Below are 57,671 nucleotides of genomic sequence, written 5' to 3' on the forward strand. Positions count from 1 at the left end.
GAGGTTGCTCAGGATCCGTGGACGACCGCCAGATCGAGGATCCGGCCGTCCACGGTCCCCGCCAGGAGCCGGCCCGGGCCGTCGATGGCGAGAGACAGCGCGACGGCCGGCCGACCGCGGACCTGGAGCTCCTCGCGGTGCAGCACCGTCCCGTCGTCGAGTGCGAGTACCACCACTTCGCCGGTGTTGAAGGCCGCGTAGACCCGCTCGCCGTCGGTGTCGACGGCGGTGACCGGCACATCGGCGGTGTGCACCCAGCGCGCCTCACCGGTCCGGGCGTCGCGGGCGACGACGAAGGCGTTGCCCGGGAGCAGGCCGTGCCCGTGGTAGACCGTTCCGGCGTGGACGAGCGTCCCGCCGGTGACCACGCCGGGACCGCCGAACAGGTGCCGGTCCAGCACGGCGTCCCATTCGACCGGGAACAACCGGCCGACGCCCTCGCCGTCCACCGCCGCCACCCACTTGTTCCGGTGGGGCGCGTCCGGTTCGCCGACCAGCACGAGCGGCCGCGCGGCCCCGCCGACGGCGAACGGATGGTTGACGGTGTCGCAGCCGAACAACTCGACGGTGGTGACCAGACGCCCGGAGGGGTCGAACAGCACCGCCGGATGCTCCTCACGATGGCTGGTGTGGCGCAGCAGGACCGAGCCGTCCTCCGCGCCCGACAGCACCACCGGCCAGCCCTCGCCGAACTCGGCGAGGACCCGCCCGTCGTCCAGCGACACGCGGGCGACGAGGTCGCGACCATCGCCCAGACGATGGGTCACGTTGACCAGCGCGGTCCCCCCACCCGGGTCGACGAGCAGCTGGCGCGCACCGCCCGCGTGCGAGACCGACCACGCCGGTTCCCCGTCGGCGGACCACTTCTCGGCGACGACGCCGTCCCGCGCGGCCAGCACGCCGCCCTCGTGGGGCGCCACCGCCCACACCTGGCCCCGGGACTTCCACGTCTCGTGAACCGCCTTGGGTGTCGGGACCGAGTCGGCGTCCCGGTGCTCGCCGAAGAGGTGCGTTCCGGGAGCACGCCAGTCGTCGCGGACGATCACCTCGCGGAAGCTGCGATGCCGCGCGTCGGTGAAGTCGTCGTCGTTCGGGGGAGCGACGAGGACGTCGAGGGTCCGGGCGTTCGTCCAGCGGACCCGCCGCACCTCCCGGTCGTCCCCGGTCACCGAGACGGTCACGCTGGTCTCGACGTCGAGGATCAGCAGCTCACCGGTGAAGTAGTTTCCGCCGTCGTAGCCGCCCGTCCCCACCGCCACCAGCGGCAGGGCCGGGTGAAACGCGAGGTCCCGGATCGCCGAGTCGGTCTCCAGCAAGACCCGGCAGCGCTCGCCGCCGTCCTCGTACACGCCCAGCCGGTGCCGGCCCCACAGCGTGTCGGCACTCTGGTTCCCGTCCCAGTACAGCGATGCGAGGTCACCCCCGACGGCGACGAGGCCACCCCGCCGGGCCACCACCGTCGGTTTCCCGATCTCGGTGAACGGCACGTCCCCGAGGACGCGGGTGAGGGTGAGACGCATCTGGGCTCCAGGGTGGGGGAGCGGTCAGGATGCCGGGGGATGGGTTGCCGCGCAAGCGAAAACCCCGCCACCGTCGTGCCACGGTGGCGGGGTCCTCGCGCGGATTCCCGTGCGGCGTAGGGCGCCGCGCGGTTCGACTACACGTCGAAGTACAGCGCGAACTCGTGCGGGGTCGGGCGCAGGCGGATCGGGTCGACCTCGTTCTCGCGCTTCCAGGAGATCCACGTCTCGATCAGGTCGGGCGTGAAGACGCCGCCTTCGAGGAGGAAGTCGTGGTCGGCTTCGAGGGAGTCCAGCACGGCCGGGAGGGAACCCGGGACCTGCGCGACCTCGTTGTACTCCTCCGGCGGGAGCTCGTAGAGGTCCTTGTCGACCGGCGCCGGCGGCTCGATCTTGTTCTTGATGCCGTCGAGCCCGGCCATCAGCATCGCCGAGAAGGCGAGGTACGGGTTGCAGGACGGGTCCGGCACGCGGAACTCGACGCGCTTGGCCTTCGCGTTCGTCCCCGTCACCGGGATGCGCGTGCAGGCCGAGCGGTTGCGCTGCGAGTAGACCAGGTTCACCGGCGCCTCATAGCCGGGCACCAGGCGGCGGTAGGAGTTCACCGTCGGGTTGGTGAAGGCCAGCAGCGACGGAGCGTGCCGGAGCAGCCCGCCGATGTAGTAGCGCGCCATGTCCGACAGCCCGGCGTAACCGGTCTCGTCGTAGAACAGCGGGTCGCCGGCCAGCCACAGGCTCTGGTGGGTGTGCATGCCCGAACCGTTGTCGCCGAACAGCGGCTTCGGCATGAACGTCGCGGTCTTGCCGGCGTTCCAGGCGGTGTTCTTCACGATGTACTTGAACAGCTGGACCTGGTCGCCGGAGTGCAGCAGGGTGGAGAACTTGTAGTTGATCTCGGCCTGTCCGGCGGTGCCGACCTCGTGGTGGGCGCGCTCGACCTCAAGGCCGACGTTGAGCAGCTCGCGTACGATGCCGTCGCGGAGGTCGGCGTAGTGGTCGACCGGCGGGACGGGGAAGTAGCCGCCCTTGTAACCCGGCTTGTAGCCGAGGTTGCCGCCCTCCTCCTCCTTGCCGGTGTTCCAGGCGCCTTCCTTGGAGTCGATGTAGTAGAAGCCGTGCTGCGCGGCGGTGTCGAAGCGGATCGAGTCGAAGAGGTAGAACTCCGCCTCGGCCCCGAAGTAGGCCTTGTCGGCGAAGCCGATCCCGGCGAGGTACTGCTCGGCCTTCTTGGCGACGTTGCGCGGGTCGCGGCTGTAGGCCTCCCGCGTGAACGGGTCGTGGATGAAGAAGTTCAGCGCGATCGTCTTCTGCGCGCGGAACGGGTCCACGAACGCCGTGGTCACATCCGGCAGGAGCAGCATGTCCGACTCGTGGATCGCCTGGAAGCCGCGGATGGACGACCCGTCGAAGGCCAGCCCGTCGGTGAACACGTCGGCGCCGAAGGACTCGGCCGGCACGTTGAAGTGCTGCATGACGCCCGGCAGGTCGCAGAAGCGGACGTCGATGAACTTGACGTCGTTGTCGCGTACGTAGGCGAAGAGCTCATCGGGGTTGGCGAACACGTGTGGTTCCTCCGTCGGCTAGGCGGTGGTGGGCGCTGCGGGAACAGGTCGGCATGACGGCCTGCGGCGACCGTAGGTCGGTGGCGTTGCCTCGCCGTGTCTCCCGTGTTTCGCCCGTGTTACGCGGCGTTCAGGGTGACGAGGCCCACGACGACCGGCTCGCGCGGTCCGCGAACGGCCGCCGGGTACGCTCATTCCGTGTCTACCACCGCTTCGCCGTCCTCGAACACGACTTCGGAGACTCGCCCGGCGACTTTCGGCGAGCGCTTCCTGGCACTGCTGATCGACTGGATCCTGTGCCTGCTCCTGGCCGTGGCCGTCATGCCGCGTCCGTACGGGAATCTATGGGCTTCGGCGTTCCTGGTGGTGGAGTACGCGTTCTTCGTGGGCTTGTTCACACAGACCCCCGGCATGCGCGTGGCGAAGATCCGCTGCGTCCGCATCGACGGTGAGCGCCTCGGTCTGTACCGCGCGCTCATCCGGGGTGCGCTGCTCGCGCTGGTCGTCCCCGCCCTGATCATGGATTCCGACCGTCGCGGCCTGCACGACCGCGCGGCCGGTTCGGTGATGGTGCGCTAGCTTCCGGCGTCAAGGCCCGGTCGAACCGGCCGGGGATACCTTCTGGCAATCCGCGCACAGCCCCCAGTACGTGACCTCGGCTTCGTCGATGATGTAGCCGTGGTCCTCGGCGGCCTCCAGGCAGGGCGCCGTCCCGACCGCGCAGTCGATGTCGGCGACGTGCCCGCAGCCTCGGCAGACGGCGTGGTGGTGGTTGTCGCCGGTCCGGGACTCGTAGCGGGTGTGGTGCCCGGCGGGTTCGATGCGCCGGGCGAGGCCGACCTCGGTGAGGGTGGCGAGCACGTCGTAGGCGGCCTGGGTGGACAGCGACCCGACCTTCGGCCGCGCGCGGGCGATGACCTCGTCGACGTGCGGGTGGCCGCCCTCGGCGAGCGCTTCGAGCACGGCGAGTCTCTGCTTGGTGACCCGCAGGCCTTTGCTGCGCAGCAGTGGTTCGCCGTTCATGGTTCAACCCTCGCGTCGAGACTGGGAGCAATGGGTGACGGCCGTCCTCCGTTCGGCGACGGCCGTCACGTTTCCCGGAATGGTAGAGAGCACACGGCGTGATGGAAAGGGGCCGTCCGGATGGCGGACGCGCGTTCGTGCGGCTCGGCCGGGTTTGTCCTCGCCCGTGCGTGAAAAAGGCCGGAACACCTGAGGTGTCCCGGCCTGATCGGCGTGTCCGGTATGTCAGCGGCCTCGCATCGCCTTGTGCATGCCCTTGGGGGCGCGCATGTTCCCCGGGACCGGCCCCTTCGGGATCGGTGCGGAGCGCGCGCTGATCGCCTCAAGGCGCTTGATGAGCCCGGCGAGCTCCTTCGAGGTGAGGTTCTTGGGCAGCTTCGTCAGCGTCGAGCGCAGCTTGCGCACCGAGAGCCGGCCGTCTTCCTCGCCGATGATGTAGTCGTAGACGGGCGCGTTGCCGGCGATGCGGCTGACGCGCTTCTTCTCCTGGGCGATCATGCTCTTCAGCCGGTGCGGGGACCCCTCGGCCAGCAGCACGACGCCGGAGCGGCTAATCGTGCGGTGGACCATGTCCTGGTGGGTGTTGACCTGCACGGCGGGGGTCGTGGTCCAGCCGCGGATCATGTCCATCAGGGCGAGGGCGGCGCCCGGCTTGCCGACCGCTTCGTTCATGACGGCCTTGTTCACGCGCAGGTTGAGCACGATCATCATGGCCAGCAGCGACATCAGGATGCCGACCGGGATGATCCACCAGCCGAGCTCGGTGAAGGTCACCAGCGCCGCCACCGCTATCAGCGGTAGGAGGATGGCGACGATCACGAGCGGGAGGAATACCTTGTCCCGCTTGGCGGTGAACGTGAACGCCTGGCCGATCTGCTTGATCCGCTGGATGAATGAAACCTTCTCGGGCTGGTCTGCCATAACGTCAAGCTTAGATGGAGGTCGGCGTCACGTCACGCGGGCTGCCGGGCGTCGAGCGCCTGGCGGTAGAGGCGTCCAGCCCGGTAGGAGGAGCGCACCAGTGGCCCGCTCATCACACCGGCGAAACCGATGGCCTCGGCCTCGGCGCTCAGCTCGACGAACTCCTCGGGTTTCACCCAGCGCTCGACGGGGTGGTGCCGGGCCGACGGGCGCAGGTACTGCGTGATGGTGATCAGTTCGCAGCCGGCGGCGTGCAGGTCGGTGAGGGCCTGCGAGATCTCCGCACGCTCCTCGCCCATGCCGAGGATGAGGTTCGACTTGGTGACCAGACCGGCCTCGCGGGCCTTGGTGATCACCGACAGCGAACGCTCGTAGGTGAAGGCCGGGCGGATGCGCTTGAAGATCCGCGGCACGGTCTCGACGTTGTGCGCCAGCACCTCCGGGCGCGAGCCGAAGACCTCGGCGAGCTGCTCGGGGACGGCGTTGAAGTCGGGGATCAGCAACTCGACACCGCAGCCGGGCAGCAGCTCGTGGATCTGGCGGACCGTCTCGGCGTACAGCCAGGCCCCGCCGTCGGGCAGGTCGTCGCGGGCGACGCCGGTGATGGTGGCGTACTTCAGCTCCATCTGGGCGACCGACTCGGCGACGCGGCGGGGTTCGTCGCGGTCGAGCGCCTGTGGTTTGCCGGTGTCGATCTGGCAGAAGTCGCAGCGTCTGGTGCACTGGTCGCCGCCGATGAGGAAGGTCGCCTCGCGGTCCTCCCAGCACTCGTAGATGTTGGGACAGCCGGCTTCCTGGCACACGGTGTGCAGGCCCTCGCGTTTGACCAGCCCGCTCAGTTCGGTGAACTGGGGGCCCATCTTGGCCTTGACCTTGATCCAGGACGGCTTGCGCTCAATGGGCGTGGCCGCATTGCGCGCTTCGATGCGCAGCATGCGGCGGCCTTCGGGCTGTACGGAGGTCACGGTGACGAGCCTACGTCGTGGCGCTCCCGCGGACTCGTGGGCTTGCTCACGTGGCGTCGGCATGATGTCATGGTGATGCCGCCTCTTGGTGGGCGGTCCAGCACACATTGAGCCCTTCACCCGGAGGTTCGGCAATGGCGAACGGCTATCCCCGGTTCCCGACCATTCACCGCGACACGATCGTCTTCGTCTGCGAGGACGACCTGTGGACCGTCCCGGCGGCGGGCGGGCACGCCGCCCGGCTCACCGCGGGCGTGGCGGCGGCGTCGCACCCGCGCGTGTCGCCCGACGGCACCCTCATCGCCTACACCGGCCGCGAGGAGGGGCCCGCCGAGGTCCACGTCGTGCCGATGGGCGGCGGCGAGTCGAGGCGGCTGACCTTCGAGGGCGGCTACTCCCTCGGTGTCACCGCCTGGCGCGGCGACTCCGTCGTCTACGCCACGGCCGCGCAGAGCCCGACCCGCGGCGAGACGCGCCTGCGCACGATCGACGCGATCAACGGCGCCGACAGCGCCGAACTGCCCTACGGCCGCGGCAGCGAACTGGCCGACGGCCCCGACGGCGTCTCGGTCATCGCGCGCGGCGGCTTCCGCGACGCGGCGGGCTGGAAACGCTACCGCGGTGGCACCGCCGGTCACCTGTGGATCCGCGACGGAGGTTCAGCGGGGGATTTCCGTCGCCTGCGCGAGCCGAACGGGAACCTGGCCAACCCGAACATCATCGGGGACCGGATCTACTTCCTGTCCGACCACGAGGGCTACGGCAACGTCTACTCGATCGACTTCGCCGGTGGCGACCTGCGCAGGCACACCGACCACGGCGACTTCTACGCCCGCAGCCTCTCCGGTGACGGCGAGCGGCTCGTCTACCACTGCGGCGGCGACGTCTACCTGCTCGACCCGGCCGAGGACGGCCCCCGCAAGCTGGAGATCGCCGTCGGAGTGACCCGCACGCAGCGCGCCCGCCGCTTCGTCGACACGGGTGAGTACCTGCACTCGGCGCACCTGTCGGACGACGGTTCGAGCCTCGCGATCACCAGCCGCGGCAAACCCTTCACCTTCGGGAACTGGGAGGGCCCGGTCGTGCAGCACGGCGCCACCGACGGCGTCCGCTACCGCGACCTGGCCTGGCTGCCCGGCGGGGAGCGCCTCGTCGCCATCGCCGCCGACGACGGCCCGCGCGAGGTGCTGGTGACCCTGCCCCTCGGCGCCGCCGAACCCGACCGCCGCCTCGACCTCGACCTGGGCCGCGTGATGGAGCTCGCCGTCGCGCCGGAGGGCGCCACGGTCGCCCTCGTCAACCACCGCAACCAGCTCCTGGTCGTCGACCTCGACGCCGAGGAGCCGGTCGCGAAGGTCCTCGACACCAGCGCCTACGGCCAGATGAGCGACCCGGTCTTCTCACCCGACGGCGGTTGGATCGCGTACTCCTGCCCGCTGCAGGCCTCGCAGGAGGACGCGGCGAGCCGCACCGGGATCAAGCTCGTCGAGCTGGCCACCGGCACCGTCCGGATGGCCGCCGAGCGGGTCCTGCGCGACGAGGGCCCGTCCTTCGACCCCGACGGGAAGTACCTGTACTTCATCGGGCACCGCGAGTTCAACCCCGTCTACGACGAGCTGCACTTCGACCTGAACTTCCCGACCGGCGCGCGCCCGTACGCCATCGCGCTGCGCTCGGACGTGGCCGCGCCCTTCGTGCCGACCGCCAAGCCCCTCACCGAGGAGGAGGACAAGGACAAGGATAAGACCGCCGAGGGTGACGGCGAGGGGGAGCAGGAGGAGAAGCCGGTGGCGCGCATCGACTTCGACGGGATCACGCACCGGATTGTGCCGCTCCCGCTGCCCGACGGGCGCTACGACAAGGTCGTCGGCGTCTCGGGCAAGGTCCTCGTGCTGTCGCGGCCCGTCGAGGGCACGAGGCCGTCGGGGGACGGCTCCGACGACCCGGTCGGCGCCTTGGACAGCGTCGACCTCGCCAGCGGCAAGGTCGAGCGCGTCGCCGACGGGGTCAGCGACATCGAACTCGGCCCCGACGGCAAGACCCTCCTCTACCGCTCCGGTGACCGCCTGCGCGTCATCAAGGCCGGTGAGAAGGCGCCCGACGAGTCGGGCACCACGCGTGATTCCGGTTGGGTGGACCTCGGCCGCGTGAAGGTCTCGGTGCGCCCGGAGACGGAATGGCCGCAGATGTTCCGCGAGGCGTGGCGGCTGATGGCCGAGCACTTCTGGACCGAGGACATGTCCGGCGTCGACTGGAACGGCGTCTACGAGCGGTACGCGCCACTGGTGGACCGGATCTCGACACGCGGGGAACTCTCGGACCTGTTCTGGGAGATGAACGGCGAGCTCGGGACCTCCCACGCCTACGAGGCCCTCGGCGACTACCGCGCCGGGCCGTACTACGGGCAGGGCTACCTCGGCGCCGAGTTCGCGCTCGGCGACGACGGCTACACGATCGCGCGGATCCTCGAAGGCGACCCGTGGCTGCCCGAAGCGACGTCGTCGTTCAACCGCCCCGGCGTCGACGTCCGCGAAGGCGACCGGCTGCTGGCCGTGAACGGCCAAGCCGTCGGCGAAGGCGCCACCCCGGGCCAGCGCCTGGTCAACCAGGCCGGTCAGGAGGTCCGCCTGACCGTCGCGCGCGGCGACGAGGAGCCGCGCACCGTGACGGTCAAGGCCCTCGACTCCGAGGCCGCGATCCGCTACCGCGACTGGGTGGAGGACAACCGGCGGAAGGTGCACGAGGCGACCGACGGGCAGGTCGGGTACATCCACGTGCCCGACATGGGGCCGCACGGGTTCGCGGAGTTCCACCGCGCCTACCTCAACGAGTTCGATCGCAACGGCCTGATCGTCGACGTGCGGTACAACGGCGGCGGGCACGTCTCGGGTCTGCTCATCGAGAAGCTCGCGCGCCGGCGGCTCGGCTACGACCACTCGCGGTGGAACATGCCGATGTCGTACCCGGCCGAGTCGCCGCGCGGCCCGCTGGTCGCCATCGCCAACGAACTCGCCGGCTCCGACGGCGACATCTTCAGCCAGGCCTTCAAACAGCTCCAGCTCGGGCCGCTCGTCGGGAAGCGGACGTGGGGCGGCGTCGTCGGGTACACCGACCGCGCAGGACTCGTCGACAACACCTTCCTGTCGCAGCCCGAGTTCGCCTTCCACTTCGACGCGACCGGCTGGGGCGTGGAGAACTACGGCGTCGACCCCGACGTCGAAGTCGAGATGGCGCCCCAGGACCACGCCGCCGGACGAGACCCGCAACTGGAGACCGCGATCGAACTCGCGCTCGTCGAGATCCAGAAGCGGCCACCGCACACCTTCACACCCGCCGACCGTCCGCGACTGACCGCACCGGTCTTGCCGCCGCGGGCGGGGTAGGGGTAGGGGTAGAGCTGGGGAGCCGGGGTCGTGCCGTGAGGCGCGGCCCCGGTTGCGTGGGGCGGGTGCGGGTACGGGTGCGGAGTGCGCGGGGTGGGTGAGTGCGGGGTGGGTGCGCGGGGTGCGGGTGCGGGGTGCGCGGGGTGGGTGAGTGCGGCGAGGCCGTAGTCCGGGCTCGTTCGGCGGGTCGGGGGCATGTGGTGCAGCGGCCTCGGATGCTGTCCGTGCTCGGCAAGGTTCGGACACGGCGGCCGCACGCTTTCGCGCCTGCTCATCAGCTGGCGTTCGCCGGTGCTGCCACCAGGGGCCGAGGCACTTGCGCGTTGGACGTTTGTCGTCCGCCGCGCGCTGCCCGCCGCCGCCTGCCGCCTTCACCTGCTACCTGCCGTCTCCGCCTGCCACCGCCTGCCTGCCTCCGCCTGCCGCCCGCCGCCCGCCGCCCGCCTGCCTTCGCCCGCCGCCCCCGCCACCTCCGCCCGCCACCCCCGCCTGCCTCCGCCCACCGCCCCGCCTGCTTCCACCTGCCGCCTCCGCCTGCCTGCCTTCGCCCGCCGCCTGCCTGCCTTCGCCCGCAGCCCGCCTGCCTTCGCCCGCCGCCCCCGCCACCTCCGCCCGCCACCCCTGCCTGCCTCCACCTGCCGCCTCCGCCTGCCTGCCTTCGCCCGCCGCCCGCCGCCCGCCGCCCGCCGCCCGCCTGCCACCGCCCGCCACCGCCCGCCACCTCCACCTGCTACCGCGTGGGTGGAGCGGGAGGCGACGTGAGCGGCGAGTAGCCGGGATCGGCCCGTGAGGTGCGGTGCGGTCTCCGGGGGTCGCGCGTCTCTGAGGCGTGGCCAAGGCACTGTGGCTGGTGGCCGCCGCCCGGCCGCAGTCTGCGCTCGCTGGGATCCGGACATGGCGGCCGCACGCCCTCACGCTTCCTGATCAGCCAGCGCCCGCCGGTGTTGCCGCCGAGGGCGGAGGTACTCCATCGTTTGCCGCCCGCCGCCCGCCGCCCGCCGCCCGCCGCCCGCCGCCCGCCGCCTGCTACCTCGACCTACTTCCATGCGTCAGGTGGTCAAGTGGATGGCTTTGGCCGGTGAGCGGCCGGGCGTGCTGTGAACTGCGTCCTCGGCTGCGGGTGCGACAGCCTCGCCAGGCCGCTATGCCGTGAGGGATTGCCGCCGCCCCCGCGAGGTGCCGTTGCCGTGTGGCGCCGCCCCCCGCCGCCGTGCCGAGCGTGCGCGGCCTTGGCGGCCGTGACGTTGGCGCGGTCCTGACGGTTCCTCGGCACAGCTCCGCCTGCCGCCCGCCGCCTCGACCTACTGCCACGCGTCAAGCGGGCATGAGGATGGCTTTGGCCGTGAGCGGCCGGGCGTGCCGTGGCCTGCGTCCTCGGCTGCGGGTGCGGGTGCGACAGCCTGGCCAGGCCGCTATGCCGTGAGGCAGTGGCGCCGCCCCGCCGCCGTGCCGAGTGCGCGCGGCCCTGGCGGCCGTGACGTTGGCGCGGTCCTGACGGTTCCTCGGCACAGCTCCGCCCGCCGCCGCTGACCGGACGCGATCTCACCGTGTGCCCGAGCCGCCGCCACCGCTGACGAGACAAGCGCCCGTCCCCGCGCCCCCGTCCCCGACCCGCGTCGCCTGCGCGAGCCCTCACCCGCCGCCTCACCGCCACCTTCGGCTCAACACCCCGTCCCCGGCCCCGACCCGCGCCGCCTGCGCGAGCCCTCGCCCCCAACCCCCACCGTCACGCCCGTACCCCCGTCCGAACCCTCCGCATTCGCCACATCACCAGGCGAAACCGTCTCCGCGTCGCCGCCGCGTTGGCACAGATCCGGGAGAACACGAATCTCGGCGCCGCTTATGGTTTGGTGCACAGGCAAACGACGTACTGAATTGGGGATAGCGATGTCTGAGGAAATCTGGATCGACGCTGACGGGGACGGCTCGGCTGACGAGTACGACCACTCGGTCGGTGCGGACGGTGCCGACGAGTACCGCTTCGACTCCGACGGTGACGGCGATGCCGACATGATCGCCGTTGACTACGACCACGATGGCCTCATCGACGAGCTGCAGACCGATGACAACGGCGACGGCACCGTCGACCGCATCGAGTACGACACGACCGGTGACGGCATGATGGACGAGACCGAGTACGTCGATGAGCCGATCGAGGACGACTCCTCGGCCGACCCCGAGTCGTCGTTCCCGGGTGTCTTCGGCGCCGACCCGACCGAGGGCCAGGACCCGGCCGCCGACCCCGCCGCGGACCCGGCTGCCGACCCCGCCGCCGACCCGTCGGCGATCGACCCCGCCGCGGACCCGGCCGCCCCGGCCGGCGACCCGGAGGGCGCTCCCGACCTGTCGGGCCTCGTCGACCCGTACGCCGCGGGCTAACACCGCCAGAAGCGACCGAGAGCCCCCGCGCCACACCGCGCGGGGGCTCTCGCGTGCGTACGGCCCGCTAACCGAAGCGCCCGTGCACGTAGTCGAGGGTCCGCTGGTCGCGCGGGTGGTCGAACATCGCCGTCGTCGTCCCGTGCTCGACGATCACGCCCGGCGTCCCCTGCTCGGCCAGGAAGAACGCGCAGCGCTGCGACACGCGTGCGGCCTGCTGCATGTTGTGCGTGACGATCACGACCGTCACGTCGGCGGCGAGCTCGGCGATCGTCTCCTCGATCCGGCGCGTCGAGGTCGGGTCGAGCGCCGAACACGGCTCGTCCATGAGCAGCACGCGCGGCCGGACGGCCAGGGCCCGCGCGATGCACAACCGCTGCTGCTGCCCGCCCGACAGGGCCCCGCCGGGCTGCCGCAGCCGGTCGGCGACCTCCCTCCACAGCCCGGCCTTCGTCAGCGTCTCCTCGACCAGGGCGTCCTTCACCCGACGGGACGCACGTGTCCCGGTCAGCCGCAGACCGGCCAGGACGTTGTCGTAGATGGACATCGCCGGGAACGGGTTCGGCTTCTGGAACACCATCCCGATGTGCCGCCGCGCGTCGGTGACGCGCTGCCCGGGCGCGTAGATGTCGCCGTCGTCGAGCAGCACCTCACCGGCGAGCGCGGCCCCGGCGACCAGCTCGTGCATCCGGTTGAGGATCCGCAGGAAGGTCGACTTCCCGCAGCCCGACGGCCCGATCAGCGCCGTCACCTCCCCGGCCCGCATGGTCAGTGACACCCGGTCGAGGACCTTGTGGTCGCCGAACCAGGCCGAGATCTCCCGCGCGGTCAGCGAGGCGGGTCCGATGGTGGTGCGGGGGAGTGTCGTGGTCATCGTCGTTCCTTCACAAGAGGTTCGGCAGCAGTCGGGACAGTTCGGTGAAGAAGGTCAGCCCGGCGGCCGACAGGACGGGCACCCCGACGATCCAGGCGTGCCAGAGCCCTTTGCGCAGGCGGATCCAGATCACCGCGCCGATCGCCAGCAGCAGCGTCTGGCCCCACAGCAGCAGCCCCGGGCCGGAGTCGGTCTCCCATGCCATCGCCTCCTCACCGGTGTTGAGGGCGCGCGCGGCCAGTGGTTTCGGCGGGACGGGCTGCGCGGGCGTGGTCAGGTCGGCGTCGACCCACACGACACCCTCGGGCGTGAACGCGGGCCCGTCGGCGGTGACCAACGTCAGCCGCCCGGCACCGGGCGCCAGGGCGGGCGGCTCGGGGTCCCCGGCACGACGGACCCCGCTGACCCGGTAGGCGTGCTCGCCCTGCCCGGTGGCGACGTTGACGACGTCCCCGGGCGCGAGTTCGGCGACGCGCGCGAAGGGACCGCCGTAGGTGGCCTGCCGCCCGTAGATGACGCTCGTCCCGGCCTGCCCGGGCAGTTCGGTGTCCCTGCGGTGGCCGGGGCCGGAGGTCAGGACCGTCGAGGTCGTGCCCTCGAACACGACCTCGCGCAGCCCGAGGCTCGGCACCGCCAGGACCGCCACCGGCGTCCCCGGTTCGTGCAGGCGGCCGGTGTCGAGGTCGGTCTGCCCGACCGGTGCCGTGCCGTTGGCCAGCTCGAAACGGAAGTCGGCGAAGGCGGTCTGCTGCGCCCGGTCGTGCCGCAGCGCCGAGACGACCGTCAGGTGCGCCACGAACGCCAGCAGCAGCGCCGAGACGATGGTGACGACGGTGCCGAAGACCTTCGCCGGGACGGGCGGCGGCCGAAAGCGCCGGGACCCGGCGGGCGACTCCGCCGGCGGCCGTTCGATGGTGACTGTCACGGGGTCTCTCCTCCCGGTCGGGTGCGGCCCGCGCGGCCCGGAGCCGCGCGGACCGCACGGTTCACGCGCCCCCGGCGGTCCGGCGCCTGCGCACACCGCGCAGGATCGCGAAACCGGCGACGAGCAGCCCCATCCCGGCCGCGGTGATCCCGAAGACCGGCGCGCCGGTCTTGGCCAGCCCGCCCGGCTTCGACGGCGAAGGGCTCGGCCCGCCCGTGGTCGGGCTCGTCGACACCGAGGTGCTCGCCGACGGGCTCGGGGAGGCCGAGTCCGACGGCGACGCCGACGTGCTCGGTGACGCCGAGTCGCTCGGTTGCGTCGTCTTCACCGCCCAGGTCGAACCGGTGACGGTGATGATCAGCGAGAAGCGGTCGGCGTGCTCGCCGGTGGTGCCGCTGAAGCAGTTCATGTAGAGCTCGTAGTCGCCCGGGGCGGGCACCGGGACGGGGGTGACGTTCCCGGAGAGGACCCGCGCGAGGGAGAAGCGCAGGTTGGTCCCGGGCACGAACTTCGGCGCGGTGGTGTCGTAGCCGCCCGCCGACAGGATCGAACCGAACGCGTTGCCGGGGGTGGCCTGTCCGACCGGGCGCGCCCGGAAGCCGACCTGGTCGCCGTACCCGGTGGGGCAGGCAGCTGAGGCGGTCGCGGAGTCGACCATCGCGGTGGTCGGCGTGTCGGCGCCGACCGAACCGGTCGTCGGGGACAGCACGATCGTGCCCAGCGGCGCCGCCTGGGCGGGTGGGGAGCCGAACGCGAGCAGCGCGCCCGCCATGAGGGCGAGCGCGAGCACCAGCGGTGCGCCGGTGCGCAGGAGTAGTGGAGTCGGCTTTTTCACGTGTGATTCCTTGCTGTGTGAGGGGTTGTCCGAGGGGACGGGTGACCGGGCGGCGACGGCCGCCCGGTCACCGTGTCGTGGCCGTCGCCTAGGAGGTGACGTAGATCCACCAGCCGCACGCGGCGGTGGAGGACCGGTGGGTGCGGGCGTCGTCGGGGGTGAAGGACGCGCCGACGTAGTGCCACCCGGCGGTGAGCGACGTGGTGGTGATGGTCGCCTTGCCGTTGGCCACCGACGCGGAGCCGAGGGCGGTGGTGCCGTCCGTGAAGCTCACCGAGCCGTTGTTCGCCGGGGCGACGCGGGCGGTGAGGGTGACGGGCTTGCCGAGCTTGGCGATGTGCGTGGATCCGGAGACGGTCGTGGTGGTCGCCGTCGCCTCCTTCAGGGCCCAGTTCGCGCCGGTGACGGCGATGTAGGTGGAGTAGGCCTTGGCGTTGACGCCGGTGAGGACGCCCGAGCAGGTGATGACGACCTCGTAGGTGCCGTCGGCGGGGGGACCGCCGAGGACCGTGCTGAGGGAGCGGGAGGCCGCGAGGGTGATCGCCTGTCCGTTGTCGTAACCGCCATCGCCGCCGATGCGGCCGAGAAGGTTGTAGGGGCCGCCGACCGGGCCGACCCGCAGGGCGGTGTTGTCGCCGTAACCGGCCGGGCAGCTCCCGGTGGTGGTGGCGGAGGCGACGAAGGGCGTGTCGGTGACGGTCCCCGACGTGGCGCTGAGGGTGAGGGTGCCGAGGATCGGGCTTTCGGCGTGGGCGGGCGATGCGGTGAGGAACAGCGCGAGCAGTGCTGCGGCGGTGGCGGCGAGGACGGTGGTGATCCTGGTCAGGCGCGTGCGCACTGGCCTTCTCCGTTTCTGTGGGGGCGTGGCGGGCGGGTGGCCGGGAGGCCCGCGGAGCCTCCCGGCCGGTGGTGTCTAGCTGTTGCCGGTGAGGGTGGTGACGCCGCAGCCGAGCTTTCCGGTGCCGACGGTGGAGGCGCGGTAGCCGAAGCCGAACAGCTCGGTGACGCGCTTGGGGGTGCCGGCGACGGTGACGGTCTTGGTGCAGAGCGCCGAGTCGTTGCCGGTGAAGTTGGCGTCGATGACCGGGTTGGTCAGGTCCGCCGTGGGGAGGACGTTGTAGACGTCGCGCACGATCGGGAAGTTGGTGTTGAGGACACCGCCGGTCACCGGGGCGGTGCCGCCGATGGACAGCAGGGTTGACGGGCCGCGGCGGTCGGTGACGGTCACGCCCGTCGCCGTGGCGATGGCCGCGGAGTTGCTCTGTGCGATGTACTGGCCGACCGAGAACGGCAGGATGTAGTCCTCGTGTCCGGCCAGGACGGTGCCGTCGTGCTCCTGGATCGTGTTGTTCAGGTCTTCGAGGCACGGGTAGAGGCCACCGGCGATGTCGGCCTCGGTGATGCCCATCTGGGCCAGCCAGAACTGGCGGGTGCCGGAACCGGACTGGATGAGCAGCGGCGTCACCGGCTCACCGGCGATGGTGGTGTCCAGGCACTGGTACACGCGCTGGATCTGGGTGAAGGTCACGTTGGTGGGCAGGAGGCTGTTGGAGTTGATCGCCACCGTCACCGCGTCCACGCCGAAGGGCACGTAGGTGTAGGTCGAACCGGCGCTGCGTGGCCCGGCCGAGGAACGCGCGAAGTCGACGCAGCCGGTGATGGTCTTGCCCTGCCACGGGGTGCCGTTCTCGGAGGCGATGAGCGCGTCACGGCCCTGGCTGGAACCGTTGGGGCGCACCAGGCCGGTGCAGTTGGCGTTGGAGGCGGCGGCCTTGGTGGTGATGGTCGACGAGCCGCGGGCGTCCCACGAGTCGAGGATCGGGTTGCCGCCGCTGTCGTCCAGGACGGCGCCGAAGCCGTTGAGGGCGTCCTGCGTGGTGTCGGAGCCGACACCGGCGAGGGCGCCGTAGGGCGGCGGGGCGGGGTTCGGGTCGGCCTGGGCCGGGGAGGCCGTCAGCGCGAGGGAGAGGACCGCGGCACCGAGGCCGAGGAGGGTCGCCGAGAAGGTTCTCACCTTCATTGTCTTACCTTTCTGCAAAGGAAAGAATGGTGCGGCCGATTGGGTCCGCCAATGGCCACCAACAGGATGGATCTCGGTCGATTAACACGGTCAGTGCTGTTGGCCGAACAGTTCGGGGGCTGTTCTTGCGACATTCTTTACGTCGAATGAACGGGCAGGTCGGCGTCGCTCGACGGCCCGTCGACCTGCCCGTTCAGGCTCAAGGGTCCAATGTCATGCGGTGCCGCCCGGCGAATCTCCGGATCGTCGGACCGGCCAGAATTCCGGTGCCGCCGAGGACCAGTGCCGCGACCAGCGCGAAACGGATGACGCCGAGCACGATCGCCCGCGTCGCGTCCGATTGCCCGATCGCTTCGGTGCTGGGCAGGACCGTCCCACTCGGCGTTCCGCTCGGTGTGCCGCCGCCAGCGGGCACACCGGGCCTGCCGGGCGGACCCCCGGCGCCGCCGGGTCCCGTGGTCGGCGCGGTGACCGCGACCTTCTCCAGCTCCTCGGCGGCCTCGCGGGCCGTGTCCCGGAAGGCGGCGGGCAACGGCGTGTACCCGCGAGGGAGCTGTCCCGCGCTCTCCCCGGACTCCTGGCCCGGCCCGGCGGCGTGCCGGATGAAGGCGGCGTAGGCCTTCAGTGAGTCGCGGTCGAGGGACTTGTTCACCGCCGCGTAGGTCACCGAGGTGAGCGGGTAGGCGCCCGGCGTGGAAACCCCGGGATCGGTCGCGACGACCCCGCTCGCCGCCGTGGGCCGCATCGCCGTCGCCGCGGCGATCATCCCGGCGCCGTCGGGTTTCACGAACTCGCCGGCCCTGTTGCGCAGGCTGGCGGTGTAGAGCCCGTACCGGGCCGCGGACGCGGCGTCGGTGATGGCGAGGTGATAGCGGCGTCCCGGCTGGCGGGGTGCGTCGGCGACGAAGGCCGGTGGGAGCTTGTTCTCGTCCCAGAAGGTCTTCGACAGGGCGTCGCCGCGCAGGGTCAGCTGGGCCGACTTGTGCATCGACGTCGAGTACGGGCGCAGGTCGAGCGTGCAGTAACCGGGCGGCGGGACCTTGCTGTTCGCCCGATGGCACGCGGGATCGGCCTTCGGGTAGTCACCTCGGGAGGCGGCCGCCGCCGGGTCGGTGACCCGATAGTTCGGGTTGACCTTCATACCCCACGGGTCGGCCCGACCGCCGATCCACGCGGCCGCCTCGGCGTCGGCGAGGATCCAGCTCCACACCGCCCGCGCCGAGGCGGAGTCGCCGATCGTCGTCATCAGCCCGAAAGGTTGTGAGGCGAGTGGATGGAAGTGCTTGAAGAAGGGCTGGAGCTCCAGGAACTCCGGATCGTTGGTGAGCGAGCGGGGATTGCCCGCCAGGTGGGCGGCCTCGCCCTGGTTCCCGCCCGGCACGTCGGCCGGATACGACTGGGTCAGCAGCTTCGCGACCAGCCTCGGCGTCAGCTTCAGGTCCTTGATCGCCGTGGCGTAGCGGGCCTTGGCGTCCGGGTCGGCGGCGTTCTCGGTGGCGGCGTCGATGTTGAACGCGATCACCGTCCCCGACAGCGTCACCGGTGCGTGCACGACTTGTTTCGGGCCGTCGGCGGCGGTCACCGGGTCGGCGGTGAAGGCCATCCCCGGAGCCCCGGGGTTGCCGCCGGCGACCTGCGAGCGCGCGAGGGCGTCGCCGATCGTGCTGTACCCGAACACCGGCCCGGAATCGGCGCACAGCTTCGGCTGCCAGGAGGTGACCGCCTCGGCGACCAGTTCGGAGCCGACGGTCCGGTACTCCTTGGCGCCCAGCGGGCAGAAGGCCCCGATCGGGCTGAACTCCAGCGGCACCACGAGGCGGTCGGCGAAGATCCCGCCCTGCAGCGGGGAACCGTCGAGTTTCGTGCGCTCCGGCACCGGCGTCCCGTCCACGCGTTCGTTCCCGCGCGGCACGATCACCAGCCAGCAGCCGCGGGCGCGGCCGCCGTCGACGGCCCCGCAGCCGAGCGCGGGCGCCTCGACGGCCGTCTGCGCCTCGAAGATGACGCGCCCGGTCCCGTCGCCGGTGGTGCGGGCGGCGGGAATCTCGTTGGTGGTGAAGGGATTGAAGAACTCCGCGAGCGTCTGGTGCGCGCTCGTGGGCTTCCCGTCGCCGTCGACCATCGGGTCGTTCGCGCTGCCGTCGGGGGTCCGCTCACCGGTCACCGCCTTGAACGGCACCGACTGCGCGCCCTCCGGAAGCGGCTCGGCCGGGTCCTCCCCGTAACGCTCGATCCGGCCGCGCCCGTCGGTGTCCTCGCCGCCCAGCCCCAGCGACGTGTTGAGCAGCGAGGCGGAGTAGCCGTACTGGCAGGTCTCTCGGAAGTCGGCCGCGTTCGGATCGGGCCCCCAGCACTGCATGAGCTGGAGGTAGTTCGCCTCGAAACCCAGGCGGGTCGGAGCGCCACCGGTCCAGGTGACCGTCAAGGCCTCACTGGTGAGGCCCTTCGTCTTCGAGACCGTCACCTTCAGACCCGTGAAAGGCCCACCGGCGGGCGCCTCGACGGTCAGTTCCGACGCGTCGGCCGCCTCATCGGCGTGGGCGGCCTGCCCGGGTGGGCCGAGTGGTGCCAGACCGAGCCCGAGCGCCGCCGACAGCAGGACGGCGCCGAAGAACACGCGACGGGAGGACGGCCGCGCCGACGGCCTCGTGGCCCGCGCGATGGGGAATCGGATTCTCATGCTCGGCTCCGTTTGCGCCGGTCGCGCAGTCGTGACAGCAGGGGAGGGGTGAAGATGAGCGCACCGAGACCGATCCCGGCCAGCAGCATCGCGGTGTGATGGGGACTCCAGCCCCCGCCGCCGTCGAGTGAGACGGGCACGCCGAAGACACCGAGGTCCTCCCCGTCCTGCCAGTCGGCGCCCGCGCCGGGGCCGTTGCCCGAGCCGGGTGCGCCCGAAAGGCCGAGCCCGTTGCTCGCGCCGCCCGGACCGGACCCGCCGGGCCCGTTGCCTTGCGCGCCCGGCGATACCGGCGTCGGCGCCTCGGCGCCGCCGGTCCCGGTCGTGCATTGCGTCGCACCCTTCCGGTCGCATTCGGGGGGCTGTGGCGCGTTGGCGGCGAGGGTGTTGGTGCCGTCCTTGGAGAACGTCGGGTTGTTGCATCCGGCGATGTCGATGTTCTTGGCGTCGGCGCCCGACAGCGCCCGTACCTTGCGGATCTGGTCGAGCCCGGCCCGCACCAGGTTGATGGGCAGCGGCGAGTAGCCGAGCACGTCGGCCTGCTGCTGCCCTTCGCACAGGAAGTAGTAGCCGAACTCGCTGACGGTGTAGGCCTTGTTGAGCGTGAGGCCGTTCTCCAGCCGCGTCGGGATGATCATGTACGAGTACGACGACAGGGGATAGGCGCGCTTGTCGCCGTTGCGGTAGACGCCTTCGAGCTTCTGCGTCAGGTAGGACGGTGAGCCCTGGTCCTCGTTGATGGCGGCCCCGAGCAGTCCCACCGCGACGCCGGTCGCCTTCGGCTCGATGTAGTAGCCGCTGGAGTTGAGGACCTTAGCCACCGGGAACCGCGCGTTGAGCGCGTAGGAGTACTCGACGTAGGTGATGGCGCCCTCGGCGTAGTCCTGCTTGACGTAACCGGCGACGCCGTTGGAGCCGTTGGCCTTGATGAACTCGGTGCCCGCGACCGGGTAGTACGACGTCTGCCCGCACGGTGTGGAGATCCCCAGGCGGGCGCAGTAGGAGTTCCAGGCCGCCTGGTGCTCGGTCTTCATCCACGTGGTGAGCTGCGCCGTCGTGCCCGACCCGTCCGAGCGCACGACCGGCACGACCTTGCGCGCGGGAAGGGCCAGGCCGGGGTTGTCGGCCTTGACCGCCGGGTCGTTCCACTGGGTGATGACCCCGGTGAAGATCTTGACCAGGGTGTCGCCGGACAGGCGCAGGTTCGTCACCCGCCGCCCGCCGATCTTGAGGTTGTACATGAACGCCGTTCCGCCCGCCACGATCGGCATGTAGGCGTAACCGCGGGCCGGGGGCGGGTCGGCGTTGTGGTCGACGGCGTCGGTGAGTCCGTAGGGGATCTCCGAGACGGCCAGGTCGACCGTGCCCTCCTTGAACTGGCGGCGGCCGTCGGAGGAGCCGGTGCCGGCGTAGTTGACCACGATCCCGTACTGCTGGACGTTGGCGGCCCACTGGTCGATGGCGTTCTGGCTCCAGGTCGACCCGGCGCCGCTGACGGGCACATAGGACGGTGCCGCGTAGGCCGGCGACGTCCACCACAGCGCGAGGACGATGATCGCGGCGGCCACGCGCGCGGTGTTGAGCCGGACGCGTCGGCGGGCCTCAGGGGACATGGGTTTCCTCCGGTCGTTTCATGGGGGCCGCCCGCGAGGTGAACCGCCGGTGGTCCCGGCGCGAGGACCTGGCCCGCCGGCGGCTCTGCCCGGGCGACAGCTGCCCGGCTCCGCGGCCGCCGATCAGGCGGGCGACGACGAACAGGATCAGCACCAGGGCCATCAGCGTGGCGGCCGTGCCGAAGCCGCGCGCGACCATCGACGGCTCCGGCGACCTGGTGAACTCGTAGGTGGCCAGAGGCAGCGACACCTGCGGGCCGGAGAACGGGTCGATGTTGAGGGTCTTGGTGAAACCCGCGGTCAGCAGCACCGGCGAGGTCTCGCCGACACCCCGCGCGGCGCCGAGGATCACCGAGGTAGTCAGCCCGGACCTCGCCGTCGGCAGCACGACATGCCACACGGTCCGCCACTGCGAGGCGCCGAGGGTCAGCGACGCCTCCCGCAGCGTCTGGGGGACCAGCCGCAGCACCACGTCGGCGGCCCGGATGATGATCGGCAGCATCATCACGCTGATCGCCAGCGACGCGGCGAAGCCGGACTTGCCGAAGTCGAGCACCAGTACCACCGCGGCGAACACGAACAGGCCGGCCACGATCGACGGGAGCGCGGTCATCGCCTCCACGATCGTGCGCACGAAACGGGTCAGCCCGCCCTTGACCTCCGACAGGTACACCGCACAGACGATTCCCAGCGGCACGGTCACGGCGAGGGAGATCGCCATCTGCTCCAGCGTGCCGATCGCCGCGTGCAGGATTCCCCCGCCGCTCAGGGGATCCAGCGGCCCGGTGACCGACATGTCCTCGGTGAGGAAGTTGAGGTGCGGCAGCGCGCCCGCGCCCTCGATGAAGGTGTAGACGACGACCACGATCAGCGCCGCCAGCACCAGGAAGCCCAGGCTGTGCACGGCGACCGACGCGATCCGGTCGCGGATCGCGGGGCCGGGATCGTCGAGGGACACCAGGAGCGTGTAGCAGCCCAGGAACGCCAGGTAGGTCACCACGACGAACCCGAGGGTTCCCGTGAACGGCGTCAGGTATCCGAACAGCAGCACTCCGACGCCGACCGCCGCGGCCGCCGCGGCCGACACCGCGAACGCGTCGCCGCGCCGGGCGGTACCGATCCGGCGGCGTGGCCGCTCGTCGGAGGCCGACGGCACCGTCGGCGTCACGGTCTCCGCCTCGTCCACAAGGGACGTTGCTGCGTTCTCGGGGAGGATGAGTTCACGCGTCACCGGTGGCCCCCGATCGGCTCCGGGCGATGATCGTCGAGGCGATGAGGTTCACGATCAGCGTGAGCACGAACAAGGCGAGGCCCGCCGCCATGAGCGCCGACACCGCGAAGGGCGAGGCGTCGCCGTAGCGGTTGGCGATGAGCGCCGAGATCGAACTGGCGCCCGCCTGGAGGATGTGCGGCTGGATCTCGTACACCAGCGAGATCGTCATGACCACGCCGATCGTCTCGCCGAGCGCGCGGCCCAGCCCGAGCATCGTCCCGCCGATCATGCCGCCCTTCCCGAAGGGGAGCACGACCGCGCGGATCATGCCCCAGCGCGTCGCGCCGAGGGCGTAGGCGCCTTCGCGTTCACCGACGGGCGCCTGCGAGAAGACCTCCCGCATGACCGAGGAGGCGATCGGCGTGACCATCATCGCCACGACCAGCCCGGCGAGCAGCGTCGAGCGCGTGTAGACGGTCTCGGAGGCCAGGGGATCGTTCGGGTCGACGCCTTCCACGGCGAACGGCGGGAGCCAGCCGAGCCACGTCGACATCCACCGCGCGACACCGAGGACGCTGCCCTCCATGAGGAACGCGCCCCACAGGCCGTAGACGACGCTGGGCACCGCCGCCATCAGGTCCACGAGGTTCACCAGGAGCCTGCGCAGTCGGCCGGGGGCGTACTCGGAGATGTAGAGGGCCGTGCCGATCGCCAGCGGCACGGCGATGCCGATCGCGACGCTCGCGATCAGCAGTGTGCCGGTGAGGACGGCCGCGATGCCGAAATCGCCGCCTTCGGGGGCCCATTCCTCGGTGGTGAAGAAGGACCAGCCGGCGACGTGGAGGGCCTCCCAGCCCCGGTAGAGCAGGAAGCCGCCGACCAGGCACATGATGAGCAGGACGGCGAGGCCGCCGGCGCGGCTGACGCCGCGGAAGACGCGGTCGGCGGGCCCGGCGCGGTGGGCGAGGCGGCGAGGCCGGTCGGGCGGGTCATGCTCGCGCCCGGCGGGCGTCGTCGTCTCGCTGAGGGTGGTGGTCACCGGCGGATCTCTTTCGGGACGGGTGGCTGGGGCGGTGGCGGGAGTCCGTGGTGGCGGACGACCTGCACTCCGGAGGTGATCTCGGCGACGGGCACCGAGTCGAGAAAGCGTTCGAGGTTGTAGGCGCATTCACGCGCGCGCAGATATGAACGGCTCGATTCGGCGACGGGTATCCCGTCGAGTTCGATGAGCCAGCTCATTCGCCCGCTGCGGTCGTCGACGATTTGTGCGGAGGTGAGCCGGGCGGCTCCGGCTTGTAAATTCAGGACCGCGCCGCGGCATTCGAGATAGGTCGGATAACCGTCGGTGCAATTTCCGATTCGCCGGTTGTTCGCCGATATCAAGGTCCAGCGCAGCGGCCCCGCGGCGGCTTTCGTAACGGCGAGTGCGGTGTTGGGCAGGGTCTGGAAGATGAAGCGGGCGTGTTGCACTGCGGATACTCTCCCGGGCACTAGTACGCGGCGGTTTCGCCCGGGCGGCGACCGTTTCCGCGTTTCACTGCGTGCGGTATCAGGGGTAAGCGTGTTCATGACCGGTTACGCCCGCCGCAGGCCCACGTTCACAACGGACACGCAGCGCGTGAACGTGCGGTGTGGTCGGCGCCATTCTTCGAGGACGCCGGAATTCGGTTCGGGTTCGCTTTCCGGCCCCACGCGCGTCGTCTCCCGTCGGCTGCGCCGATTACCCCCTGACGACCGCCCGGTGCTTGTGCTACGGTCCGTGGCACGGCATCGACGGAGCCGAGTAACACCCGCCGATCCGCGGACGAGAGAGCCACCGGCAGCTGTGAAGGTGGACCGCGGAACGGGTGCGAAGACCCTCCCGAGCCGCGGGAAGAAAGGTGTCGCGAGACGCCGAGTAGAGCCCGCCGGACTGGCCCACGAGACGGGTGTCATGAAGGCCGCGCGCAGCCGGTGCGCGGTGAAGGTGTGGTGGTACCGCGACTCCCCGTCGCCCACACCTCCGGGGATTCCCAGTGAATCAAGGAGGTGTGAGAGCAGATGTCCATCGAACCCATCGAACAGACCGCCGCAGTCCCCGAGGCGAGCGCCGACCCGCCACGGGTCCTGGCCTCGGCCTTGGCCGTCCACATCGGACGGACCGTGCGGGTGTCCGGCTGGCTGCATCGCCGCCGGATCCTCAAGTCCGTCGTCTTCGCCGTCGTCCGCGACCGTTCCGGGCTGGCGCAGGTCGTGGTCCGCGAGCCCGAGTTGAGGGCGCGGATCGAGGCCCTGACCGAGGAGACCGTCGTCGAGTTCACCGGCGAGGCCACGGCCAACGCCGACGCCCCCGGCGGTGTCGAGATCACCGGCCCGGCGCTGCGGCTGCTCGGTGAACCGGCCGAACCGGCGCCCTTCGACCTCTACCGGCCGGAGTTGCGCGCGACGCTTCCGACGACCCTCGACAACGCGCAGGTCGCGTTGCGGCACCCGCGCAAGCGGGCGCCTTTCGAGATCGCCGCGGCCGCCGTCGCGGGCTTCCGCGAGGCCCTGTCGAAGCGGGAGTTCACCGAGGTCAACAGCCCGAAGCTGGTGGGAACGGCGACCGAGTCGGGCGCCAGCGTCTTCACCGTCGACTACTTCGGCGGCAAGGCCTACCTGGCGCAGAGCCCGCAGTTCTACAAGCAGACCCTGGTGGGCGTCTTCGAGCGCGTCTTCGAGGTCGGGCCGGTCTTCCGGGCCGAACCGCACGACACGGTCCGGCACCTCGCCGAGTACGTCTCGCTGGACGCCGAACTGGGCTTCATCGAGGGCTACGCCGACGTGCAGGCGGTCCTCGAAGCGGCCGTCGGCGGCATGCTGTCGGCCGTCGAGGAACGCGCCGGGGCGGCCCTGGCCACCCTGGGCCTGAGCCTGCCGGTGATGCCCGCGAAGGTCCCGGAACTGCACTTCACCGAGGCCCTCGCGATGATCACGGAGGCCACGGGCGAGGAGACCGAAGGGCTCGACGACCTCGCCCCCGCGCACGAGCGCTGGGTCGGTGAGTGGGCGAAACGTGAGCACGGCAGCGACTTCGCCTACATCATCGGCTACCCCATGTCGAAGCGCCCGTTCTACGCCCACCCCGACACGGCACGTCCCGCCTACAGCGCGTCCTTCGACCTGCTGTTCCGCGGCACCGAGCTGGTCACCGGCGGGCAGCGGCTGCACAAGTACTCCGACTACCTCGCCGCGCTCGCCGCGCGGGGGGAGAGCCCGGAGGCCTACGAGGGCTATCTCGCGGCCTTCAAGCACGGCATGCCGCCGCACGGCGGCTTCGCGATCGGGCTGGAGCGCTTCGTGGCGCAGCTGACCGGCGCGGCCAACATCCGCGAGGTCACGCTGTTCCCGCGCGACCTGCACCGGCTGACGCCTTGACGGGAACCGGGTCCGGGCCGTCGAGGCCCGGGCTCGGGCCTCGGCGAGCCGACCCCGCGGCACCCCGCGCTCGTCTACCGTGGAAAGCCTCACAACGGACGAAGAGGCACTCCATGGACGAGATCTACGCCATCGGCATCCAGGGCGCCGTCGGTGAACCGGCCCCCGCGCGCATCTTCTCCGTGCGCGACCAGGAGATCGGCGACACCGTCGTCGAGCTCGGCCCGCTCGCGGGTGACCTGTCGAACGCCTTCGACCCCTCGACCGGCGACCACTGGTGGATCGCCGGGGACGAGGTCAGTTCGCAGCGCGGGGGCGTGCACGCGGCCCTGTCGGTCCCGAAAGGCAAGCGGGGCCTGGCCTTCCGCCGTGACGGGCGGGGCTTCTTCTTCGCGGCGGAGGCGCCCGGCCGCGTCCTCTCCTTCGAGGGCGCCAATCCCGGCGGCGTGACCCCGGTCGAGGTCCACGGCGTCGAGACGCCGGTCGACCTGGCCTTCGACGGTGCCGGGCGGGCCCTGCTGCTGACCGCCGACGGCGTCCTCGCCGAGGTCGACGACACGTCCGGTCCGAAGTGGACGGTGTCGCGCACCTGGTCGATCAACGCCGCCGGCCACGTCTTCACCGGCCTGGCCCTCGCCGAGTCCTACGTGACCGTCGCCGGCCGCGACACCGACGGCTCCTTCATCACCGAGGTCGTGTTCGACAACGGCTCGGCCGGCCTGGAACCGCCGTTCGACCTCGGCTCCATCGGCAAGGTCGGCGACCTCGCCTCGGCGCACTTCCCCGACGGCGTCACGCCCGGGCGCTGACGCACCCGGGCGCGACCACCGGTCACTTCAGTCCGAAGGACCGGATCGTCGTGGCGGCGAAGGAACCGCCGATCGAGTCGGTCGACGACAGCCGTACCGAGACGAACGTCGCCCCCGCCGGGTGCACCAGCAGCCCGAGCGCCTGGTCGCCGTGCCGCAGCAGCGACACCTTCTTCCAGGTGACGCCGTCGTCGTAGGAGACCTCCATCGTCATCGACGTGGTCTTCGCCGCGGCGCCCTGCCGGTGCGCGTCGAGCGTCACGACCTGCGGCACCCACCGCCGGGCGTAGCCGTTCTCGACGCCGGAGGCGTCCAGCGACACCGTCGACAGGTTCACGGCCTCACGTTCGGCCGTGCTCGCCGAGTCGAAGGTCCACGTCGCCGTCGCGCGCGTGCCGAGGGCCGTCCACGGGACGTCCCGGGTGGCGTCGACGGCGAGTGTGTAGGTGCCCGAGTCACCGGCCGGGAGGTAGTAGTTCTGCGACTCCAGGCGGCTGTCCTTGCGTGCGATCTCCACGCCGTCGCGGGACAGTGTCGTCACCCCGGTGACCCCGACCAGGCCCCAGCCGGCCTCGGCGGCGTCGGGTCCGGTGAACATCGGGGTGATGCCCGACAGCTGGTCGCCGGACCGGTTGAGGGAGAAGGCGTAGCGCTCGTGGACCAGGCCCGGCCCGACCGGCGCGCCGAACCAGGTGTCCCGCGCGCTGCCGGTCTTGTAGTGCCCGCCGTAGTGGACGATGTAGTCGGCCGGGTATTCGGCGTTGAACTGCGCGGTGTGGAACCACTCCACCTCCGGCGAGGCGGTGTAGTACTCGGTGCGCACCTGCGGCGTGCGGACGGCGAACTCGGGGACCACGAAGGCCGAGTCGTGCCCGGAGTCGACCCGCCCGTAACTGTTGCGACGGAAGTCGATCTTGTAGCCCTGCGCCTGGTAGTCGACGACGCGCTTGGCCAGGCCGCGGTCGCGGACGCGCCACGACAGGTCGGCGGGGATCTCGCCGGTCGCGGTGTACGCGAGGTGGTAGCCGTAGGCCGTCTGCCCGCCCTCGTCCTCCGGCCCGGTGAGGGTCGGCCGGATCGCGAAGAGCAGGCCCTCGGCCTCGGCCGGCGTGGAGTAGATCCGCCAGTCGCCTTCGAGGATCGTCGTGTAGCTCATCCCGGTGTCGATCCCGGGGAGGTTCGCCTGCAGCTTGAACTCCGCGCTGTGCGCCACGGCGTCCTTGCGGTCGACGGTGAAGGTCAGCTCCTCCAGGTCGTTGCCCTCGACGGTGAACCCGGTGGGCGCGTCGGCGACGGTGAGCCGGTGGTAGGTGAGGGACGCGAACCCGGCGGTCCCGGCCGACGGCTGCGTCTGCTGGTAGGCCAGCGCGCTGTACTCACCGGGCGGAACGAGGCCGGCGACCGTGCCGTCGCCCTGGTCGCGCAGGTAGAAGACCTTGCCGGTCACCTGATCCTGCAGGTTGACCTGCTTCTGCTTCGTGATCGCGCCCGACGGCGTCTCGAAGGCGACCGTCACCGCCTGCGCGTCCCCGGCGAGCGGCGCGAAGGAAGAGGTCCCCGCCGTCTCGCCGCGCAGGATCGCGTCGACGTTGAACAGCGCGGGATCGAGCCCGCCGGAACCGAGCTGGTCGAGCACGTCGGCGGGCACCAGGAGACGATCGCCGGACCCGTCGGGGGCCGTCGGCGAAGTGAACGTGACGCCCTCGCGGCCCGGGCCGGGACGCACGTCGAAGCGGCCGTCCGGCAAGGGCAGCACGACGTCGCCGGTGGGGAGGGTGACGGTGTCGGTGGGGGTGATGGTGGTAGGGGCGGCCGGGGGATCGGCATAGGCCGTTCCCGCCGGGATCAGGGTGAGGACCCCGACCAGGATTCCTATCGAGCGAAGTCGCACGACGACTCCCTGTGTGGAAGTGGGCTGTTTCGCCGACCTTGATCGGCAGTTGGACGATTAACCACGCTAAGGGGCTACTGCCAGGTACTTCATGTGATGTCGATCTCTGTGCAGACCGTGATCATGTATGTACCGATGGCCCGGTACGTTCCTTACGGGACAGCGCGGAGGGGTCACCTCGGGTTAGCGTCTGACCGATATGACTGAAGAGATGACGCTCGAACGCGTCTTCCACAACAGGGCCGAACAGTCGCCCGCCGAACTCCCCGTCTTCTCCCGCCTGTGCCGGGCCGTCGCCGACGACCCCGCCCTGGCCGCCCCACTCGCGGGCCTCCCCGTCCGGTGGAACCTCCCCGACCGGCTCCTCACCGCCGTGAGCCTCCTCCTCCGAGCCGAAGCCACCGGACACCCACTCGCCGCCCACTTCGCCACCCTCGGAGGCGGCAAAGGCGCCGACGGCACCCTCGTCGACACCTTCGCCGCCTTCCTCGCCGAGCACCACGAACGCCTCACCGCACTCGTCCGCGACAACGACTCCCGCTGGAACGACCCCGCCCGCGTCGCCCAGTTCTGGCCCGCCTTCGCCCTCACCGCCGCCCGCGACACCCGCCCGCTCTGGCTCGTCGAACTCGGCGGCGCCGCCGGCCTCACCGCCCGCCCCGACCGCTACGGATACCGCTTCACCCGAGAGAACCGCACCGAGACCGTCAACGGCGACCGCCCACTCGTCCTCGACCTCGAACTCCGCGGCGAAGACCCCGCCCACCTCGGCCACCCCGTCAGAGTCGCCGGCCGCTGCGTCATCGACCGCGACCCCATCCGCACCGACGACCCCGCCACCGTCGCCCTCCTGCGCGCGAGCGTCCGGCCCGACCTCGCCGACCAGCTCCGCCGCGTCGACCTCGCCCTCGCCGAAACCGCCAACACCGAACTCACCTGGCACATCGGCGATCTCCTCGACGTCCTCCCCGCAGCCCTCGCCGAGATCCCCGACGGGCGCCTCCCCGTCGTATACGGCTCCAGCGTCCTGTGCTGCCTCCACGAACGCAGGCCCCGCTTCGCCGAGATCCTCGCCGAAGCCGGCCGCGACCTGGTCTGGCTGAGTATCGAGGCGCCCGCCAACTCCCTCGGCCTGATCAGCCGAGACCCCGTCACCGAGACGAACAACAAAGCGCACCTGACCGCCGTCACCTACCGCGACGGCCGAGTGGTCTCCGCCGAGACCCTCGCGCTCGCCGACTCCTGGGGGCGCTGGCTGTACTGGGACCCGCGCCCGGTCGAGATCACGTCCTGACCCGCGTGCACTCGACGGCCATGCGAGGTTAGGCTCGCCTAAGCATCCCGCTCGCTCCTGAGCGCCCGCCGTCGTGAGGACACGCCATGCCCGACCGCCTGCACGCCGAAGACCTCGTGCTCGCCTACGACAAGCGCATCGTCGCCGACGGACTCTCGGTCTCGATCCCCGACGGCTCGTTCACGGTGATCGTCGGTCCCAACGCCTGCGGCAAGTCGACGCTGTTGCGCGCGCTCGCGCGGATGCTCAAACCGCAGCGGGGGACCGTCCACCTCGACGGGCGCCTCATCGGCTCCTACCCGGCGAAGGAGGCGGCGCGGCGGCTCGGGCTGCTGCCGCAGTCGGCGACGGCCCCGGAGGGGATCAGCGTCGCCGACCTCGTCGCCCGCGGCCGGTACCCGCACCAGAGCCTCCTGCGGCAGTGGTCGAAGACCGACGAGCGCGTCGTCGAGGAGGCGATGGTCGCCACGGGCGTCCTCGACCTCGCCGCCCGCCCGGTCGACGAGCTGTCCGGCGGGCAGCGGCAGCGCGTGTGGATCGCGATGGCCCTGGCCCAGCAGACGCCGATCCTGCTCCTCGACGAACCGACGACCTTCCTCGACATCGCCCACCAGGTCGACGTCCTCGACCTGTGCGCCGACCTCAACGCCGCGCAGGGCCGGACCCTCGTCGCCGTCCTGCACGACCTCAACCTCGCCTGCCGCTACGCCACCCACCTCATCGCCATGACCGACGGCCGCATCGTCGCCGAAGGGCCCCCGGCGCAGATCGTCACCGCCGAACTCATCGAAGAGGTCTTCGGGCTGCGCTGCCGCGTCATCGAGGACCCGGAGACCGCGACGCCGCTGGTCGTCCCGGCCGCCCCCGCGCCGGTCGCGCGGGCCGCCTGACCCCCTCCGGCGACCCCCTGCGCGGCAAACCCGGTACGCGAACGTCGTACCCGCATGGCAAACTTGCCGACCATGCGCGAAGAGCTCAGGCAGACCGAAGTCGACCTCGGCGGCCTCGTGTCCGTCCTCGCCGCCCACCTCTATTCCACACCCCTCGTGGCCCTGCGCGAACTGGTGCAGAACGCCCACGACTCGATCACCCGCCGCCGCCTCGAAGACCCCTCGGCGAGCGACGGGCGCATCGTGGTGCGCGGTGACGAGTCGGCCGGCACGGTCTCCGTTCGCGACGAGGGCGCCGGGCTCACCGAGGAGGAGATCCACGCCTACCTCGCCACCGTCGGCACCGGCTACACCCGGCTCCTGCGCGACGTCACCGGCAGCGAGGACCTCATCGGCGCCTTCGGGCTGGGCTTCCTGTCGGCCTTCGCGGTCGCCGACGAGGTCACCGTCGTCACCACCTCGCACCGCGAGACCGACGCCGGGCACCGTTACCACTCCGTCGGCGGCGAGACCTACTCCGTGATCGACGCGCCCCCGCAGTCGCCGGGCACCGAGGTGACGCTGCGACTCAAGCCCGAGTACGCCTACCTCGCCGCCGAGGACACCCTCCGCGAGGTCCTGACCCGCTACTGCGCGCTGCTGCCCATCGCCGTCCACCTCGGCGACGCCGCGAGCCCGGTCAACGACCTGCCCGTCCCATGGCGCGAGGAGAACGCCTCCCGCCAGTCCGAGATGGCCTTCGCCTCCCGCTTCGCGCAGCGCCTGGCCCCCTTGTGCACGATCCCGGTCCGCCCCGACACCGAGGCCGAGGGCTCCGACGCCGTCGGTCTCCTGTGGATCCAGGACTCGGCGACCTACGGCTCCACCGACAACCGCGACCTCTCGGTCTGCCTACGCGGCATGATGCTCTCCCACGACGCCCGCGACCTTCTGCCCACCTGGGCCGGATTCGTCGGCGGCGTCATCGAGTCGGCCCGCCTCACACCCACCGCCAGCCGCGAGGACCTCCAGCGCGACGAACGTTACCGCGCCGTCCACAAAGGACTCACCGAGTCCATCATCAACGGCATGTTCGAGATCGCCCGCACCCAGCCCGGCACCTGGCAGCGCGTCCTCGCCCGCCACGGCCAGGTCCTCCTCGGCGCCGCCCTCTGCGACGACCGCCTCTTCGAACTCCTCGCCGACGACGTCCCCGTCCCCACCTCCAACGGCGACATGACCGCCGGTGCCCTCCGCGCCGCCGGCAGCGGCACCATCCACGTCAACGCCGGCGAAGGTGGCGGCTTCACCGAGATGCTCTACCGCGCCATGCAGGTGCCCATCGCCCGCGGCGACCGCTACGCCGTCCTGCCGTTCCTGCGCCGCTACGGCACCGAACGCGCCTGCCCCGTCGTCGAACTCGGCACCAGCGACGGCGACCGTCGCCTCTTCAAGGACACCGACACGCCACTGTCCACACAGGACCACGCCTGGCTCACCGCCGTCCTCACCGACGACGGCGAAGAACTCGTCCCCGCCCGCTACGCCCCCTCCGCACTGCCCCTCGTCCTCGTCCCCGACGCCGACGTCGCCCTCAAACGCCGCATCGAAGCCGACGAGACCGCCTCCCGCATCCCCAGCGCGGCACTCGCCCTCGCGCGCGACTTCACCGCGGGCACCGACGGTTCCGTCGCCGCCCGCCTCTACCTCAACCTCGACAACCTCGCCGTCCGCAGACTTCTCGGCGCCCGCCGCGCGGACCATCCCGGCTGCACCACCGCCGCCGCCCTCCTGCGGTCCCTCAAGGTCATCATGGCCTCGACCGCCGGCGAGACCGGCCACCGCGGGGACCTCACCGCCGCCCTCGTCGGCGTCGGCAGCGCCATCGAAAGCCTCGTCGCCGAAACCGATCCCGCGCCATCCACCGACGCACAGGAGACCGACCCCCGATGACCACCGACATCTGGGCCTGGGTGCACGAGACCCACCGCGAGCTCATCGAAGCCGGCCACCCCCGACTCGCCGACGCCGTCGCCGAGATCTCCGGGCACGCCGTCAACGGCCGCCCCGACGAGGTCGACGCGATCTACCCCGAGGCCGTCGCCACCGCCCGCGCCCTCGACCTCCCGTGGGTCGAGGTGTTCCTCCGCCACTGGCGCCTCCAGTCGCTGGTCAACGAACGCCAGCAGGGCGAGAAGGCGCTCCCCGAGGCCACCGCGCTGCTGGAGTTCGCCCACCGCGAGGAGACCAAGGACTGCCCCCAGTCGGTCTGCGTCGTCCAGGACTTCTGCATCGCCCACGCCCGCATCGACGGCCCCGGTTACGTCAACGAGCGCATCGCGATCCTCGACGAGACCCTCGCCCGCATCGAACCGGCCCGCAACTGCTTCGACTGCCTCACCCGCGAGTACAGCTACGCCCTCAACGACGACGGACGCACCGAAGAGGCCCTCGCCTACATCGAGGAGGCCGAGGGCAAGCACCGTGCGGCCGGCGGCGAGCCCTCCCTGTACATGCACCTCCACCGTGCCCGGCTCCTCGGCCAGCTCGACCGCGCCCAGGAAGGCCTCGACCTCCTCGAACGCTCCGAGGCCGCCCGCCGCAAAGGCCCCTACGCACTCGACGAGGACGACGAACGCGAGCTCGCGCTCACCCGCGCCCTGCTCCACGCCACCCTCGGCGACACCGATAACGCCATCGCCCAGCTCCCCGACATCGCCGAACCCATCGCGCACGCCGACCTGCGCCTGCGGTGGGCCGCGACCGTCGAGAAGCTCATCGGGCTCGGCGTGGTGGACAACGTCCCCCGCCTCGGCACCGCCGTCGCCAACTGGGCCTCCTACCTCGACGCCGTCGGCTCCCACCGCGCCTGCCTGAACATGCTGCTCATCGCCGGGCGACTGGCGAACCGGCGAGGCGCGGGGACCGTCGCGCGGGCGATCGGCGATTTCGCCGCCCGCAAGGTCGACGACCTCCGCCGCAAGGACACCCCGACCATGCGCGACTTCGTCGCCATGCGCCGTGACGCCGAGGCGCTGCCCACGCCGGAACTGCCCGTGCCCGTCGAGCACCTGCCCGGCTACCTGGAGGCCCTGGGCGTCGCCGGCGAGGACGGCTCCTACCAGCCCGCCGACCCCGAGCAGAACCTCGACCTGCTCGCCGTCGCCCACGAGACCGCACCCGAGGACCAGCGCGTGCTCGGGCTCCTCGCCCAGTACCTGTCGGTGCTCGGGATGCCCTGGAAGGCCGCGGCCCTGCTGTGGGAGGGCGTCGAGGCCGACCCGGCCAACGAAAGCCGCAACCGTCTCCTCTGTGACGTGCTCCTGCGCGCCAAGGACGGCGCCGGCATCAAACGGCTCGCCGCCCTCGTCGCCCCCGCCGACCCTGCGCAGGCTCACTGGTTCCGCGCCTCCTGGGCCGCCGACCAGGGCGAATGGGAGGACGTGGCCCGCGAGTGCGCGGCCATCGTCGCCCTCGACGACGCCGTCGTCAACACCCGCCGCATGTGGGCGCACGCCGCCCGCGAGCTCGGCGACTTCGAGACCGCGCAGCGCGTGTGGAGCGACCTGCTCGACCGCACCTCCGATGCCCCGGACGCCGAGGACCACGTCCGCGCACACCCCTCCGACAGGTGGTCGCTGATCATCGCCGCGACCATCAACGGCGACTGGGTCGCCGTCCGCGCCCAGTGCGCGGTGATCGGGATCGAACTCGACACCCCCGAAGGTGTCATCGACGAGCGCTGGCACCCGATCGAACTGCGCTACGACCGGCCCGACGGGCGGCTCACCGTCCTCGCGATCCGGACCGGTCCGGCCACCGCCCGCGTCGAGTCGGTCACCCGCCCCGGCGCGCCCCTCAACCACGGCGACCTCGTCGTGATCGACCCGGCCGCCCTCGAAGCCCCGCCGGAGGACGAGGAGGACCGCGAAGGCTGGTACCCGCCCATCGCCGCCGTCCGCCTCCTGCGGCCCGGCGGATACCGGACCTACTTCGTCGACGGTGTCCACCCCGGCGAGGAGGCCCTCGAAACCTTCATCGACGCCCTCCGCACCGAGGACTACGGCGTCTGGGTCTACACCGACGAGGACTACCAGCTCTTCCCGCCCGGAGCCGACGCGACCGTCACCGGCGTCTACATCGGCGTGGCCGTCCCGCCCACGGCCGGCGCCGAAGCCGCGCACGAACTCCTGAAAGGTTTGACGGCCGGGTGGGACCACCCCATGTCGTGGCACCCGCTCGCGGTCGACGCCGACCGCGATGTCGAGCACCACGCGAAGGTCGCCGAGGACTACGACCTGTAAGAGAGGAAGGGGAGCCCCGGCACGGGCTCCCCTTCTCGACTCGGACCGGCCTTCAGGCCAGGAGCTTCGGCAGGTGGCGCTCCACCAGCGGTGTCACCTCGGCGACGGTCACGTCGCGGCCGAGTTCCTTCGACAGCGACGTGACCTCGGCGTCGACGATCCCGCAGGGGACGATCGCGTTGAAGCCGTCGAAGGCGTTGTCGCAGTTCAGCGCGAAGCCGTGCATCGTGACCGCCCACCGCACCCGCACGCCGATCGCGGCGATCTTGCGGGCGGGGCCCCGGTCGTCGGCCGGGACCCAGACACCCGTGCGCTCCGGGATCGGGATCGTGTGCACCCCCAGCTCGGCGCACACGTCGATGAGGACACGCTCCATCCGCCGCACGTAGGCGACGACGTCGAGCGGCTTCGGCAGGCGCACGATCGGGTAGCCCACGAGCTGGCCCGGGCCGTGCCACGTGATCAGCCCGCCCCGGTCGACCTCGACGACGGGCGTCCCGTCGTTGGGGCGCTGCCACTCCTCGGTCCGCCTCCCGGCGGTGAAGACGCTCGGGTGCTCCAGGAGCAGGACCGTGTCGGGGAGCTCGTCATCCATGCGCCGGGCGTGCAGCTCGCGCTGCAGGTCCCAGGCCGTCTGGTAGTCGACGAGCCCACGTCGCTGAAGGTCGAGAGGGCGCGTCACCGGCTCCGTCGCCGTCGGATGTGTCACGTTCGCAACGTTAGTCCGAAGGCCCCCGGCGAGGCGAAAAAATGCGAGTGGGGTCTCGGTCACAAGGAAGCGGTTTCTCGCTAGGCTCATCCGCATGCTCAAGCCTGCCAAGCTAATCGTCGCAAGGCGATCGCACTTTTTAACAGCGCGCTCATCCCTTCGTAGGTTCGCCGTAGTACTTATGGCGCTCGCGCTGCTTCCCCTCGCAGCTTGCGGAGAAGACGAAGTACCCTCCGCGCCGACCGGGTCGCGTTATGTGATGACGCAGGCACCGGACGACTCCCTTCCGCCGGAGATCCAGGCGATCAAGGACATCGGCCGCCTCCTCGTCGGTACCCGCTATGACCAGCCCCTCACCGGCCTGCGCAATGAGGCGACCGGCCGCATCGACGGCTTCGACGCCGAGATCGGGCGCATCATCGCCCAGCGGATCTTCGGCACCGTCGAAGAAGGCGTCAACATCGAGTTCATCGAGACCCTGGCCAAGAGCCGGACGACGTATCTGAGCACCAACCAGGTGGACATGGTCATCGCCACGTTCACCATCAACGACGAACGCAAGGCCGAAGTCGACTTCGCCGGCCCCTATTACATCGCCGGTCAAGACATTCTGGTGAAAAAGGATAATAAGAGCATCGAGTCGGTCGACGACCTCATGGGCAAACGCGTCTGCGCGGCCAAGGGCTCCACTTCGGCGAAGGAGCTGAAGAAGCAGGCCGGAGTCGAGGTCGTCGAGCTGAAGGACTACTCCAGCTGCGTGGCCGCGCTCGAAGGCGCCCAGCCGGTCGAGGCCGTGAGCACCGACAACGTCATCCTGCAGGGCTTCGCCCAGTCCAACCCCGACGCGTACCGCGTGCTGGACAACCCCTTCACGTCGGAGCGCTACGGGATCGGCCTGAAGCACGGCTCGCCCGAACTGCGGAAGTTCATCAACGACACCCTTGAGGAGTCGTTCCGCAACGGGGACTGGCAGAAGGCCTTCCAGATGACCTTCGGCCACACGACGATGAAGATGCCGGAGTACCCGAAGATCGAGAACTACTAGGCAAGAGGTGGGGCCCGGTCAAAGGCCGCCGCCGCGGCGGGCGCTCTCGCGAGTGCCGTGGTGGTGGCGACGACCGGGACCGAACGAACGGCCGGGGATGGCGCCCCGGCCGTGGTGGGCAGCATGTACGGCCGAACGCGGCCCGTGCCCGCGCGAACTGTCGCGCGGGGGCGGGCCCGTTTGGTTTTGGGGTGGGGGTTGGGGTGGGGAAGGACAGGCGGTGAAGCCTGCGCCGCTGAGGACGTGCGGGCGCGAAGAGCGGGGGGGGTTAGGGGCGGCGAGGCGACGAACCGCGAGCGAAAGGCGGGCCGTGAAGCCTGCGTGGCGAAGCCCGCGGACCGCCGCGTGTTTGCCGCGCGCTCTGCTTCGCTGGCTGCTTCCGGCGCCCTCTTCGCTGACCGACCCTGGGGCCTTAGCCTCTGCTTGCATCCTTCGCGGCCCGTCCCATGCGGGTGCGGAAGCAGGCGGCGAGCGGCGGGAGGCCGTGCTGCCGAGCGCTCGCTTGCGCGGAAAGCAGGAAGTGAGGGCCGGGAGGGTGGCGTGTAAGGGGCTGCCTATGCGAGGCGGGAGTGGCGGGAGCCTGCGCTGCCGAGCGCTCGCTTGCGTGGAAGTAGGAAGTGAGGGCCGGGAGGGTGGCGTGTGAGGGGCTGCCTATGCGAGGCGGCGAGCGAAGGATGGGTCGTGAAGCCTGCGTGCCGGGCCTGCGCGGGCGCGGAAAACGCGAGGTGCCGAACGGCGAGTGAAGCCTGCGTTTCCCCGTCGCCTGTTTTTCGCGCCCGGCCGTTCCCGCCGTCCTTCACTGGCCGGCCCTCGCGACCCAGCCACTGCTCGCGTCCCTTCGTGGCCCGCCCCACGCGGGTGCGGAAGCGGGCGGCGAGCGGCGAGCGGCGGGAGCCCGCGTTGCCGAGCCCTCGCTCGCGCGGAAAGCAGGAAGCCAAGGCCGGGAAGGTGGCGTGCAAGGGGCGGCGAGCGAAGAGCGGCTCCGCGAAGCCCGCGCTGCCAAGCCTGCGCGGGCTTCGCGGAAAGCGCGAGGTGAACAACGGCGAGTGAAGCCTGCGCTTCCCCGTCGCCTGTTTTCCGCGCCCGGCCCTTTCCGTGCTCGCCGTTTCCGGTGACCTTTCGCTGACCGGTTCTGGTGCCCCCAGCCTTTGCTCGCATCCTTCGCGGCCCGTCCCACGCGGGCGCCGATGCAGGCGGCGAGCGGCGGGAGCCCGCGCTGCCACGCCCCAAAGGGCGGCCCCGCAGGGTATGGGCCGGCGAGGACTGCGTTGCGAAGCCCGCGTCTCCCCGCCACCTGTTTTCCGCGCCCGGCCGTTCCCGCCGTCCTTCACTGGCCGGCCCTCGCGACCCAGCCACTGCTCGTGTCCCTTCGTGGCCCGCCCCACGCGGGTGCGGAAGCGGGCGGCGAGCGGCGGGAGCCCGCGCTGCCGAGCCCTCGCTCGCGCGGAAAGCAGGAAGCCAAGGCCGGGAAGGTGGCGTGCAAGGGGCGGCGAGCGAAGAGCGGCTGCGCGAAGCCCGCGCTGCCATGTCTGCGCGGGCTTCGCGGAACGCAGGAGGCGAGGGGCGGCGACGAGGGTGGTGAGGGAGGGCAGGGCTGTGAGGTCGGTGATGCGAAGCCTGCGCGAGTGCGAAAAGCTGGCGGGGGAGGGTGGCGAGCGAAGGGTGGCCGCGAAGCTCGCGCTGCGATGTCTGCGCGGGCGCGGGCGCGGAAGCCAGGCGGCGAGGGAAGAGGACCGCGAAGGCTGAGACGCGAAGGCCCGCGCACCCACAGCCGCGAAGGGGTGGTGAGGGAAGGCATGGCCGCGAAGTCGGTGATGCGAAGCCTGCGCGAGTGCGAAGAGCTGGTGGCGGGGGAGGGGGGCGAGCGAGGCCTGGCCTGCGAAGGGTGGCGAGCGAAGGGTGGCCGCGAAGCTCGCGCTGCCATGCCTGTGCGGGCGCGGAATGCAGACGCGGGGTGGGGTCGCGAAGCGCTGCGTGCGAAGGGCTAGACGCGAGGGCCGGCGAGCGAAGGGCGGCGGGAGCTGCGAGCGGGGCCGGGCCGCGCGGGCGGGCGAGCGGGCCGCAAGGGCTGGCCGGCGAACAGCGGCGCGGGTGGGCGGCAAGCGAAGAGGAACGAGCCAGCAAGGAGCCGCCGGCAGGACCTTGAGCGAGAGTCGCCGGCGCGGCGTGTTGCCCGAAACCCCAAGCCCCTTGCCCCCCACCCCCTCCACCAGCAGCGAATCCCCCCGACACGCCCCCACCCTCCTTGACTTCGCCCACCCCCTTACTGAAACTGGTTCCCAAGTTCAACATCACGCCACCAGGAGCCACACCGTGAAACTCGCCTTCGTCGGCAAGGGCGGCAGCGGCAAGACGACCCTCGCGTCGCTCTTCGTCCGTCGCCTCTCCCAGCTCGGGAATCCCGTCTTCGCGATCGACGCCGACGTCAACCAGCACCTCGCCTGCGCCCTCGGCCTCGCCGAGATCGACGCCGTCGCGCTGCCGACGCTCGGCGACGCCCTCCCGCGCATCAAGGACTACCTGCGCGGCGACAACCCGCGCATCGAGTCGGTCGACCAAATGCTGAAGACGACGCCGCCGGGTCCGGGTTCGCGGCTCCTGGGCATCACCGAGACCAACGCGCTCTTCGACGGTCTCGTCACCAGCGTGGGCGGCATCCGCCTCGCCGTCACGGGCGGCTTCACCGAGAACGACCTCGGCGTCGCCTGCTACCACTCCAAGACCGGCGCCGTCGAGCTGCTGCTCAACCACATGATCGACCTGCCCGGCGAGTACGTCGTCGTCGACATGATCGCCGGCGCCGAGGCCTTCGCGTCGGGCATGTTCACGCGCTTCGACTGCACCTTCCTGGTCTGCGAGCCGACGGTCCGCAGCGTCGGCGTCTTCAAGCAGTACGCGGGCTACGCCGCCGACTTCGACGTCCGCATCGCCGTCATCGGCAACAAGGTCGACGACGAGTCCGACGTCGACTTCCTCCGCGAGCACGTCGGCGACGCGCTGATCGGATGGTGCGGCCGTTCGGGCTTCGTCAAGGCGGCCGAGCGCGGCCGGCACCTGGAGATCACCGAGTTGGAGGAGGCGAATCTCGCCGTCCTCGACCGGGCCCGCGCGCTCGTCGACGGTGTCGGCAAGGACTGGGCGAAGTTCACCCGCCAGGCCCACGAGTTCCACCGCCGCAACGCCGAGGCCTGGGGCAGCGACCGCGCCGGCGTCGACCTGTCGGCGCAGATCGACCCCGGCTTCGTCCTCGGCCCGGAGCTCCTCGAAGCCCGCAGCGGCGCCCCGGCGTTGAGCTAGTCACGGTCCGCTGACAACTGTCTGACAGTACGTGGCGGTCGGGTGGAGTCCACTGGACGTCGTGTCCGCCAATCCCGAAAGGAGCCGACATGTCCCTTGACGTTTCGCCGGATCTGCTGGAGAAGGCCGAACGAGGTGAGGTGACCGACGCCGAGTTCGTCGAGTGCGTCCGCACGTCCCTCCCCTACGCGTGGGAGACCATCAGCCGGGTGGTCGGCGACCTCGGCACCACCGAGGCGCCGTTCGCCGACAACGTGACCCCGCCGCCGGACGAGACGGCGCGCGGGCAGCTGCTGCGTGCACTGGCCTCCGACGCGATCCGGGGCGGCATCGAGCGCCACTTCGGCGTGAAGCTGGCCTTCCAGAACTGCCACCGGGTGGCGGCGTTCCGGCCCGCGGCGGTCGACTCCGACACCTACCGCAAGTTCATCTCCCCGACCGGTCAGCTGCGCAACCAGTCGCCGGAACTCCGCGACTGCTAGAGCCGTCGGATACGGCGAATGATCGTGCCGGGGACGCCGTCGCCTTCACGGCGTTCCCGGCACCCGAACCTCTTGGAGGGTGTGTGCGTCTCGGTCTGTTCCTCGCGGGGGCGAAGTTCCCGGGCGTCTCGGCGCGGGAGGCGCTCGACCGCACCGTCTCCTATGGACTGTCGGCGGAACGCGCCGGCCTCGACGGGGTGTGGCTGGCCGAGCACCACTTCATCTCCTACGGGGTGTGCCCCTCGGCGACGGTGGTGGCCGGGAACCTGCTCGGCCGCACCGAGCGCATCGCGGTGGGCACGGCGGCCTGCGTGCTGTCGAACCGCAACCCGGTGGCGCTGGGGGAGGAGGCGATCGCCCTGGACGTGCTGTCCGGCGGGCGTTTCCGGCTCGGCGTCGCCCGGGGCGGACCGTGGGTCGACCTGGAGGTCTTCGGGACCGGCGTCGAACGCTACGCCGAAGGCTTCGGCGAGACCCTTGACGTCTTGTGCGACTGGGTATCCGGCAAACCCCGGGTGGCCGCCGACGGGCGCTTCGTGAACTTCCGTGAGGTCGCGGTCGTGCCCCGGCCGCAAGCGGCGCTGCCGGTCTGGGTCGCGGCCACCTCGCCGTCCACCGTGGACCTCGCGGCCAAGCGGGGCCTGCCGCTGCTGCTCGGTGTCCACATAGGAGACTCGGGCAAGGCGGAGCTGCTGGACCGCTACCGTGAGACCGCCGCGATGTACGGCCACGACGTCGACGCCGTCCCGCACGCCGCCGCGTATCTCTGCCACGTCGACGACACGCGTCAGGCCGCCGCCGACGCCCTGCGCGCGGCGATGCCCGGCTGGATAGGCGAGGGCGTCGCCGAGTACGTCCGCATCGACGGTTCGGCCGGGCCCGGACGCGACCCGGCCGCATACGTCGAGACCCTCATCGGCATGCACCCGGTCGGCCCGCCCGAGTACTGCGCGGAAGTGCTGCGCCGCTCGGCCGAGCGGACCGGGATCCGGCACGCACTGCTGATGGTCGAGGGGGCCGGTGACCCGACGGCCACCGGCGCCACGATCGCGAGGCTCGGCGCCGAAGTGGCGCCGCTGCTCGCCGCCGGGCTCAGTTGAGCCTGGCGTCGGCGAACTGGTCGGCGACCAGCGCGTCGACGTACTTCTCGTCCATGCCGCGCGAGGTGAACCACGCGCCCACGTTGCGCACGTCCCGCTCCAGGAAGAAGCGGCCACGCGGGTTGGCGACCACGTCGATGATCTGCGGCATGTCGATGATGACCAGGCGGCCGCCGTCGACGATGATGTTGTACGCCGACAGGTCGCCGTGGGCGAAACCGTCCCGCGCCATGATGGTCATGTTGAACACGAGCTGATCCCACAGGTCGGCGAGCTCGACCGGTGTCGGCCGCAGGATCTCCAGCCGCGGCGCGGCCGTGCGGTCCGTGCCGATGAACTCCATGATCACCTCGGTGCCGACGATCTGCACCGGATAAGGCACCGAAGCGCCCGCCTTGTGCATGCGGACCAGGGCGTTCCACTCCGTCGCGGCCCACTGCCCGGCCAGCATCTCCTGACCGACCTTGGTGCCCTTGTCCATCGCGCGCTGGTCACGCGACTTGCGGACCGTGCGGCCCTCGGTGTACTCCGAACTGCGGTTGAACATGCGGTGGTCGGCGTCCCGGTAGCGCTTGGCGGCCAGGAGGACCGACCGGTCGGTGTCGGGCACGACGCGTTCGATGAGGAACACGTCGGCCTCCTTGCCGGTCTTGAGGATGCCGTGCTCGATGTCGACGGCGCCGAGATCGGTGATCAGCCAGTCCGGCCACGGCCGCGGAGCCCGCTGCAGCGGCTCGGACTGGTCCCAGGTCGTCCAGCGGTCGCCGAACGGGGGAGCCTCGGGGTCGACGACCTCGATCTCGAAGTCGTCGTTGAAACGTTCTGCCTGCTCGAAGAAGAAATCCTGGGCACCGGACTTACGGCCACGGGACTTCATGGGAACGAAAGAGTCGCGCTCGCGCACTGGTGGTTCTCCTTGTGGAAGTTCGCAAAGGTCACCGGCGACAGCGAAAGGCCTGGTCAGAGCCGGTGGGGTGGAGGGAAGGACTGCTCGCCTAGCGAGCGTCGCCCTCGCCGAGGAGGGCGGTCGAGACATGCGGCATGGGCCGCGCAGCGGCAGTCATCGTCGGCGCCTCCTCTCTCACTCACGCGGACCCGTTCGGGTCGGCACCGTTGTAACTCCGGGCGAGACGTTAACCGATGATCCAGTCGGTGCGCAAGGGGTTTTTCTGTGCCGGTTTTGCGGCGCCGAACGAAACCGCCTTAAAGGTAGGGGATCGGGCGGGGGCCGTGATCTCCACGAAATCTCCACAACTGCCGGTCACCGTCTCCACAAACACGTCCTACGCTGGCCCCATGCCCAGCTCAGACACCCGCAGGCGGATCCTCATCGTCGAAGACGAACCGACGATCGCCATGTCGATCGCCGCCCGGCTCGAAGCCGAGGGCTACGACACCCGCGTCGTCGGCGACGGACTCACCGCCGTCGACGCCGCCGAGGAGTACCGCCCCGAGGCCCTCGTCCTCGACGTGATGCTGCCCGGCATCGACGGCCTCGAAGTCTGCCGGCGGGTACAGGCCGCACGGCCCGTCGCCGTCCTCATGCTCACCGCCCGCGACGACGAGACCGACATGCTCGTCGGGCTCGGCGTCGGCGCCGACGACTACCTCACCAAGCCCTTCAGCATGCGCGAGCTCACCGCCCGCGTCAGCGCGCTCCTCCGCCGCGTCGGACGGACCGCGCCGGCCGAACGCCCGCCCGCGCTGCGCGTCGGCGACGTCGAGATCGACCGCACCGAACGCCGCGTCCGCCGCGACACCGCAGAGGTGCACCTGACCGCCACCGAGTTCGACCTCCTCGTCCGGCTCGCGACCCGACCACGCGTCGTCCACACCCGCGAACAGCTCCTCGGCGAAGTCTGGGGACACACCGCCGCCGCCGGGATCCGCACCGTCGACAGTCACGTCCGCGCCCTGCGACGCAAACTCGGCGACGGCATCATCCGCACCGTCCACGGCGTCGGCTACGCACTGGAGTGCCCCCAGTGACCGGCCACAGCGTCGAACAGTCACCGCCGCGGAGGGGACGGCGGTGGCTGCCCGACTACCTCGACAGCCCGCGCGCACGCGCCAGCGACGGCGGCCCCGTCACCAAGATGTGGATCTGGCTCGGCGACGTCGCGCCCCGGCCACTCGACCGCGTCCGCTCGGTGAAGATCAAGTTCACCATCCTGCTGGTCGGATCCGGCACCTTCGGGCTCCTCGTCTTCTGGTCCCTGCTCGGGTTCCTGCCCTGGGACATGGCCATCATCGCCATCCTCGGCGCCGTGTTCGTCTCCCGCGTCCTCGCCCACGGCATGACCTCGCCCCTGCGCGAGATGACCGCCGGAGTCCGCAAGATGGCCCGCGGTGACTACGACGTCCGCGTCCGCGCCACCGCCCAGGACGAGGTCGGCGTCCTCGCCGAGGCCTTCAACCAGATGGCCGGCGAACTCGCCGCCGTCGACCGCCAGCGCCGCGAACTCATCGCCAACGTCTCCCACGAACTGCGCACCCCCATCACCGCCCTCCAAGCGGTACTGGAGAACGTCGTCGACGGAGTGTCCACAGCGGACGAACAAACCCTCCGGACGGCACTGGCGCAGACCGAGCGGCTCAGCCGCCTCGTCGGCGAACTCCTCGACGTGTCCCGCCTCGACGCCGGCGTGGTCCCCCTGCGCCGCAAGGCCTTCGAGGTTCTGCCCCTCCTACGGCGAGCCGCCGCCGAACAATCCCTCAGCGGCCGCGACGTCACCGTCCACGTCGACGCACCCGCCGGACTCACCGCCGAAGCCGACCCGGCCAGACTCCACCAGGTCGTCGCCAACCTCCTCGACAACGCCGTCCGCCACAGCCCCACCGGCGCTACCGTCACCGTCACCGCCGGACGCGACACCGACGGCGCCGTCCTCATCGACGTCGCCGACCAGGGCCCCGGCATCCCCCTCGCCGAACGCCAGCGGGTCTTCGAACGCTTCACCCGAGGCGACAACGCCGCCCGCTTCGACCGCCGCGACGGCGGCACCGGCCTCGGTCTGGCCATCTCCCGCTGGATCGCCGAACTCCACGGCGGCCAGATCGCCGTCCTCGACTCCGCCCACGGCTGCCTCATCAGAGTCAGGCTGCCCGACCCGCACCTCCCCACCGAACACGGGCCACCCGAACGGGACTGAACGGCCCTACCGATCACGACACCGCACAACGCACCGTGATGGTGATGCCCCATGCCCACCGCACCCGAACACCGACAGCCGACCACTCCCGAGACGGGCCGGCCGCCGCGCCGTGCCCGTGCGCGCCGGCACCCGGAAAGGCAGCTCACATGACCACCCCGCAGATCCCGCCCCACGCCGAACCCGGATCCGCGCCCTGGCACGGAACCGCACCGGAACTACGCGGGAAGATCCCGATGGCGACCGTCCCCTACGTCCAGATCCTGCCGCAGCCCCCGGACCCGGTCACCGCCTTCTTCCGGCGCCTCCTGCCCACCGCGACCACCGCCGCACCCCGCTGGGCCCTCGCCGCGCTCGCCGCGACGGCACTCCTGGCGGCCTTCGCGTTCACCTCTGGAGACCCGGGCGTCGGAATCACCCTCACCGGCATCGGCCTCCTCGCCGCCACCCTCCCGCTCGCGCGCCGGGACCAGCCGGTCACCCGAGCCGTCGGCGCCGTCATCGCCGTCGCGCTGTTCCTCGTACCGTCCCTGCGCGACAACGAGGCCCTCGTCGCGATCTGCGTCCTCATCGGCTTCGGCGCCATCGCCGCCACCCTCGCCCCGCCCATCCGCTTCGCCGGGTTCCTCTACGGCCCGTTCCTCGCCGCCGTCCTGTGGCTACCGGGCCTGAGCTGGGCCAGACGCGGCATCGCCGACCTACCCGGACGCCGCTCGGCGATGCTCATCCTGCGCACCGCCGTCATCGCGACCGTCGTCGTGGTCGTCTTCGGCGCCCTCTTCGCCTCGGCCGACCCCGCCTTCGCCGAACTCGTCGAGACGATCACCCCGACCATGTCACCCGGCCTGGCCATCGGCCGCACCATCCTCTTCCTGTTCTTCCTCACCGGCGGCTTCGCCTACGCCCACCTCGCCGTCCGCCCCGCCCGCCTCGACCTCATCGGCGCCCGCCCCGCCCGGAAGGTCCGGCTCTGGGAATGGGCCGTCCCGCTGACCCTCCTCAACGCCCTCTTCGCGGCCTTCGTCGCGGTCCAGGCCGTCGCCTTCTTCGGTGGCGCCGCATACGTCGCCCGCACCACCGGCCTCACCTACGCCGAATACGCCCGCCGCGGCTTCTGGCAACTCTGCTGGGTCACCGTGCTCACCCTGGCCGTCATCGCCGTCGCCGCCCGCAAGGCACCACGCGCCCAGAAGGCCGAACGCCTCATCCTGCGCGTCCTGCTCGGCGCCCTCTGCGCGCTGTCCCTCGTGGTCGTCGCCTCCGCGCTGCACCGCATGTCCCTCTACGAGGACATGTACGGACTCACCCGCCTGCGCGTCTGGATCTTCACCGTCGAACTCTGGCTCGGCCTGGTCTTCCTGCTCGTCATGGTCGCCGGCATCCGCCTCCGCGCCCGCTGGCTGCCCCGGACCGTCGCCGCCACCGGAGCCGTCGCGCTCATCGCGCTCGCCGTGCTCAACCCCGACGGGCTCATCGCACAACGCAACGCCGACCACTACGCCAAGACCGGCAAGCTCGACATCGAATACCTCACGTCGCTCTCGACCGATGTCGTGCCCGGCCTCGACGGCCTGCCCGCCTTCCAGCGCGCCGACGTGCTCGACGGTTTGGCCTGCTTCGACGACCAGGACGACCTGCTCGCCTGGAACCTCAGCCGCTCACTGGCCGCCGACGCGCGGCCCGGGCACTGCTAGGCGAGGTCGGACGGGTCGGTGTTGGCTCCGCACAGGACCACGGCGACCCGTTCGTCCTCCTCTGGCGTGTAGGCGCCCGACAGGAGCGCGGCCAGCGCGCACGCCGCGCCGTGCTCGACGACGAAGCGGTGTTCCCGCCACAGCCACCGCCGGGCCTCGACGATCGCGTCGTCGGGCACGAGAACACTGTGGACGCTCGTGCGTGAGGCCACCTCGAAGGCGATGTCGCCGATCCGGCGCGCCCCCAGGGAGTCCACCGCGACACCTGTGACCTGGACGTCGACGGGCTCGCCGGCGTCGAGGGCCTTGTGCAGCGTCGGGCAGCCCACCGGTTCGACCGCGACGACCCGCGCGTCGGCCGCCGCCGCGATCCCGGCCATCAGCCCGCCGCCCCCGACCGAGACAATGATGGTGTCCACATCGGACACCTGGTCCTCCAGTTCGAGGGCGACCGTGCCCTGCCCGGCGACGACGTCGGCCTGGTCGTAGGGGTGCACGAACAGCGAACCGCCTTCGGCGGCGAACTTCGTGGCCGACTCGTAGGCGTCGGCGTATTCCCGGCCGACCTGGACGACGGTCGCGCCCAGGTCGTGGAGTTTCGCGACCTTGACGGCGGGCGCGGTCTGCGGCACGTAGACCGTCGCGGGGATGTCGAGGCTCCGAGCCGCGTGCGCGACCGCGAGGCCGGCGTTGCCGCCCGATGCCGGGGCCGCCGTCGAATTCGCCGCTCTCGTAGGCGGCGAGGATGCGGTTGAACGCACCACGGGCCTTGAAGGAGCCGGTGTGCTGGGTGAACTCCAGCTTGAGCCAGGCCGCCGACGCGCGCATGACCGGTGTGCGGCGGACCCGGCCGAGGAGGCGCTCCTGGGCGGACTCGACGTGCTGTCGTGTGAGCATGGAGCGAATGTAGCCGGACCGGTGCGAACCGCTCATCCGCGCTCACCTGCGCTCGGCGAGCCAGGCGTCTTCGGCGTCGTAGTCGAACATGTCGGCGCCGCCGAGCAGTTTCGTTCCGGGCAGGACTTCGCGCCAGTCGCGGCCGGCGGTGACCTCGGTGAGCCACGCGATGGTGTCGGGGAGGGCTCCGGCGTAGTCGGTGACGGGTTCGTAGCCGAGTTCGCGTGCGGCTTTGCCCATGTCCATGACGAAGGAGCCGGGGAGGCTCCAGGGGCTGTCGCCGATGTTGCCGATCGGGGGGCCGTCGAGGTGGATCTCTTCGGGCAGGTGGTTCATGGCGGCACCGATGGCGGTGCCGATTTCGGCGGCGGTCGGCGGGGTGGGGTCGCCGGCGTTGAGGACGCGGCTGCCGGGGCGGTGGGCGGCGAGGCGGATGAGTTCGGCGAGGTTGACGGCGGCGACGGGGTGGAAGACGGCGTCGGGGTGGGCGAGGATGCGGACGGGGCGGCGGTCGAGGGCGCGTTTGACGAAGTACCACTCGCGGGGGATGGCGGAGTTGCGGCCGTGGATGGTGCCGGCGCGCAGGAGGGTGGTGGGGAGTTCGGAGCCGGCGGCGAGGAGTTCGTTTTCGAGGGCGACCTTGTCGGGGCCGTAGCCGCCGAGGGTGGGGTCGCTGGTGGGCTGGGTTTCGGGGATGGCGGCGGGGAAGAGGGGGTCGTCGCCGAGGGCGTTGCCGTCGGTGTCGGTGTAGACGGCGCCGGTGGAGATGACGACGGCGGAGCCGACGCGTCCGGCGAAGGCGCGGAGTTCGCGGCCGTGTGCGGCGGTGAAGGCGATGGTGTCGACGAGGACGTCGTAGCCGGTGCCGACGGCGGCGTCGAGGGCGGCGGGGTCGGAGCGGTCGACGGTGATGGGGCGGGCGCCGTCGGGGATGGTGTTGGCGCTGCGGCCGCGGGAGGCGGCGGTGACGTCCCAGCCGTCGGCGAGGAGGGCGGTGATGGCGGCGTGGCCGATCTGGCCGGTCGCGCCGAGCACGAAGGCGGTTCGGGTCATGGGTGCGACGCTACGGGCGTGGCGGGCGGAGTGGGGAAACGTTCGCTGCGGGCGGAGGCGTCCGGGGTACGGGGAGGGGCACTCCGAGCCCGATCCCCTGCCTCTCAGGCGGTTTCGTTCGCACCGCCCGAAAGAGCCAGAGCGCCGTCCGAAAGAGCCAGAGCGCCGCCCGAACAAACCCAGCCCCCGTCAGTGCAGTCTCGTCCCCCAGGTCCAGCCGTATCCCCTGCAGTGTTTGCAGAGTCCGAGGACGGGGACGGAGCCGACTTCGCCGGGTTCGAGGTCGATGGCGCGGAGGGGGCCGACGGCCATGTATTCGCGCCAGGTGCGGCCTGTTCCCTGGCAGCCGAGGCATGAGCTGGGTGCGGCGCCGTTGGGCGGGTCGGCGGGGTCGTGGCCTGGGTAGGCCGTGTAGTCGTCTGCGGACACTGTCGCAGCTTAGCTGGCGGGTCGGCGTTGGCAGCGGGGGCAGAAATAGGAGGAGCGGTTCATGAACGCTTCGCGGGCGATGGGGGTGCCGCAGCGTCCGCATGGTTCGTCGGCGCGTCCGTAGGCGTTGAGGGAGCGGTCGAAGTAGCCGGATTGTCCGTTGACGTTGACGTAGAGGGCGTCGAAGCTCGTGCCGCCTGCTTTGAGGGCTTCGGCGAGGACGTCGCGGACGTGACCGAGGAGGGCGCGGACGGGTGGCCGGGTGAGTTTGTGGGTGGCGCGGCGCCCGTGGAGCCGGGCGCGCCAGAGGGCTTCGTCGGCGTAGATGTTGCCGATGCCGGAGATGAGCGTCTGGTCGAGGAGGGCGCGTTTGACTTCGGTATGTTTCCTGCGGAGCGCGGCGACGAAGGCCTCATCGTCGAAGTCGGGGTCGACGGGGTCGCGGGCGATGTGCGCGATCTCGGGTGGGAGTTCGGCGCCGTCGCGGGAGAGGGACAGTCCGCCGAAGGTGCGCTGGTCGACGAAGCGGAGCTGCCGGCCGCCGTCGGTGAAGTCGACGCGGACGTGGAGGTGTTTCTCGGCGGGCGCGTCGGGGGGTTGCACGAGCATCTGCCCCGACATGCCGAGGTGGCAGAGGATCGCGTCGCCGGAGTCGAGGGGCAGCCACAGGTACTTGCCGCGGCGCCGCGCACCGGTGACGGTGCGGCCGACGAGGGCGTCGGTGAAGTCGTCGGCTCCCGCGAGGTGGCGCCGGACGGCACGCGGATGCGCGACGTTCACTTCGCCGATCGTGCGGCCGACGACCCAGCGGGCGAGGCCTTCGCGCACGGTTTCGACTTCGGGAAGTTCGGGCATGCCCGGACTATACGACGGTTAAGACTTCGGCCTCGTCGCGCCGCAGGGAGACCAGGCCGTGGCCGAGGGAGAACGCGACCGCCGCGAGCCGCGAGTGCACGTTGAGTTTGCCGAGGACGTTCTGGACGTGGGAACGGACCGTCGTGATCGACACGCCCATGTCGCCCGCCATCGCGCGGGTGTCCTCACCGCGCACGATCCGCCGCAGTACTTCGCCCTCACGAGGGGTGAGATAAGCCGCGAGCCGGTGCGCCGTCGCGTCGTCCATCTCCTGATCGGGACGCAACGCCGCCCGCAACAGCATCGGATCGTAGTGAGTGCGGCCCGCGCCGACCTCCTCGATGGCGCGCACCACCGAATCCAGCCGGCGCATCGTCGAAGCCGCACCCACCGCCCTCGCCGCGACGAGATCACGCACCACCCGCGCGTCACCCCGGCCCGTCAACACGAAAATGCGGACCTCGGGGAACAACGCCGCCGCCTCCCGGGCCCGCACGGCCGCACCCAGTTCAAGGACACAGACCTGCGGCGAACCCGAACCCATGGCCCGGGGAAGCCCACTGTCGGGGACCGTCACGACACGATGGCCACGATTGGCGAGAACCGAGGCGAGCGCGTCGCCATAAGCGCGTTGGGCATCACACACAACGAGATCCATTGCGCCTCCAGGGGGGAACCGGGCGGCGGGTACGCTCACCGGCCGCCGACACATCGTCACTGATGGGTGACGGAAAGGGGAGGTATAAGTCGGATCTGTGACAGTTCCCGGTCAAAGGGTGAGGGATGCGGGCGAAATGTACACAGTGGACAGTGCCGGTTTGGACGGCGCGAACGAAGCCGCCTGAGAGGTAGGGGATCGGGCTCGGCCCGCCGCCGGTGCCGGGTTCCCGGGGTGGTGCGGGAACGCGGCCGGGTCCCCTGGGTGGATGGGCGAGCGAAGCGCGGGACGGCTTCGGCCGCGGTTGCCCGGACCCCGATCGTGCAGAGGGACTTGCGTTCTTGAGGCTGGCTTCTGGTCTTCCGGCGTGGGGCGAGCTGCGAAGCCTGACCCGCCCATGATGCGACCGATACGGACGGGCCCAGCGTGAGCCGCATGACCCCGCCCGCAGGTGCGTCAGGCGACGCTGCCGAACATCTGCGTCCAGTACAGCTGCCCGCCGTTGTGGCTCGCCACGCCGAGTCCGATCGCCTTCGCGTCGCAGTTCAACAGGTTCGCCCGATGCCCCTCGCTGTTCATCCAGCCCTCGATCACCGCCGCCGCCGACGTGTAACCCGCCGCGATGTTCTCCCCGATCGCGTTGTCGTACCCCGCCTCGCGCGACCGATCCCAGGGCGTCCGGCCGTCCTGCGAGTTGTGATCGAAATAGTCGTTCTCCGCCATGTCCCGGCTGTGCCCCACCGCCGCGTTCGTCAACTTGCCGTTGACCTTCACCTTCCCGCAGCCCGCCTGCTCCCGCTCGACGTTCGTCAACCGCACGGCCTCCGCCGCGAGCTGCTCCATCTCGCTGAGATCCTCGTCGGGCGGCGGCGGATCGTCCTCCGACTCGTCCTTGGTCTCCTTGTCCGAAGGCTTCGGCTCGGCCGAACCGGCACCCCGGTCATCACGGCTGGCCTTGTCCTCACCGTCCGCCGACGCGCTCGGGTCGACACGGATCGGCACGTCACTGGCGGCGTCATCGGTCTGCGTCGACTGCCGCAACGGAAGGGCCCCGGTGAACCAGGCCGCGATCAGCCCGGCGAGGAGCAGAACGAGGGCAGCGGCGCCGAGGCGGGCCAGCCAGGCGCCGTGCCGCTGAAGTCGGTGGGCGCCGGTGTGCGTCCGTCCGCCGGGCTCCCGGCCGGGCGAGTCGCTACGCGGGCGCGTCCGAGGGGTGGGGGACGACATAGCGCCCCGACGCTAGCGGCTTTCGCGAGCCGACGCGAGTCCGCGACTGTGATTTCGGTCGTAACATCCGAAAAATTCTTGCCTTCACCGGCGTATCTCCCCGAAAAGGGGCACGATCAGCGGTATGTCAGGCTTGACGTTTGACACGATCGAGCGGAGGATGGTCGTGTCGCCAGTAGGTGAACAGCACTGTTTCGTCCACCGCGCGGATCACGCCTGCATCGTCCGGTGCGTGCCGTTCGGATACGACACCTGCCGTACGCGACCAGCGCAAGCCGCTTAATGTGGCAATAAACAATCATCGAGCGAAGCCGCGGGTACGCGAGCCAACGTAACCTGCTGCCGCGCGCTCCCAAGGAGACACCATGGCCAAGGCCCTGTATGGCCACGTAGGCAACGCGCCCGACCGGCGCATGCTCGACGAGGTCACCAAACTGCGTGCCAGGGTACGGACCCTCGAATTCGAGGTGGCGCGTCTGCGCGCCGACAATGATCGACTCACCGCCGAGGTGGCGGAGCGTGAGGACCTGGAACGGCTGTCCAAGTCGGCCGGCGAACTGATCACCGTACGCTGACACCCTAGAAGTCAAGACGCGCGCCGACGGACCATTGGTCGGCGCGCCGTTTTGCGTCCCGGCCCGCCCCCACCGGTGAGTTGCCAGGGTTATCGCCATGTGATGACGGGGTGAACAGGTAGCCTGCCAGGGCAAGCCCACCGACCGCGTCCATTTCGCGTCCGAGCCGACCCGGAGCCCGCGTGCACCTCAAGAGCCTGACCCTGAAGGGCTTCAAATCCTTCGCGTCGCCCACCACGCTGCGCTTCGAACCCGGCATCACCTGCGTCGTCGGCCCCAACGGCTCGGGCAAGTCCAACGTCGTCGACGCCATCGCCTGGGTCCTCGGCGAACAGGGCGCCAAGGCCCTCCGCGGCGGAAAGATGGAAGACGTCATCTTCGCCGGCACCACCGGCCGCGCGCCCCTCGGCCGCGCCGAGGTCACGCTCACCATCGACAACTCCGACGGCGCCCTCCCCATCGACTACACCGAGGTCTCCATCACCCGCCGCATGTTCCGCACCGGCGAGGGCGAATACGAGATCAACGGCGACCGCTGCCGCCTCCTCGACATCCAGGAACTCCTCTCCGACTCCGGCATCGGCCGCGAAATGCACGTCCTGGTCGGCCAGGGCCGCCTCGACGGGATCCTGCACGCCAAACCCGAAGACCGCCGCGCCTTCATCGAAGAGGCCGCCGGCGTCCTCAAACACCGCAAACGCAAAGAGAAGGCCCTCCGCAAGCTGGAGTCGATGGGCGCCAACCTCAACCGCCTCAACGACCTCACCGCCGAACTCCGCCGCCAGCTCAAACCCCTCGGCCGCCAGGCCGACCTCGCCCGCCGCGCCGCCGGGATCCAGGCCGACCTGCGCGACGCCCGCCTCCGCCTCCTCGCCGACGAGCTCACCCAGCTCCGCGAAACCCTCGCCAAGGACGTCGCCGACGAGAGCGCCATGCGCACCCGCCGCACCGAGGTCGAAACCGCCCACCGCAAAGCCGGCGACGAACTCGCCGACCTGGAGACCCGCCTCGCCGCCGACGCGCCCGCGCTAGCCCGCGCCCAGGAGACCTGGTACCGCCTCTCCGCCCTCCAGGAACGCCTCCGCTCCACCAGCCAGCTCGCCGGGGAACGCCTCCGCTTCCTCTCCGCCGACACCGCCGACGAACGCCCCGGCCGCGACCCCGAGATCCTCGAAGCCGAAGCCGTCCGCGTCCGCGAACAAGAAGTCGAACTCCGCGAGGCCCTCTACACCGACCAGGCCAAACTCGCCGCCGCCGTCGAGTCCCGCCAGGAGACCGAACGCGCCCTCTCCGAAGCCGAGAAGGCCCTCGTCGCCGCCGTCAAGGCCGTCGCCGCTCGCCGCGAAGGACTCGCCCGCCTCACCGGCAAGGTCAACGCCCTGCGCACGCGCTCCCAAGCCGCCGAAGACGAGATCGCCCGCGCCCAGACCGCCCTCACCGAAGCCCGCGAACGCGCCGAGATCGCCACCGTCGCCCACGAAGAGGTCAAGGACCAGTCCGAGACCGCCGGCGCCGGCGACGCCGACCTCGCCCGCCGCTACGAAGAAGCCCAGAACGCCGTCGCCGCCGCCAAGGCGCGCGTCCGCGAACTCGCCGACGCCGAACGCGCCGCCGACCGCGAGGCCACCCAGTGGAAGGCCCGCGAAGAAGCCCTCGCCATGGGCCTGCGCCGCAAGGACGGCGCCGGATCCCTCCTCGGACGCGCCGACGCCGTACCCGGCCTACTTGGCAGCGTCGCCGCCCTCCTCGCCGTCGACCCAGGCCACGAAGCCGCCCTCGCCGCCGCCCTCGGCGGACTCGCCGACGCCGTCGCCGTCTCCGACGTCGAAGGCGCCCTCGCCGCGCTCGCCCTCCTCAAGGAGGACGACGCCGGGCGCGCCGCCTTCCTCATCGGCGCCGATGCCGACGTCCCCGACGCCGCCGCGACCCTCCCCGAAGGCGCACGCTGGGCCGCCGACCTCGTCCGCGCTCCCGCCCACCTGTCCGGCGCGGTCCGCAGCGCGCTCGCCGGCACCGTCGTCGTCCGCGACCTCGCCTCCGCCCGCGACCTCCTCGCCGCCCACCCGGCCCTGACCGCCGTCACCGCCGAAGGCGACGTCCTCGGCTCCCACCGCGCGGCCGGCGGCTCGGCGAAGGAACAGAGCTACATCGAGGTCCAGGCCGCCGTCGACGAGGCCCGCGACAAACGCGCCGAAGCCGAACAGCGCACCGAGACCCTCCGCAGCCACCTGTCGGCCGCCCGCGAGGAGACCGCCGCCCGCGAACGCGAACTCCAGAACGTCGCCCAGCTGCGCAAACAGGTCGACCAGCGCAACAACGAGACCGGCCGCCGCCTCGCCGAACTCGGCGCCGCCGCCCGCTCGGCCGTCGCCGAGGTCGAACGCCTCGTCACCACCCGCGACAAGGCCGAGGCCGCCCGCGACACCGACCTCGCCGGACTCGCCGAACTCGAAGAGCAGCTCCGCCTCGCCGAGGACGAACCCGAGGACGACGACCCGTCCTCGGCCGACCGCGACCGGCTCGCCGCGAGCGTCCAGCAGGTCCGGCAGAACGAGATGGAGATCCGTCTCGCCGTCCGCACCGCCGAGGAGCGCGTCGCCGCCCTCTCCGGCCGCGCCGACGCCCTCGCCCGCCAGGCCCGCCAGGAACGCGAGGCCCGCGAACGCGCCGAAGCCCGCCGCCAGGCCCGTAAACGCGGCGCCGCGATCGCCAAGGCCGTCGCCGACGGAGCCCGCACCGTCCTCGGCCGCATCGAGGACTCCCTCACCCTCGCCGCCGCCGAACGCGACGAGGCCCAGCTCGCCAAGAACGCGCGCGAAGCCGCCCTCACCGACGTCCGCAAGACCGTCCGCGAACTCACCGGCGAACTCGAACGCCTCACCAGCGCCGTCCACCGTGACGAGGTCGCCCGCGCCGAACAGCGCCTGCGCATCGAGCAGCTGGAGATCAAGGCCGCCGAGGACTTCGGCCTCGACCTCGACACCCTCATCGAGGAGTACGGGCCCCACCAGGACGTCCCGCCGACCCCCGCCGAGATCACCAAGGCCGAGGACGACGGGAAACCCGCGCCCCTCCCGACGCCCTACGACCGGCCCACCCAGGAGAAGCGCGCCGCCCGCGGCGAACGCGACCTCGCCCTTCTCGGCAAGGTCAACCCCCTCGCCCTCGAAGAGTTCGCCGCCCTCGAAGAGCGCTACAAGTTCCTCTCCGAACAGCTCGACGACCTCAAGAAGACCCGCAAGGACCTCCTCCAGGTCGTCACCGAGGTCGACGACCGGATCCTGCAGGTCTTCACCGAGGCCTACCACGACGTCGCCCGCGAGTTCGAGCACGTCTTCGCCACCGTCTTCCCCGGCGGTGAGGGCCGGCTGATCCTCACCGACCCCGAGGACATGCTCACCACCGGCGTCGAGGTCGAGGCCCGCCCGCCCAACAAGAAGGTGAAGCGGCTCTCCCTGCTGTCCGGCGGCGAGCGCTCCCTGACCGCACTGGCCATGCTGTGCGCCATCTTCAAGGCGCGCCCCAGCCCCTTCTACCTGATGGACGAGGTCGAGGCCGCCCTCGACGACGTCAACCTCGGCCGTCTGCTGAACCTCCTGCGCCAGCTGCAGGAGACCTCGCAGCTGCTGGTCATCACCCACCAGAAGCGCACGATGGAGGTCGCCGACGCCCTGTACGGCGTCAGCATGCGCGGTGGCGTGTCCCAGGTGATCAGTCAGCGACTGAACGAATCCGAGGACTGACCGCGCCCGCCCCGGCGAGCGCGCGGGCCGTAAGATCGGCGAGCCGGGGTGGAACGCGCGGTGAGCAACCTCATCGGCCGTCCGCGGGCACCGCCCCATTCGCACTCACGTCTGCAAGGATTCACGCATGGACAACTGGTGGCTCTACGCCGTGGTGGCGCTCGTCGTCATCATCGGCGCCGCGCTCCTCGTCGTACCCCGACTCCGCAAGGGCCGTGAAAGCGAGCCCGCCGAGCAGGTGACGAAGCCCGAGCCACCGGCGTCGTCGGCCACGGCCGTGGAGGAGGCGGAGGCGCCGGTCGTCGAGGCGCCCGAAGCGCCCGAGGTCGTCGCCGAGAAGCCCGCGGAGCCCGTCGTCGAGGTCCCCGAACCGACCGTCGGCCGGCTCGTGCGGTTGCGCGCGCGGCTCGCCCGGTCCCAGAACGCCATCGGCCGCGGTTTGCTGAGCCTGCTCGCCAGCGACAAGCTCGACGAGGACGTGTGGGAGGAGATCGAGGGCACGCTCCTCGCCGCCGACGTCGGCGTCCAGCCCACGACCGTCATCGTCGACCGGCTGCGGGAACGCACCCGCGTCCTGGGTACCCGCACCGCCGTCGAGCTGCGCAAGCTGCTCGCCGAGGAGCTGACGATCGCCCTCGACCCCGACATGGACCGGACGCTGCACACCGAGCCGCGCGACGGGAAGCCCGCCGTGATGCTCGTCGTCGGTGTCAACGGTGCCGGGAAGACCACGACCTGCGGGAAGATCGCCCGGGTCCTGGTCGCCGACGGCCGTACCGTCCTTCTCGGCGCCGCCGACACCTTCCGCGCCGCCGCCGTCGACCAGCTCGCGACCTGGGCGCACCGGGTCGGGGCCGAAGTCGTGCGCGGCGAGGAGAAGGCCGACCCGGCCAGCGTCGCCTTCGACGCGGTCAAGAAGGGCATCGACGCGGGCGTCGACACGGTCATGATCGACACCGCGGGGCGCCTGCAGAACAAGGCCGGCCTGATGGACGAGCTCGGCAAGGTCAAGCGGGTCGTGGAAAAGCACGGGCCGGTGGCCGAGACGCTGCTCGTGCTCGACGCCACCACCGGACAGAACGGCCTCGAACAGGCAAGGGTGTTCACCGAGGTCTGCGACGTTTCGGGAGTGGTGCTCACCAAGCTGGACGGGACCGCCAAGGGCGGCATCGTCATCGCAGTACAGCGCAGGCTCGGTGTTCCGGTTAAGCTCGTCGGACTCGGTGAAGGTCCCGATGATCTCGCGCCGTTCAATGTCAGCGACTTCGTGGACGCGTTGCTCGGTGACGAACGGGACGCGAAGGTCTCGGGCTGAACCTCGTATTGACGGTGGTGGTCGGTGACGCAGCAGGAGGTTCCGCTTCACGGCGGTAACACCAGTACCGTGGTGCGGCTCGGTGACACGGTTCGCCGTAACACCGGGCCGTGGACACCCGCGGTTCACTCGCTCCTTCGGCATCTGGAGGTGCGCGGTTTCACCGGGGCGCCCAGAGCCCTGGGGAACGACGAGCACGGACGTGAGGTTCTGTCGTACCTGGAGGGTGAGTGCGGGGAGTACCCGCTCGCGCCGCACTGGACGACCGACGAGGCACTGCAGACGGTCGCGACGATGCTGCGGATGTTCCACGACGCGCAGTACGGCTTCGTGCCTCCCCCGGGAGCGGTGTGGAGGTCGTTCGGGCCCCCGCCGCCGGACACCGAGGTGATCTGCCACCACGACGCGGCCCCGCACAACGTGATCTGGCGGCCCGACGGGACCCTGGCGATGATCGACTTCGATCTCGCGTCGCCGGGGGCGCGGATCTACGACGTGGCGTACGCGGCTTGGACGTGGGTGCCGTTGTTCACGGACAGGGACTCCTACACGCTGGGGTGGAAGCGGCCGGATCGGCCGCGGAGGCTGCGGTTGTTCGCTGACGCGTACGGGCTGTCGGCGCGGGACCGGGCGCGGTTCATCCGGGTGATCCGGAAGCGGATCGTGGATCACGTCGAGGGGATCCGGCGGATGGCGGCGGCGGGAGATCCGGCGTTCATTCGGATCGTGCACAAGGGGCATCTGCGGCGGCCGGTGCGGGACTTGCGGTTGCTGGATCAGGAGCGGTTCATTTTGGATCATGCGCTGAGGTGAGGGTGGGGTGGGGGTGCTCGCTGCGCTGAGGGGGTGTTTCCTTGGGTGCGGGTGCGGGTGCGGGTGCGGGTGCGGGTGGCGTTGCGTTGCGTTGCGTTGCCGGGGGCTGTGGTTTCGGGCCGTGACCGGGGCTCTGCCCCGGACCCCGCAA

Annotated in this window: 44 protein-coding genes; 20 read left to right on the forward strand and 24 right to left on the reverse strand. The window is 71.1% G+C overall.

All coding sequences use genetic code 11. The features are described 5' to 3' along the window. Positions 1 to 8: 8 nt before the first annotated feature. Both HNR73_RS01350 and glnA read right to left on the reverse strand, forming a co-directional pair. Positions 9 to 1,520 carry a PQQ-binding-like beta-propeller repeat protein gene (locus HNR73_RS01350; protein ID WP_184785335.1) on the reverse strand — a complete coding sequence of 504 codons (1,512 nt, stop codon included), beginning with the start codon at positions 1,518 to 1,520 and terminating at the stop codon, positions 9 to 11. A 137-nt stretch (positions 1,521 to 1,657) separates the two neighbouring features. Then, positions 1,658 to 3,082 carry a type I glutamate--ammonia ligase gene (gene glnA, locus HNR73_RS01355; protein WP_184785336.1) on the reverse strand — a complete coding sequence of 475 codons (1,425 nt, stop codon included), beginning with the start codon at positions 3,080 to 3,082 and terminating at the stop codon, positions 1,658 to 1,660. A 198-nt stretch (positions 3,083 to 3,280) separates the two neighbouring features. Here glnA and HNR73_RS01360 point away from each other — a divergent pair, with 198 nt between their 5' ends. Beyond that, positions 3,281 to 3,661, forward strand: coding sequence for an RDD family protein (locus HNR73_RS01360; protein ID WP_239122105.1), 381 nt, complete (start codon positions 3,281 to 3,283; stop codon positions 3,659 to 3,661). 9 nt (positions 3,662 to 3,670) lie between these two features. On the opposite strand, the gene HNR73_RS01365 is transcribed toward HNR73_RS01360, so the two are convergent. From HNR73_RS01365 to lipA, 3 genes are all read right to left on the reverse strand, one after another. Continuing rightward, complete coding sequence (locus HNR73_RS01365) at positions 3,671 to 4,105, reverse strand: Fur family transcriptional regulator (RefSeq protein WP_184785337.1); 435 nt, start codon at positions 4,103 to 4,105, stop codon at positions 3,671 to 3,673. Positions 4,106 to 4,330: 225 nt separating this feature from the next. Continuing rightward, positions 4,331 to 5,026 carry a DUF4191 domain-containing protein gene (locus HNR73_RS01370; RefSeq protein WP_184785338.1) on the reverse strand — a complete coding sequence of 232 codons (696 nt, stop codon included), beginning with the start codon at positions 5,024 to 5,026 and terminating at the stop codon, positions 4,331 to 4,333. Positions 5,027 to 5,058: 32 nt separating this feature from the next. Continuing rightward, complete coding sequence (gene lipA, locus HNR73_RS01375) at positions 5,059 to 5,961, reverse strand: lipoyl synthase (protein WP_239122111.1); 903 nt, start codon at positions 5,959 to 5,961, stop codon at positions 5,059 to 5,061. A 164-nt stretch (positions 5,962 to 6,125) separates the two neighbouring features. Here lipA and HNR73_RS01380 point away from each other — a divergent pair, with 164 nt between their 5' ends. Beyond that, positions 6,126 to 9,374, forward strand: a complete 3,249-nt coding sequence (locus HNR73_RS01380) for a S41 family peptidase (protein ID WP_184785340.1) — start codon at positions 6,126 to 6,128, stop codon at positions 9,372 to 9,374. Between the two features lie 1,887 nt (positions 9,375 to 11,261). Beyond that, positions 11,262 to 11,753 carry a hypothetical protein gene (locus HNR73_RS01385; protein ID WP_184785341.1) on the forward strand — a complete coding sequence of 164 codons (492 nt, stop codon included), beginning with the start codon at positions 11,262 to 11,264 and terminating at the stop codon, positions 11,751 to 11,753. Positions 11,754 to 11,820: 67 nt separating this feature from the next. Here HNR73_RS01385 and HNR73_RS01390 read toward each other — a convergent pair whose 3' ends face one another. From HNR73_RS01390 to HNR73_RS40580, 10 genes are all read right to left on the reverse strand, one after another. Next, positions 11,821 to 12,627, reverse strand: coding sequence for a phosphate ABC transporter ATP-binding protein (locus tag HNR73_RS01390; RefSeq protein WP_184785342.1), 807 nt, complete (start codon positions 12,625 to 12,627; stop codon positions 11,821 to 11,823). 10 nt (positions 12,628 to 12,637) lie between these two features. After that, positions 12,638 to 13,552, reverse strand: coding sequence for a sortase (locus HNR73_RS01395; RefSeq protein ID WP_203686123.1), 915 nt, complete (start codon positions 13,550 to 13,552; stop codon positions 12,638 to 12,640). A 61-nt stretch (positions 13,553 to 13,613) separates the two neighbouring features. Beyond that, positions 13,614 to 14,387 (reverse strand): hypothetical protein, encoded by a 774-nt coding sequence (locus HNR73_RS01400; RefSeq protein ID WP_184785343.1) that lies wholly within the window; start codon positions 14,385 to 14,387, stop codon positions 13,614 to 13,616. Positions 14,388 to 14,475: 88 nt separating this feature from the next. Then, entirely contained in the window at positions 14,476 to 15,225 is a 750-nt protein-coding gene (locus tag HNR73_RS40575) for an Ig-like domain-containing protein (protein ID WP_184785344.1), read from the reverse strand. Between the two features lie 75 nt (positions 15,226 to 15,300). Further along, positions 15,301 to 16,407, reverse strand: a complete 1,107-nt coding sequence (locus HNR73_RS01410) for a hypothetical protein (protein WP_184785345.1) — start codon at positions 16,405 to 16,407, stop codon at positions 15,301 to 15,303. A 199-nt stretch (positions 16,408 to 16,606) separates the two neighbouring features. Next, a complete protein-coding gene (locus HNR73_RS01415; protein ID WP_184785346.1) occupies positions 16,607 to 19,087 on the reverse strand; it encodes a hypothetical protein in 2,481 nt (826 codons plus the stop codon). Further along, positions 19,084 to 20,700, reverse strand: a complete 1,617-nt coding sequence (gene pstS, locus HNR73_RS01420; RefSeq protein ID WP_184785347.1) for a phosphate ABC transporter substrate-binding protein PstS — start codon at positions 20,698 to 20,700, stop codon at positions 19,084 to 19,086. Before pstS ends, HNR73_RS01415 begins: the two co-directional genes overlap by 4 nt. Further along, positions 20,690 to 21,931: a phosphate ABC transporter permease PstA gene (gene pstA, locus HNR73_RS01425; RefSeq protein ID WP_239122104.1), complete on the reverse strand. Its 1,242-nt coding sequence runs from the start codon at positions 21,929 to 21,931 to the stop codon at positions 20,690 to 20,692. Before pstA ends, pstS begins: the two co-directional genes overlap by 11 nt. Further along, positions 21,921 to 22,952, reverse strand: coding sequence for a phosphate ABC transporter permease subunit PstC (gene pstC, locus HNR73_RS01430; protein WP_239122103.1), 1,032 nt, complete (start codon positions 22,950 to 22,952; stop codon positions 21,921 to 21,923). Before pstC ends, pstA begins: the two co-directional genes overlap by 11 nt. Continuing rightward, positions 22,949 to 23,383: a hypothetical protein gene (locus tag HNR73_RS40580; protein WP_239122102.1), complete on the reverse strand. Its 435-nt coding sequence runs from the start codon at positions 23,381 to 23,383 to the stop codon at positions 22,949 to 22,951. Before HNR73_RS40580 ends, pstC begins: the two co-directional genes overlap by 4 nt. A gap of 570 nt (positions 23,384 to 23,953) precedes the next feature. Here HNR73_RS40580 and aspS point away from each other — a divergent pair. Together aspS and HNR73_RS01440 are read left to right on the forward strand one after the other, a co-directional pair. Then, a complete protein-coding gene (aspS, locus tag HNR73_RS01435; RefSeq protein WP_184785349.1) occupies positions 23,954 to 25,309 on the forward strand; it encodes an aspartate--tRNA(Asn) ligase in 1,356 nt (451 codons plus the stop codon). 113 nt (positions 25,310 to 25,422) lie between these two features. Further along, entirely contained in the window at positions 25,423 to 26,118 is a 696-nt protein-coding gene (locus HNR73_RS01440) for a hypothetical protein (protein ID WP_184785350.1), read from the forward strand. Between the two features lie 22 nt (positions 26,119 to 26,140). On the opposite strand, the gene HNR73_RS01445 is transcribed toward HNR73_RS01440, so the two are convergent. Further along, entirely contained in the window at positions 26,141 to 28,009 is a 1,869-nt protein-coding gene (locus tag HNR73_RS01445) for a hypothetical protein (RefSeq protein WP_184785351.1), read from the reverse strand. A gap of 199 nt (positions 28,010 to 28,208) precedes the next feature. Between HNR73_RS01445 and HNR73_RS01450 the strand changes: the two genes are divergently transcribed. From HNR73_RS01450 to HNR73_RS01465, 4 genes are all read left to right on the forward strand, one after another. Beyond that, a complete protein-coding gene (locus tag HNR73_RS01450) occupies positions 28,209 to 29,303 on the forward strand; it encodes a DUF2332 domain-containing protein (protein ID WP_184785352.1) in 1,095 nt (364 codons plus the stop codon). Between the two features lie 86 nt (positions 29,304 to 29,389). Then, entirely contained in the window at positions 29,390 to 30,193 is an 804-nt protein-coding gene (locus HNR73_RS01455; protein WP_184785353.1) for an ABC transporter ATP-binding protein, read from the forward strand. 72 nt (positions 30,194 to 30,265) lie between these two features. Then, entirely contained in the window at positions 30,266 to 32,125 is a 1,860-nt protein-coding gene (locus tag HNR73_RS01460; RefSeq protein ID WP_203686121.1) for an ATP-binding protein, read from the forward strand. After that, positions 32,122 to 34,476 (forward strand): tetratricopeptide repeat protein, encoded by a 2,355-nt coding sequence (locus tag HNR73_RS01465; RefSeq protein ID WP_184785355.1) that lies wholly within the window; start codon positions 32,122 to 32,124, stop codon positions 34,474 to 34,476. The genes HNR73_RS01460 and HNR73_RS01465 overlap by 4 nt, the downstream gene beginning before the upstream one ends. A gap of 52 nt (positions 34,477 to 34,528) precedes the next feature. Here HNR73_RS01465 and lipB read toward each other — a convergent pair whose 3' ends face one another. Beyond that, the gene (gene lipB / locus HNR73_RS01470; protein ID WP_239122110.1) at positions 34,529 to 35,158 is read right to left on the reverse strand and encodes a lipoyl(octanoyl) transferase LipB; all 630 of its coding nucleotides are present in this window, start codon (positions 35,156 to 35,158) and stop codon (positions 34,529 to 34,531) included. Positions 35,159 to 35,444: 286 nt separating this feature from the next. Between lipB and HNR73_RS01475 the strand changes: the two genes are divergently transcribed. The 4 genes from HNR73_RS01475 (at position 35,445) to HNR73_RS01490 (ending at position 41,109) form a co-directional block, all read left to right on the forward strand. After that, entirely contained in the window at positions 35,445 to 36,230 is a 786-nt protein-coding gene (locus tag HNR73_RS01475; protein ID WP_184785357.1) for a glutamate ABC transporter substrate-binding protein, read from the forward strand. Between the two features lie 2,313 nt (positions 36,231 to 38,543). Continuing rightward, positions 38,544 to 39,527 carry an ATP-binding protein gene (locus HNR73_RS01480; protein WP_184785358.1) on the forward strand — a complete coding sequence of 328 codons (984 nt, stop codon included), beginning with the start codon at positions 38,544 to 38,546 and terminating at the stop codon, positions 39,525 to 39,527. An 89-nt stretch (positions 39,528 to 39,616) separates the two neighbouring features. After that, complete coding sequence (locus HNR73_RS01485) at positions 39,617 to 40,009, forward strand: SCO5389 family protein (RefSeq protein WP_184785359.1); 393 nt, start codon at positions 39,617 to 39,619, stop codon at positions 40,007 to 40,009. A gap of 83 nt (positions 40,010 to 40,092) precedes the next feature. Further along, entirely contained in the window at positions 40,093 to 41,109 is a 1,017-nt protein-coding gene (locus HNR73_RS01490; RefSeq protein ID WP_184785360.1) for an LLM class flavin-dependent oxidoreductase, read from the forward strand. Here the strand turns inward: HNR73_RS01490 and HNR73_RS01495 are convergent. After that, positions 41,102 to 41,986 carry a serine protein kinase RIO gene (locus HNR73_RS01495; protein ID WP_184785714.1) on the reverse strand — a complete coding sequence of 295 codons (885 nt, stop codon included), beginning with the start codon at positions 41,984 to 41,986 and terminating at the stop codon, positions 41,102 to 41,104. The genes HNR73_RS01490 and HNR73_RS01495 overlap by 8 nt on opposite strands. 419 nt (positions 41,987 to 42,405) lie before the next feature. Here HNR73_RS01495 and HNR73_RS01500 point away from each other — a divergent pair, with 419 nt between their 5' ends. From HNR73_RS01500 to HNR73_RS01510, 3 genes are all read left to right on the forward strand, one after another. Further along, positions 42,406 to 43,098, forward strand: a complete 693-nt coding sequence (locus HNR73_RS01500; protein ID WP_184785361.1) for a response regulator transcription factor — start codon at positions 42,406 to 42,408, stop codon at positions 43,096 to 43,098. Continuing rightward, positions 43,095 to 44,261, forward strand: a complete 1,167-nt coding sequence (locus tag HNR73_RS01505; RefSeq protein ID WP_308441939.1) for a sensor histidine kinase — start codon at positions 43,095 to 43,097, stop codon at positions 44,259 to 44,261. Before HNR73_RS01500 ends, HNR73_RS01505 begins: the two co-directional genes overlap by 4 nt. A gap of 149 nt (positions 44,262 to 44,410) precedes the next feature. Beyond that, positions 44,411 to 45,955 (forward strand): DUF4153 domain-containing protein, encoded by a 1,545-nt coding sequence (locus HNR73_RS01510; RefSeq protein ID WP_184785362.1) that lies wholly within the window; start codon positions 44,411 to 44,413, stop codon positions 45,953 to 45,955. On the opposite strand, the gene HNR73_RS01515 is transcribed toward HNR73_RS01510, so the two are convergent. The 6 genes from HNR73_RS01515 to HNR73_RS01540 all read right to left on the reverse strand — a co-directional run bounded on the left by HNR73_RS01515 (position 45,952) and on the right by HNR73_RS01540 (position 51,074). Beyond that, positions 45,952 to 46,716, reverse strand: a complete 765-nt coding sequence (locus HNR73_RS01515) for a serine/threonine dehydratase (RefSeq protein ID WP_239122100.1) — start codon at positions 46,714 to 46,716, stop codon at positions 45,952 to 45,954. The genes HNR73_RS01510 and HNR73_RS01515 overlap by 4 nt on opposite strands. Positions 46,717 to 46,894: 178 nt before the next feature. Beyond that, positions 46,895 to 47,905 carry an NAD-dependent epimerase/dehydratase family protein gene (locus tag HNR73_RS01520; RefSeq protein ID WP_184785363.1) on the reverse strand — a complete coding sequence of 337 codons (1,011 nt, stop codon included), beginning with the start codon at positions 47,903 to 47,905 and terminating at the stop codon, positions 46,895 to 46,897. A 189-nt stretch (positions 47,906 to 48,094) separates the two neighbouring features. After that, a complete protein-coding gene (locus HNR73_RS01525; RefSeq protein WP_184785364.1) occupies positions 48,095 to 48,334 on the reverse strand; it encodes a hypothetical protein in 240 nt (79 codons plus the stop codon). A 9-nt stretch (positions 48,335 to 48,343) separates the two neighbouring features. Next, positions 48,344 to 49,189 carry a bifunctional DNA-formamidopyrimidine glycosylase/DNA-(apurinic or apyrimidinic site) lyase gene (gene mutM / locus HNR73_RS01530; protein WP_184785365.1) on the reverse strand — a complete coding sequence of 282 codons (846 nt, stop codon included), beginning with the start codon at positions 49,187 to 49,189 and terminating at the stop codon, positions 48,344 to 48,346. A 7-nt stretch (positions 49,190 to 49,196) separates the two neighbouring features. Next, entirely contained in the window at positions 49,197 to 49,886 is a 690-nt protein-coding gene (locus tag HNR73_RS40585; RefSeq protein ID WP_184785366.1) for a response regulator transcription factor, read from the reverse strand. Between the two features lie 417 nt (positions 49,887 to 50,303). Continuing rightward, on the reverse strand, positions 50,304 to 51,074 hold the full coding sequence (locus HNR73_RS01540) for a CAP domain-containing protein (RefSeq protein WP_184785367.1): 771 nt from the start codon (positions 51,072 to 51,074) through the stop codon (positions 50,304 to 50,306). A gap of 365 nt (positions 51,075 to 51,439) precedes the next feature. Here HNR73_RS01540 and HNR73_RS01545 point away from each other — a divergent pair, with 365 nt between their 5' ends. The 4 genes from HNR73_RS01545 to HNR73_RS01560 all read left to right on the forward strand — a co-directional run bounded on the left by HNR73_RS01545 (position 51,440) and on the right by HNR73_RS01560 (position 57,520). Continuing rightward, positions 51,440 to 51,649, forward strand: coding sequence for a hypothetical protein (locus tag HNR73_RS01545; RefSeq protein ID WP_184785368.1), 210 nt, complete (start codon positions 51,440 to 51,442; stop codon positions 51,647 to 51,649). Positions 51,650 to 51,831: 182 nt separating this feature from the next. After that, positions 51,832 to 55,392 (forward strand): chromosome segregation protein SMC, encoded by a 3,561-nt coding sequence (smc, locus tag HNR73_RS01550; protein ID WP_184785369.1) that lies wholly within the window; start codon positions 51,832 to 51,834, stop codon positions 55,390 to 55,392. A gap of 127 nt (positions 55,393 to 55,519) precedes the next feature. After that, complete coding sequence (ftsY, locus tag HNR73_RS01555; RefSeq protein ID WP_184785370.1) at positions 55,520 to 56,707, forward strand: signal recognition particle-docking protein FtsY; 1,188 nt, start codon at positions 55,520 to 55,522, stop codon at positions 56,705 to 56,707. A gap of 24 nt (positions 56,708 to 56,731) precedes the next feature. Beyond that, positions 56,732 to 57,520, forward strand: a complete 789-nt coding sequence (locus HNR73_RS01560) for an aminoglycoside phosphotransferase family protein (RefSeq protein ID WP_184785371.1) — start codon at positions 56,732 to 56,734, stop codon at positions 57,518 to 57,520. The last annotated feature ends 151 nt before the right edge of the window (positions 57,521 to 57,671 follow it).

The organism is Phytomonospora endophytica, assembly GCF_014202425.1.
GTDB classification, from domain to species: Bacteria; Actinomycetota; Actinomycetes; order Mycobacteriales; family Micromonosporaceae; genus Phytomonospora; species Phytomonospora endophytica.

Excerpts from the sequence above, each read along its gene's own strand:
- HNR73_RS01465 (WP_184785355.1), top strand. The coding sequence starts at position 32,122 with ATGACCACCGACATCTGGGCCTGGGTGCACGAGACCCACCGCGAGCTC.
- HNR73_RS01475 (WP_184785357.1), top strand. The coding sequence starts at position 35,445 with ATGACGCAGGCACCGGACGACTCCCTTCCGCCGGAGATCCAGGCGATC.
- HNR73_RS01485 (WP_184785359.1), top strand. The coding sequence starts at position 39,617 with ATGTCCCTTGACGTTTCGCCGGATCTGCTGGAGAAGGCCGAACGAGGT.
- HNR73_RS01390 (WP_184785342.1), bottom strand. The coding sequence starts at position 12,627 with ATGACCACGACACTCCCCCGCACCACCATCGGACCCGCCTCGCTGACC.
- HNR73_RS01520 (WP_184785363.1), bottom strand. The coding sequence starts at position 47,905 with ATGACCCGAACCGCCTTCGTGCTCGGCGCGACCGGCCAGATCGGCCAC.
- HNR73_RS01380 (WP_184785340.1), top strand. The coding sequence starts at position 6,126 with ATGGCGAACGGCTATCCCCGGTTCCCGACCATTCACCGCGACACGATC.
- HNR73_RS01440 (WP_184785350.1), top strand. The coding sequence starts at position 25,423 with ATGGACGAGATCTACGCCATCGGCATCCAGGGCGCCGTCGGTGAACCG.
- HNR73_RS01460 (WP_203686121.1), top strand. The coding sequence starts at position 30,266 with ATGCGCGAAGAGCTCAGGCAGACCGAAGTCGACCTCGGCGGCCTCGTG.
- HNR73_RS01415 (WP_184785346.1), bottom strand. The coding sequence starts at position 19,087 with ATGAGAATCCGATTCCCCATCGCGCGGGCCACGAGGCCGTCGGCGCGG.
- HNR73_RS01455 (WP_184785353.1), top strand. The coding sequence starts at position 29,390 with ATGCCCGACCGCCTGCACGCCGAAGACCTCGTGCTCGCCTACGACAAG.
- lipA (WP_239122111.1), bottom strand. The coding sequence starts at position 5,961 with ATGCTGCGCATCGAAGCGCGCAATGCGGCCACGCCCATTGAGCGCAAG.
- ftsY (WP_184785370.1), top strand. The coding sequence starts at position 55,520 with ATGGACAACTGGTGGCTCTACGCCGTGGTGGCGCTCGTCGTCATCATC.
- HNR73_RS01450 (WP_184785352.1), top strand. The coding sequence starts at position 28,209 with ATGACTGAAGAGATGACGCTCGAACGCGTCTTCCACAACAGGGCCGAA.
- mutM (WP_184785365.1), bottom strand. The coding sequence starts at position 49,189 with ATGCCCGAACTTCCCGAAGTCGAAACCGTGCGCGAAGGCCTCGCCCGC.
- HNR73_RS01500 (WP_184785361.1), top strand. The coding sequence starts at position 42,406 with ATGCCCAGCTCAGACACCCGCAGGCGGATCCTCATCGTCGAAGACGAA.
- HNR73_RS01385 (WP_184785341.1), top strand. The coding sequence starts at position 11,262 with ATGTCTGAGGAAATCTGGATCGACGCTGACGGGGACGGCTCGGCTGAC.
- HNR73_RS01495 (WP_184785714.1), bottom strand. The coding sequence starts at position 41,986 with ATGAAGTCCCGTGGCCGTAAGTCCGGTGCCCAGGATTTCTTCTTCGAG.
- HNR73_RS01370 (WP_184785338.1), bottom strand. The coding sequence starts at position 5,026 with ATGGCAGACCAGCCCGAGAAGGTTTCATTCATCCAGCGGATCAAGCAG.
- HNR73_RS01545 (WP_184785368.1), top strand. The coding sequence starts at position 51,440 with ATGGCCAAGGCCCTGTATGGCCACGTAGGCAACGCGCCCGACCGGCGC.
- HNR73_RS01540 (WP_184785367.1), bottom strand. The coding sequence starts at position 51,074 with ATGTCGTCCCCCACCCCTCGGACGCGCCCGCGTAGCGACTCGCCCGGC.
- pstS (WP_184785347.1), bottom strand. The coding sequence starts at position 20,700 with ATGTCCCCTGAGGCCCGCCGACGCGTCCGGCTCAACACCGCGCGCGTG.
- HNR73_RS01410 (WP_184785345.1), bottom strand. The coding sequence starts at position 16,407 with ATGAAGGTGAGAACCTTCTCGGCGACCCTCCTCGGCCTCGGTGCCGCG.
- HNR73_RS01350 (WP_184785335.1), bottom strand. The coding sequence starts at position 1,520 with ATGCGTCTCACCCTCACCCGCGTCCTCGGGGACGTGCCGTTCACCGAG.
- HNR73_RS01365 (WP_184785337.1), bottom strand. The coding sequence starts at position 4,105 with ATGAACGGCGAACCACTGCTGCGCAGCAAAGGCCTGCGGGTCACCAAG.
- HNR73_RS01510 (WP_184785362.1), top strand. The coding sequence starts at position 44,411 with ATGACCACCCCGCAGATCCCGCCCCACGCCGAACCCGGATCCGCGCCC.
- aspS (WP_184785349.1), top strand. The coding sequence starts at position 23,954 with ATGTCCATCGAACCCATCGAACAGACCGCCGCAGTCCCCGAGGCGAGC.